The organism is Streptomyces sp. NPDC051105, from assembly GCF_040682795.1.
In the GTDB taxonomy this organism is placed as follows: domain Bacteria; phylum Actinomycetota; class Actinomycetes; order Streptomycetales; family Streptomycetaceae; genus Streptomyces.
The window spans coordinates 170,403-227,245 of the sequence record NZ_JBFBBR010000016.1; the positions used below are offsets into that span (position 1 = coordinate 170,403).

Sequence of the window (56,843 nt, forward strand, 5' to 3'; positions counted from 1 at the left end):
TGGCAGGTGCGAGGATGCGTGCGACAGCAGAACTGGCCGACGTGCTCGTGGCGGTGGGGGGAATTCCGCGCCCGCGCAGAAGGGACCGCTGACGGCGATGCAGATCCGGCTGACCGTCGTAGACCCGCTGGGCCCTGCCGCGCAGCGGGGCCGGACCGTGAGCCGGGACGTGCTGGTGACGGCGCCCGCGGGCACGGATCTGGCCGCGGTGGCCTCCGCGCTGGCCTCGGCGGTGACCGGTGACGGCGGCCCGGGCGGCCGGGAGACGAGCGGCGCCCCCGTCGTGCTGTACGCCGGGGCGGAGCGGCTGGACGCCCGCCGCCGCACCCTGGGCGAGCCCCCGCTGGTCGACGGCGCCGTGCTGTCCCTGGGCGCGCCCGCCGCCCCCGAGCCGCATCCCGAGCTGGACGACGCCCCGGCCCAGCTGCATGTGATCGCCGGCCCCGACGCGGGCGGGGTCCACCTCCTGCACGGCGGCCAGATCACCATCGGCCGCTCCGCCGACGCCGACGTCCCGCTCGACGACCCGGACGTCTCCCGGCTGCACTGCGCGGTCACGGTCGCCGCCGACGGCCGCGTCTCGGTGGCCGACCTGCACTCCACGAACGGCACGGCCCTGGACGGCGCCCGCGTCACCGACCGCCCGGTCCGCCTCGCCCCGGGAGCGCTCCTGCGCATCGGGGAATCGGCCCTGCGGCTTACGCCGTCCGGGGGACCGGGAGCCCGGGTGGGCACGGCACCGGACGGGGACGGATGCGTGCGGGTACTGCTCGGGGGCGAGGGCGAGGCAGGGGACGCGGGCGACGGGAGGCGCGGCGACGGCTCGGCGGCCGGCGGTTTCACGAGCCCCGCGCGCGGGACGGCCGCGGCCGACGGTTCGACCGGCCCCGCGGGGCGCACCCATCACGCCTACGGCACGGCGGGCTGGGGAGCCTCGGGCGGAGCGGCGGGGGGCCAGGAGCACGGGCCGGTGGAGTCACCGGTCGTACCCGCGCAGGGGGAAGCGCCGAGGATCGAGAGCCGGGGTGGGCTGCCGACGGCCGGGCAGGGCGGCGGGTCGCCGCAGGCCGGGTGGGGAAGCGGGGTCCCGGCCGGGGCCGGGCAGGGCAGCGGGCTCCCCGCGGGCGCCGGGTACGGGGACGGACCGCACACGGCCGCGCGTGCGGACGGATCACAGGCAGCCGGGCCCGGGCACGAGCCCCCGTCGGCCGGACGCGCAGACGGACCGCAGCAGGCCGGATCCCGGCACGATCCGTCCTCGGCCGGACGCTGGGACGGAGCACAGGCGACCGGCCCCGGTCGCGAGGCGCCCTCGTCCGCCGGGCACGGGTACGAGCCCCCCGCGGCCGGACGCGGGTACGAGCCCCCGTCGGCCGGAAGCCGTGGCGGGCTGCCCGGCCCACGCGGCGGTTCCGCCACCACCCAACGCTCCGGTGACGCGCAACGCCCCGCCGCGGACCGCACCACCGCCCCGGAACGCTTCACCGCCACGGACCGCACCACCGCCGAACGCCTCACCGCCGCCGACCGCCCCGCCCCCACGCAACGCTCCGGCGACACCCACGCCGGCCGCTCCGGGGTCCTCGGCGGCCCCGGCGCCCGAAGCGGCTCCAACGGGCCCGCGACCGGTTCCGGTGCCCGAAGCGGCCCGACGGGACCCGCGGCCGGCCCCGGCGCCCGGAGCTCCGCCACCGGACCCGCGGCCTCCGGCCCGGCGGCGGCGCACCACGGGGCCTCCCCGGACGGCGCCCTGTCGGCCGACGACGTCTCCGACGGCGCCGCCCCCGCCGCCTCCTCCGGCCGGCGCAAAGGCACCCCCCTGCGCGGCACCGACGCTCCCGCCCTGCCCGGCGCCCGCAGGCGTGGCGGGCTCGGGGCCTGGGCGCGGCGGCTGGCCGGCGGGCGCGGTGAGGTCCCGTCGGCCGCCGACGGCGAGCCCGCGGCCGAGGTCGGCGGCCCGGCATCGGCCGACGTCCCCGCCCAGCCCGAGACCTGGCCGGACCCCGCCGCCCTGCTGCTGACCGCGCTCGGCCCCGGTCCCCGCCTCTGGGAGCGCGGCCCCGGCCACCCGGAGACGCTCACGGTCCGGCTCGGCACGGCGGACCGCCCGGCGCCCGGCGGACCGGGACTGCTCCCCGCCGTGCCGGTCACCGCCGACCTGCGCGAGGCCGGCGCCCTCGGCCTCGCGGGTCCGCGCACCCGCCTCGCCGGCCTCGCCCGCGCTGTACTGGCGCAGCTGGCCGCGCTGCACTCCCCCGACCTGCTGGAGATCGTGCTGATCAGCGCGGACCGGGCCCGCCCCCTGGAGGAGCGCACGGCCGAGTGGTCCTGGCTCGGCTGGCTTCCGCACGTCCGCCCCGGGCACGGCCAGGACTGCCGCCTCCTGCTCGCCTACGACCGCGAACAGGCCGCCGCCCGCGTGGAGGAACTGCTGCGCAGGGTGGAGGACCTGTCCGCGCCCCGACGCCCGGCCACCGCCGCCGACCGCCCGAACCTGGCCGGTACGACCGTCGACGCCCCGCCCGCCGAGGCCGCCCACCGCCCCTCCTGGGCCCGCGACGACCTCGGCGCCGACGACGGCGACGGCAGGGGCGACTTCCCGGGGCCGTACACGGTCGTCGTCGTGGACGGCGATCCCGGCGGCTCGGCGCTGCGTGACGCGGTGGCACGGCTGACCGTCGCCGGGCCGCGGGCCGGAGTGCATGTGATCTGCCTGGCGGAGACCGCCCCCACCTCGCCCACCTCGCCGGTCACCCAGACCTACGAGGCGGCGTGCGCGGTGACGCCCACGTTCCGGGAGTGCGGGGCCGTGGCCCTGCTCAGCGGGGACGTGGCGACGGCACTGCATCTGCTGCGGGTGGCCCGCACCGACGCGGCGGGCCCCGTCGGCCCCGGCACCCTGGCCGCGGTGGACGCGGTCTCCCCCGCCTGGGCCGAGCGGTTCGCGAGGGCGCTGGCCCCGCTGCGCCCCGACGGCCCGGCCGGCGACCGGCACACCCGCGTGGCCGCCCCGCTCCCCCAGTCCGCCCGCCTGCTGGACGAGTTGGGGCTGGCGCGGGCCACCCCGGCGTCGCTGATGGCGCGTTGGGCGGACGCGGCCGACGACGCCGAGTCGCTGGGCGGCCGGGCCCGGGTGGTGCTCGGCGCCGGACCGCGCGGCCCGCTCGGCGCCGACCTGGTGACCGAGGGACCGCATGTGCTGGTCGAGGGCCCGCCCGGCAGTGGCCGTACGGAGCTGCTGCGGGCGATGGTGGCCTCGCTGGCCGCCGCCGAGCGCCCCGACCGGCTCGGGATCGTCCTGATCGACGGCCGCGACGGCGTCGGCACCGGGACCGGCGCGGCACTCGGCGAGGGCCTGCGGGTGTGCACCGACATACCGCACGTGACGACCCACCTCTCCGTCAACGACCCGGTCCGGATGCGGGAGTTGGCGCAGTCACTGAGCGCCGAGCTGAAGCGGCGGGCCGAACTGCTGGGCCGCTCCGACTTCACCGACTGGCACGCCCAGCGGGAGATCTCGGGCCGGATCGTCGCCCAGCGCGGCCGCCCCGCCGCGTCGGGCGCCGCCGACATAGAGGCACCGCCCAGCTCCACGATCCGGCTGCGCCCGTCGGCCGGGGCCGCCGCCCGCCAACGCACCGAGACACCACCGCCGTTGCCGCGCCTGGTCGTCGTGGTCGACGATCTGGACGCCCTGGTCTCGCCCGCCCTCGGTTCGCCGGGCCGTCCGGCCGCCGGTTCCGTGATGCGGGCGCTGGAGGCGGTGGCGAAGGAGGGCGACCGGCTCGGCGTCCACCTGATCGCGGCGGCCGGTGCGGGCGGCCGTACGGCGGAGACGGAACCGGCCCGGCGGGCCACCCTGCGCGTCACCCTGGACCCGCCCACCGCGGGGCCGGACGAACCGGCCCCGGGCCGTGGCCGCCTGACCACACCGGACGGCCACGTCACGGCGTTCCAGGCGGGCCGCGTCACCGGCCGCATCCCCCGCACGGCGACCCAGCGCCCCACGGTCGTCCCCCTCGACTGGCCGCGCATGGGCGACCCCCCGACCCGCCGCCCGGTAAGGGAGCTGGGCAACGGGCCGACGGACCTGGCGCTGCTGGCAAGCGCGGTGGAGCGAGCGGCGAGAGAGGTCTCGGCGGCGGAGGTTCCTTCGCTTTTGTGAGCGAGGGTCGCCCCGGGTCACTGATCACGAGGCGATCACGATGTCCGGCCCTCACCTGTACGCACCCTTGCCGCACAGGCGGCCCCCGCGTAGACCGGTGCGCACGGGACAGAGTTCTGACGTTCAACGAGGAACGACGAACGGGGAAGTGATGCGCGCCATGAGCAACCCCATCCGGACAGGCAGGGCCGCCACCACCGTCGCGGCACTCCTCGCGGGAGCCCTCGCGCTCACCGCGTGCGGAGGCAGCGACGACAAGAAGGACGACAACGGCTCGGAGAGCAGCGCCAGTACGTCCGGTTCCACCCTCACCCTCCCCAAACTGGACGGCACCACGCTCGAGGTGGCCGCCGTCTGGACCGGGCAGGAGCAGAAGAACTTCAAGCAGGTGCTCGCGGAGTTCGAGAAGCGCACCGGTGCGAAGGTCACCTTCGTGCCCGCCCAGGATCCGATCATCAACTTCCTCGGGTCGAAGATCGCGGGCGGTCAGCCGCCGGACATCGCGCTGCTGCCGCAGCCCGGCGCGATCAAGCAGGCCGTGCAGAAGGGCTGGGCGAAGCCGCTCGGCGCGGACGCGCTCAAGGAAGTGCAGAAGAACTACTCGCAGGGCTGGCAGGACATCGGCAAGGTTGGCGGCAAGCAGTACGGCGTCTACTACAAGGCCGCCAACAAGTCGCTGATCTGGTACAACACCCCGGTCTTCGAGAACGCGGGCGCCCAGGAGCCCAAGACCTGGAAGGACCTGCTGACCACCTCGCAGGCGGTGTACGACTCGGGTGTCACCCCGTTCTCGGTGGCCGGCGCGGACGGCTGGCCGCTGACCGACTGGTTCGAGAACGTGTATCTCTCCCAGGCGGGCCCGGAGAAGTACGACCAGCTGACCCAGCACAAGATCAAGTGGACCGACCCGTCGGTGAAGCAGGCGCTGACCACGCTCGCCGAGATCTGGGGCAACAAGAACTATCTGGCGGGCGGCCAGAACGGCGCGCTGCAGACGGAGTTCACCACCTCGGTCACCCAGACCTTCACGGGCGGCGACCAGCCGAAGTCGGCGATGGTCTACGAGGGCGACTTCGTGCAGGTCAACATCGGTCAGACCAAGGCGAAGGTGGGCACGGACGCCAAGGTGTTCCCGTTCCCGGCGGTCGGCTCCGCCGCGCCCGTGGTCTCCGGCGGTGACGCGGCCGTCATCTTCAAGGACTCCAAGGGGGCCCAGGCCCTCGCGACCTTCCTGGCCTCCCCGGACGCGGCGACGATCCAGGCGAAGCTCGGCGGCTACCTCTCGCCGAACAAGAGCGTGCCGAACTCGGCGTACCCGAACGAGGTGCAGCGCACCATCGCCAAGTCCCTGATCGCGTCCGGTGACGACTTCCGCTTCGACATGTCCGACCAGGCCCCGCAGGCGTTCGGCGGTACCCCGGGCAAGGGCGAGTGGAAGGACCTCCAGGACTTCCTGAAGAACCCGAAGGACGTCGCGGGCACCCAGGCGAAGCTGGAGAAGGACGCGGCGGCCGCCTACGGCAGCGGAAGCTGACCCGGCGATGGCCGCACCCGCGACCACGGCCCCCGCTCCACCGGGCCGCCGCAAGAGCGTGACCGGCACCCGCAGGACGGTGGCGTTCCTCTTTCTCCTGCCCGCCCTGGTGCTGCTCGGCGCGCTCGTGGTCTACCCGATCGGGTACTCGCTGATCCGCAGCTTCTACAACGCGAACGGCGACGGTTTCGCCGGCTTCGACAACTACAAGGCGATCTTCACGGACGACGGCATCCGCACCGCCCTGAAGAACAACATCATCTGGGTGGTGTTCGCGCCGACGGTCTCCACCGCCCTCGGTCTGATCTTCGCGGTGCTGACCGAACGGATCCGCTGGGGCACGGCGTTCAAGCTGGTCGTCTTCATGCCGATGGCGATCTCGATGCTGGCCGCCGGGATCATCTTCCGTCTCGTCTACGACCAGGATCCGGACAAGGGCGTCGCCAACGCGGTCTGGGTGGGCATCCACGACACCTTCGCCCAGTCCTCCGCGTTCCCGAATGCCCACCCGGGCCGCGAGTCGCCCCTGAAGCCGGACCAGGGCGGCTTCGTCACCACGGCCACCGTCCAGACCGGGCAGACCGTCGCCCTCCCCCTGGTCGGCGTCGCCCCGGACCAGATGCCCGACGGCGCGAAGAAGGCCGTGGCGGCGCGGCCCGACCCCGGGAAGATCACCGGCACCACCTGGCAGGACTTCACCCGCGGCAAAGGCGTCGGCAGGCTCGGCGCCCCCGACCCGTCCGAGGTCGGCTACGCCGGGATGCGCATCGAGGCGGTGAAGGACGGCAAGGTGGTGGCCTCGGCCGAGGCCGCCGCCGACGGCACCTTCACCCTTCCCGCCGCTGCCGACGGAGCCCGGCTCAGGCTCCCGGCGAGCAACTTCAAGCAGCCCTACAACGGCGTCGAGTGGCTCGGCCCGTCCCTGGTCACGCCGGCCATCATCGGGTCGTACATCTGGATGTGGGCGGGCTTCGCGATGGTGCTGATCGCGGCCGGACTGGCCGGTGTCCCCCGGGAACTCCTCGAGGCGGCCCGGGTCGACGGGGCGACCGAGTGGCAGGTGTTCCGCAAGGTCACCGTGCCGCTGCTCGCGCCGGTCCTCGCGGTGGTCACCGTCACCCTGATGATCAACGTGCTGAAGGTCTTCGACCTCGTGTACATCATCGCGCCGGGCTCCTCGCAGGACGACGCGAACGTGCTCGCCCTGGAGCTGTACCGCAAGGGCTTCGCGGAGGACCAGCCGGGCATCGCGAGCGCGATCGCGGTGTTCCTGCTGCTCCTCGTGATCCCGGTGATGTGGTTCAACGTGCGTCGGCTGCGACGGGAGGAGCGGCGATGAGCTGGCTGCTGGAGAAGATCAACGGTGGTCTGGTCCGCGTCTTCCTGATCGTCGTCGCCCTGTTCTGGCTGGTGCCGACGATCGGGCTGCTCGCCTCCTCCCTGCGTTCCCCGGAGGACATGAGCGCGAGCGGCTGGTGGAACGTGTTCGCCAAGCCGTCCCAGCTCACCTTCGACAGCTACCAGAACCTTCTGGAGAACAGCGACATCACCAACTCGCTGTGGAACACCGTCCTGATCACCGTCCCGGCGACGGTCCTGGTCGTGATCATCGGGGCGCTGGCAGGCTACGCGTTCGCGTGGATGGAGTTCCCCGGCCGGGACTGGTGGTTCCTGATCGTGGTCAGTCTGCTGGTGGTCCCCGTCCAGGTCGCGCTGATCCCGATCGCCGAACTCTTCGGAAAGATAGGCCTGTTCGGGACGATCCTCGGGGTGGTCCTCTTCCATGTCGGCTTCGGCCTGCCGTTCGCGGTGTTCCTGCTGCGGAACTTCTTCGCGGAGATCCCACGGGAGCTGCTGGAGGCGGCCCGTCTCGACGGCGCCGGTGAACTGCGCCTGTTCACCCGGGTGGTGATGCCGCTCGGCGGGCCGGCGATCGCGAGTCTGGGCATCTTCCAGTTCCTGTGGGTGTGGAACGACATGCTGGTCGCGCTGGTGTTCACCAAGTCGGGCACCCAGCCGATCACGGTGGCGCTCCAGACCCAGGTCCGCCAGTTCGGCAACAACGTCGACGTCCTGGCCCCCGGCGCGTTCATCTCGATGGTGATCCCGCTGGCGGTGTTCTTCGCGTTCCAGCGGCAGTTCGTGACGGGGGTGATGGCCGGCGCGGTCAAATAACCGCACACGTCACTTCCGAGAGGGGCGAGTCGGCCATCGGCTCGCCCTTCGCCGGGAATCGGGGGGTGTCCCCCGGAAAGCGCAGCACGGAACGTAACCCACATGACGTAGGGAACCGTAACCAAATCACTCCATTGGCCGTTCCCGGGCAGAACGCCCGCGCCGACCGACCCATGGATGTCCCTTGCCCAGGTTCAGTGTCATTGTCCCCGCGTACAAGGTCCAGGCGTATCTGCCCGAGTGCCTGGACTCGGTGCTCTCGCAGTCGTATCCCGATCTCGAACTGATCGCCGTCGACGACCGCTCGCCGGACGCCTGCGGCACGATCATCGACGAGTACGCGGCCCGCGACGCGCGCGTACGGCCCGTCCATCTGCCGGAGAACCAGGGGCTGGGCGGTGCCCGCAACGCCGGGATGGAGCAGGCGCGCGGCGACTACCTGCTCTTCCTGGACAGCGACGACACCCTCACCCCGGATGCGCTGCGGGCGATCGCCGACCGGATCAAGGAGACCGGCGAGCCGGACGTGCTGGTGTACGACTACGCGCGGACCTACTGGACGGGCCGGGCGGAGCGCAACAAGGTCGCGTTCCAGCTGACCGAAGAGGGCCCGGCACCCTTCCGCCTGGAGGACCGGCCGGGCCTCCTGCGCGTTCTCATGGTGGCGTGGAACAAGGCGTACCGCCGGGAGTTCGTGGCGGAGCACGACTTCGCCTTCCCGCCCGGCTACTACGAGGACACCCCCTGGACCTACCCGGTCCTGATGACCGCCGGGACGATCGCGACCCTGGACCGGGTCTGCGTGCACTACCGGCAGCGGCGGCAGGGCAGCATCCTCGGCACCGCGAGCCGCAGCCACTTCGACATCTTCGAACAGTACGACCGGGTCTTCGCGTTCCTCGAGGAGCGGCCCGAACTGGCCCGCTGGCGGCCGGTGCTGTTCCGGCGGATGATCGACCACTTCTCGACGGTGTTCACCAGGCGGGAGCGGCTGCCCCGCGGCACCCGCGCCGAGTTCCTGCGCAGGGCCCGCGCCCACTACCGCCGTTACCGGGCCGAGGGCACGCCGGTCCCCCTGCGCACCCGGCTCCGGCACGGCCTCGTCCACTACGGTCTGCACCGCACCTACCGCGCCCTCCAGCTGGCACGGTCCGGGGGCCGCCGCACGCTCAAGGCCGGCGTCAAGTCCCTCCGGGGCCTGCGCTCGGCCCTCCTCCAGCTGCACTACCGCGTTCAGCTGCGGCTGCCGCTGCGCGCCGACCGCGCGGTCTTCGCCGCCTACTGGAACCGCGGCCACGGCTGCAACCCGGGCGCGCTGGAGGCGGCGTTCCGCAACCACGCCCCGCACATCCGCACCTCCTGGATCGCCCGCCCCGAGCACCAGCACACCGTCCCGCCGGGCCCGCGCCGGCTGCGCCCGGGCACCTTCGGCTACTGGACCGCGCTGGCCCGCTCCAAGTACCTGGTCAACAACGTCAACTTCGACCGGCGGCTGAAGAAGCGCCCCGGCCAGGTGTTCGTGCAGACCCAGCACGGCACCCCGCTCAAGCACATGGGCCTCGACCTCCAGGAACACCCGGCGGCCGCCGCCGACATGGACTTCGAGGAGCTCCTGCGGGGCGTCGACAAGTGGGACTACCTCCTGTCCGCCAACCGCCACACCACCCTGACCTGGGAGCGCGTCTACCCCGGCGGCTACACCACCCTCGAATACGGCTACCCGCGCAACGACGTCTTCCAGCAGGCCACCTCCGCCGACGTGACCCGGATCCGCGAGTCGCTCGGCGTCCCCGAGGGCACGGTCGCGCTGCTGTACGCGCCCACCCACCGCGACTACCGCCGCACCCAGCGCCCCACGCTCGACCTGGACCGGATCGTGCGCCGGCTCGGCCCGCGCTTCGTGATCCTGGCCCGCGCCCACTACTGGCACGGCGGCCCGCTCGCGGCCGGCGGACGGGTGATCGACGTCAGCGACCACCCGAGCGTGGAGTCCCTCTGTCTCGCCTCGGACGCGCTGGTCACCGACTACTCGTCGATCATGTTCGACTACGCCAACCTGGACCGCCCGATCGTCGTGCACACCGAGGACTGGGACGCCTACCACGCGGCCCGCGGCACCTACTTCGACCTGCGCTCCAGCCCGCCCGGCGCGGTCGCCCGCAGCGAGGACGAGCTGATCGACATCTTCGCCAGCGGCCACTGGCGCGGCTCCCGCTCCGCGCAGTTGCGCGCCGCGTTCCGCGAGCGGTTCTGCCGGTACGACGACGGACGCGCCGCCGAACGGGTCGTACGGCATGTGGTGCTCGGCGAGCCGGCCGGGCTGCCGGAGTTCATCCCGCTGAATGAGCGGCACCCCGTGCCGTCGGCGGCGTCGGGGCTCGCCCACTCCCCGCTCGCCACCGTTCCGCAACCTTCTGGCCACCTGCCCGTCACCGAGAGCCGCTGACCGGCGTTTGCCTTCCAGGGAGTTCCTTCATGCCCCCCACCCCCTCGCGGCCCACTCCGTCGCGGCCGTCCACCTGGCGACCCGTGGGAAGGCCGGGCCGCATGGACACCTGAGAAAGAGCAGCATGCCCCGCTTCAGCATCATCGTCCCGTCCCACGGGGTCGCCGGCCGGCTGTCCCAGGCGCTGGACTCGGTCCTCGCCCAGTCCTTCGGCGACCTGGAGCTGATCCCGGTCTGCGACGCGCCGGACGCCCCGGCCGCCGCGGTCGCCGCCGGATACGCCGAGCGGGACCCCCGGGTGTCCCCGGTGCACTCACCGCCGTCCGCAGGGCTGAGCGGGGCCCGCAACACCGGGATGCGGGCGGCCCGGGGCACGTATCTGCTGTTCCTCGACGGCGACGACGTCCTGGTCCCGGGCGCGCTGGCGCGGCTGGCGGCACGGCTGGCCGAGACCGGTGACGTGGACGTGCTGTACTTCGAGCACGAGCGGGCGCCCTGGTGGGAGGGTGAGCCGGCCAACCCGGCGGCGCCGCTGCTGGCCGGCGCTCCGCGGGGCGCCTTCGCCCCGGACGAGGCGCCCGCGCTGACCGGTGTGACGCTGCCGGCGTGGAGCGCGGCCCATCGCCGCACCTTCCTCACCGACCGTCGGCTGCGTTTCCCCGACGGCCACTTCACGGACGTCGGCTGGGGCGGCCTGACCGGTATCGCCGCCGACCGTGTCGCGGTGCTGCGTTCGGTGGTCGTACGGCACCGGCTGCGCCGGCAGGGCAGCCGGCTGAACCTGCCGGGTGCGCATCAGCACGAACTCCTCGACCAGGTGGAGCTGGTGCTGGCACGGGCGTTGACGGCGGGGCTCCCGGGCGAGCGGGCGCGGCCGCTGTTCGAGCAGCTCTTCGAAGCCGTGCTGAGGACGGCCGCCCGCCCGCAGCGGCTGCCGTCCGGGCACCGGGCGTTCTTCCGGCGGGCGGGGTGGCTGCACCGCACGTACCGCCCGGCCGGGTTCCGGATGCCGGGCGGGAGTCTCGGAGTGCAGCACCGGCTCCTCGCGGCGGGCGCGTACACCGCGTTCCGGGCGCTGCGCGGGGCCAACCGGGCGGCGGTCCGGGCGGCCGGGCGGCTGCCCCGCCCGCGGCTGCCGCTCACCCGGCTGCGTTACGCCCTCGACCTGCGCCGCCCGCTCGACGAGAACCTCGCCGTGTACTGCGCCTACTGGGGACGCGGTTACGCCTGCAACCCGGCCGCGATCCACGCCACGGCGAGCCAACTCGCCCCGTGGCTGCGCTCGGTGTTCCTGGTCGAGGCCGGCCAGGAACACACCGTGCCCGAGGGTGTCGAGTACGCGGTGATCGGCAGCCGCCGCTACTGGCAGGTGCTGGCCCGCGCCAAGTACCTGGTCAACAACGCCAACTTCGCCGAGGGTGTCGTCAAGCGGCCCGGCAGCGTGCATCTGCAGACACAGCACGGCACCCCGCTGAAGAAGATGGGCCTCGACCAGTCGACGTACCCCGTGGTCGCCGCGCGGACCGGCAGCTTCACCAAGCTGCTCGGCCGTGTGGACCGCTGGGACTTCAACCTCTCGGCGAACCGGCACTCGACCGAGACCTGGGAGCGCGCCTTCCCCGGCTCGTACGAGGCGCTGGAGTACGGCTATCCGCGCAACGACGTCTACTACACGGCGTCCGGCCACGACGTGGTCCGGGCCCGCCGCAGCCTGGGCGTCCCGGACGGCAGGACGGCCGTGCTGTACGCCCCCACCCACCGCGACCACCACACCGGCTTCGAGGCCGGCCTGGACCTGGCGGCGTTCTGCGAGGCGGCCGGCGAGAACGTCGTCGTCCTCCTGCGCGCCCACTACTTCTACGACCGGGGAGCCCTCGCGAGCGCCGGCCGGGTCATCGACGTCACCGCGCACCGCTCCGCCGAGGACGTGTGTCTCGCGGCGGACGCGTTGATCACCGACTACTCCTCCATCATGTTCGACTACGCCAACCTGGACCGGCCGATCGTCGTCTACGCCGACGACTGGGAGGTCTACCGGCAGACCCGGGGCGTCTACTTCGACCTGATGGCCGAGCCGCCGGGCCCGGTCGCCCACACCCCGGAGGAACTGGCCCGGATCTTCCGCGAGGGCACCTACCGGGGCCCGGAGTCCAAACGGCTGCGGGCCCGGTTCCGGGCCCGTTTCTGCCAGTTCGACGACGGCCTGGCCGCCGAACGCGTCGTACGCCGGGTGTTCCTCGGCCAGCCGCCGGAGGCGCTCCCGCCGCTGATCCCGTTCGCGGAACGCCTGCCCGCCCCGGCCGCCACCGCCTTCGCGAGGAGCTGACCGTGCCCCGATTCAGTCTGATCGTGCCCTGTTTCAAGGTGCAGGGCTTTCTGCGCGAGTGCCTCGACTCGGTCCTGGAGCAGTCCTTCCACGACATCGAGGTGATCGCCGTCGACGACCGCTCCCCGGACGGCAGCGGCGCGATCCTCGATGAGTACGCGGCCCGCGACCCGCGTGTGCGGGTTCTGCATCTGCCCGAGAACGTCGGCCTCGGCCACGCCCGCAACGCCGGACTCCCCCACGCCACCGGCGACTTCCTGCTCTTCCTCGACAGCGACGACACCCTCACCCCGGGCGCGCTGCGCGCGATCGCCGACCGGCTCACGGAGACCGGCGACCCGGACGTGCTGGTCTTCGACTACGCCCGCACCTACTGGTGGGGCGGCACCCGGCGCAACGCCCTCGCGGAGGTACTGAGTTCGACCGACGGCGTCTTCACCGCGGCCGAACACCCGGAGATCCTCGATCTGTTGATGGTGGTGTGGAACAAGGCCTACCGGCGTGACTTCGTCGAGGAGAACGGCTTCCGGTTCCCGCCGGGCTACTACGAGGACACCCCCTGGACCTTCCCGGTCCTGCTCGGCGCCGGCCGGATCGCCACCCTCGACCGGATCTGCCTGAACTACCGCCAGCGCCGCCAGGGCAACATCCTCTCCTCCACCAGCCGCAAGCACTTCGACGTACACGACCAGTACCGGAGGGTGTTCGAGTACGTCGACTCGCGCCCGCAGCTGGCGGGTTGGCGGCCGTATCTGCACCGGAAGATGGGCGAGCACTGCCTGGACATCCTCGCCAAACCGGACCGGCTGCCGCCCGCGGCCAAGGGCGAGTTCTTCCGGCGTACGGCGGAGCTGTACCGGGCGTACCGGCCGGAGGGCGCCGACCTCGGGGTGCTGGGCGGCTCGTACGCGTCGTACCGGCTGCGGCAGCAGGCCGGGCGGATCGGCCGGGAAAGCGGACGGCAGGCGCTGCGGGTACGGCGGGCGGTGGGGACCCGGGCCCGGCACGCGCTGACCGGGCTGGGCGGCCACCGCGCGCTGGACGAGCGGCTGGTCATGTACTCGGCGTCCTCGCACCGGGGCCTGCTGGGCGACCCGGCGGCCGTCTACCGCAAGGCCCGGGAGATCGCACCGGAGCTGCGTGGCGTCTGGGTGGTGAGGGACGCGGAGGTGGCGGCGGGGCTGCCCGCCGACGTGGAGCACGTACTGCTGGACTCCCCGGAGTACCGGCGGCTCACGGCCCGCGCGAAGTTCCTCGTGAACGACGTCAACTGGCCCGGAGCGCTGGTCAAGCGGCCGGGCAGCGTGCACATCCACACCCATCGGGGCACCCCGCTCAAGTACCGGGGCGCCGACCTGCTGGGCAAGCCCGGCGCCCGGCTCGGCCTCGACGTGCCGCAGATGCTGCGCCGGGCCGACCGCTGGGACCACAGTCTGGTCGCCAACCTCCACTCCGAACTGGTGTGGGAGCGGGCCTACCCCTGCCACTTCGCGTCGGCCCGCACGGGCAGCCCGCGCAACGACGTGCTGGTCGCGGGCGGTCCCTCGGACTTCCGGGCACGGTACGGCATTCCGGCCGACCACACGGTCGTGCTCTACGCCCCCACCCGCCGGGACTACGTCCGGGGCGGTCATGCCGAGCGGATCGACCTGGCCCGCTTCGCCGCCGACCTCGGCGCGGGCCACACCCTGGTGGTCCGGCTGCACCCGACGCTGGCGACCGGTCCGGCGCGCGGGATGGGCCTGGCCGAGCTGCACCGGCGCGGGATCGTGGTCGACGCGACCGGCGAACCGCACGGGGAGCAGGTGCTGCTGGCGGCGGACGTCCTGGTCACCGACTACTCCTCCGTCATGTTCGACTACGCCAACCTGGACCGGCCGATCGTCGTGCATGCCGACGACTGGGCCGCCTGCACCGCGAGCCGGGGCGCCTATCTCGACATCACCGCCGAGGCGCCGGGCCATGTTTCCTACTCCTACCGGGAGTTGGCCTGGCTGTTCGCCTCGGGCGGCTGGCGGGACGAGGAGTCGGCCCGGCTGCGGGCCGACTTCCGGTCCCGTTTCTGCGAGTTCGACGACGGAAGGGCCGCCGAGCGGGTCGTACGGACGCTGCTGCTCGGCGAGTCGATGCCGGCCGCCGCCGCGCGGGTGCCGGAACCGGCCCCGGGTCACGATCTGCTGGCGTCGACGTGAGACCGCGCACCTGGGTGCTGGCCCTGGCCGCCGTGTTCGCGGTGCTGCAACTCGCCAACGTCACCGCCCGGGACACCCCCGACTCCGCGAACTACGTGTCCTACGCGCTGGCCCTGGGCGGGGCGGATCAGCGGGAGGCGGCGGCCCGGACGGTCGACTGGGCGTGCGCCGGCCGGGCGTCGGCGGCGGCGCGCGCACAGAGGGTGAACGTGCTCCACTTCCATGCGCCGAGCCCGGCGGGGCGGGTCTTCGCGGAGTGCCGGGAGGGTGAACTGCGGCGCGTGGAGCGTCGGTTGGCGGCCGGGCAGACGGACGGGCACATCGTGCCCTTCGTGGGTCCCCGGCTGCGGGCGATCTTCGAGGTGCGGCCCGGATATCCGGTGTTCCTGCTGCCGTTCGTCACCGTGTTCGGGGTGACCTGGGGAGTGTGGCTGGCGAGTGTGCTGGTCACGGCCGTGGGCGGGGCGCTGGCCTTCCTGGTCCTGCGGACGCTGTCGGTACCGGTGCCGCTCGCGCTGACCGGGCAGGCCCTGTACTACGTCCTGCCGGTGGGTACGACCGCGATGCGGCCGATGACCGAGGGTCTGATGCTGGCGCTGACCCTGACGGCGGTGTGGGGCTGTGCGCTGGCCCTCACCGGGCGGGCGCGGGCGGGAGCGGCGCTGGTGGCGGGCGCGCTGCTCGCGCTGTTCGCCGTGAAGCACGCACAGGCGCTGTTCCTCGGGGGGTGCCTGGCCGGGGCGGGAGCGGCGGTCGCCCTGGGGCGGCGACGGCGCGGCCGGGCGCCCGGGCGCGGGGTGGTGGCGATCGCCGCGGCGGGCTGCGCGGCGGCCGTCGGCACCCTGCTCCTGGCCCGGCTGCTGCGCTATCCCTCCGAGGCGGAGAGCATGCAGGACCTGCTGACCGACCACTACACCCACCCGGACCGGGTCCGGCCCTGGCCGGAGTTCCTCCATCTGGAGTGGGACTTCTGGGTGGAGTGGCTGCGCCGGCAGCTGCTGGCGCCGCTGTTCCTGGCGGCGCTGGCGGCCGGGGTCTGGGGAGTGCGGCGGCGCCCGGCCTTCGGGATCTTCCTGCTGGCGGCCGCGGGCACCGGGTTCCTGACCCAGGCCGGGCATCCGGACATCACCATCGGCGGCGACCGGCTGATCGTGCTGGCCTGGCTGCTGCCGGTGGTGGGGGTGCCGTTGCTCCTTGAGCCACTGGTGGACCGGGTCATCCCGGTTCCCGTGCAGGGGTCAGTCGATGAGGTGAGCGGGGGGCCTGTCGGAGACTCACTCGATGACGTGAGCGGCCGGGGGGCCGCCGGAGGCTCACTCGATGACGTGAGCGGCGGGAGGCCGCCGGAGGCTCAGTCGATGAGGTGACGGGCGGCGAAGCCGCCGGGAAGGTACCGGCCCCGCGGGAACACTCGGCAAATGGTCCGCCCTGTCCGTTCTCTCCGGTGAGCACCGGCGCCCTGGTCCGGCGCGCCGTGCGCGGCTCCCCCGCTCTGCGCGGCGGCCGCACCCGGAGACTCACCCCCCTACCGGTCTCCGGCCTGCTGTTCTGGCTGGTGATGACCCTGGCGTACTGGCGGGTGCCGCCGTGCTGCGAGGCCGGACAGGGCTTCGGGGGCTTCGGCGGGTGGTCGGTCCCGCCCTTCTGGCGCCGCAGTGCGCGCTCGCGGTGGAGCTGGCGGCGGAGCGGCCCTGGCCGGTCCGGCGGCGGATGCTGGGCTGGGCCGTGCCGGCGGGACCTGCCTGGGCTTTCTGACCGCGCAGGCCGGGGCGGTCGTACCGCGCTCACTGGACCCGGTCGGCTTCGTCCAGCCGCCGCGCCGGCCGTGGTACGACTGGGCGGCCCGGCACATCGGCCCCGGGGAACCGGTGGTCACGGACGCCTACTACGCCGTACGCCTGCTCCCCGGATACGGCGTCGAAGTGGGCGACGCCCACGACCACCGCCCCCGGGTGCGCTGGCTGCTGCTGACGCGGCGCGAGCGGCTGCCCGGAGATGCGGTGGTCGTGGACTGGAGCAGGCGGACCGGGGAGGTACTCGCGCGGCTCACCCGGACGAGGGGCGTACCGGTGGCCGCCCGACCGACTGCCCGGCTGACTACTCGACGATGAGCTCGACCGGGATGTTGCCCCGGGTGGCCTTGGAGTAGGGGCAGTAGTCGTGGGCCTGGTGGACGAGCTTCTCGCCGGTCTCGTTGGAGAGCTCCTCGGGCAGCTCGACGCGGAGGGTGACCTTGAGCGCGAAGCCGCCGTCGGACTCGTCCTTGCCGATGCCGACCTCGGCGGTGACGGAGATCTCGCCGGTGTCCACCTTGGCCTGGCGGCCGATGGCGCCGAGGGCGCTGGCGAAACAGGCGGCATAACCGGCGGCGAAGAGCTGCTCGGGGTTGGTGCCCTGGCCGTTGCCGCCGAGAGCCGGCGGGAACGCCAGCGCGAGGTCCAGCTGCCCGTCCGAGCTGACCGCCCGTCCCTCCCGGCCGGTGGCGGTGGCGGCTGCGGTGTAGAGCGCGTCCATGGAAGACCATCCCTCTCGAAGTTCGGTGTGCCGGCGGCTCCGTTCCGGCCGCCCTCACGACGACAGTAGAGCACACAATTCAATTGCGCACAACTAAATGACTCGCAAGAGGTACGATCGAGCCATGACCGCGACGACCCCTACCCCCGCCCCCGAAGCAGAATGGCTGCGCCTGGACCGCCAGATCTGCTTCTCCCTGCACGCCGCGTCCCGCGCCTTCAACAGCGTCTACCGCGTGATCCTCAAGGACCTCGGGCTCACCTACCCGCAATATCTGGTGATGCTGGTGCTGTGGGAACAGGGTGACCTGCCGGTCAAGAAGCTCGGCGAACACCTGCGCCTGGACTCCGGCACGCTGTCACCCCTGCTCAAGCGCCTGGAGGCGGCGGGTCTGGTCCACCGGGAGCGCAGCGCCCGCGACGAGCGCTCGGTGGAGGTACGGCTGACGGAACAGGGCGCGGAGCTGCGGGAGCGGGCGTTCGAGGTACCGCGCAGGATCATGTCCGCGACCGGCTTCGACGTGGACGAGATCCGGGATCTGAAGGCACGCCTGGACCAGTTGACGGGGGCGTTGGACACGGCGGCTTCGGAGGAGGGGGCGCGCTGAGCGACCCGCCGGAGGATGAGGCGCCGCTGAGCGACCCGTCGCAAGAGGGGGCGCCGCTGAGCGCTCCGCCGCAGGAGGGGGCGCCGCTGAGCGACCCGGCAGGGGCGCGGGGCGGTGTCGACGGTGCGGCTGCCGCCGCGTGGGCGCGACCAGCCCCCGCCGACCCGCAGCCGGTACTCAGTCCAACCCACCCCGAATCGGCCGCACATACAGTCGCAGCGCGATCCGATCGATCACCATCTCCTGCCGCAGCACGAACTGCTGGTTCAGCACGGCGAGTTTGGCGCGCTCCGTGGCGAGCCGCGGCCGGTACCCGCTCACCAGCGCGTACTTCTCCATCACCGCCCACACCTCGTCCACCCCCGCGAGCCGCCGCCGCAGCGTCCCCGCCCCGACCTCGCTGCCGTACAACGTCCCCGACTCCGAGGCCGGTTCGGCCAGGGCGACGTCCCGGGTGCCCTTGAAATCGGCGGGATAGGCCAGCTCCGTCCCGCGCGCGTGGGCCGGCAGGTACAACACGGGGTCACCGGGCCGCAACGTACGCGCCACCGCCTCAGCGACCGCGCCGAGATCGTCGGGCCGGGTGGTCGGCACACGGTCCTGCCGCAGCAGCGGCACCTGGTGGGTGAAGGCGAGGACGAGCGCCAGGACCCCGGCCAGGGTGAGCGCGGGCGACCTGGGCATGGTCGCCGAGACGTGCGAGCAGAGCCGGCCGAGCACCCCGGCGACCCGGTCCGCGCCGAGCGCCACCAGCAGAGGCGCCCCGGTGAGCGCGTACAGCACATACCGGTCGACGTACAGCGGGGTGAACTGCGAGACCAGCATCAACGCCACCGGTGGCAGCACCGCGAGCGGCAGCGCCACCGCCGCGAGGGTCACCTCGCCGCGCCGGCCCACCAGCCGGGTCAGCCCCAGCAGACCGAGTGCGAGGCATGGCCAGTACACCCGGTCGGTCGGTCCGAGGTACTGACGCAGCAACTCCTGCGCGGTCTCCAGGTCCGGCTCGCGCAGCCACGCCAGCTGGGCCGACTGCGCCTGCGAGACGACGACCATCGGCAGCAAGGACAGCACCACGCCCCCGGCCGCGCAGCCCCACCCCCGCCACACCCTTCCCGACGAACGGGCCAGCGCCAGAGTTCCCGCGTGCGCGAGCAGCAGCAGGACCGCGAACTCGTGCAGCCAGCAGGTGACTCCGAGGACGGCGCCGTACCACCACCAGACCCGCCACCCCCTTCCGGCCTCCCTTCCGGCCTCCCTTCCGGCCTCCCTTCCGGCCTCTCCTTCGCTCTCCCTTTTCTCTCCTTCGCTCTCCCTTTCGTCCGCCGCCCGTACGAACAGCAGGGTCGCGCCGGTCGCGCCGGCGGCGACCAGGGCGTAGGAGCGGCCCTCCTGCGCGTAGTGGCCCACCAGCGGGGTGACCGCGTACATCAGTCCGGCCCACAGGCCGACGCGCGGCCGGGCCAGGCGGGTGCCGAGGACGGCCACCAGACCCGCGGTGACGACCGCCGCGCACACCGAGGGCAGCCGGAGGTCGACCTCGCCCGGCCGGCCCGGCGCGACGGCGAGGACGACGTGCATCAGCAGGTAGTACAGGCCGTGCACCGCGTCCACGCCGTGCAGCAGCCGCCAGATCTGCGGCACCGTGCGCCGGGCGACCTGGTACGTGACGGCCTCGTCGCGCCACATCCCGCCACGATGCAGCCCCCAGAGGCCGACCGCGAGCATCACCGCGGCCGGGACGGCCACGACGACGGCACGGCGCGCACGGCCCGGCGGCCCGTCGGACGGTCCCCCCAACGGCTTCGGCCGACTCGACGGAGTCGGCCGGCCGGTTGTCGTCGTTCGCGTTGTCCGCGGATGCGCTTTTACGAGAGGCCCGATACTCACCACGGCCCGATCTTTTGCGATTAGCCAACCTTTGCCGGGTATTGACGGCGTATCGGCATGGATACACCATCCGCGCGGCTTACGCTCGCGGTTGATGAATCACCGCTCGTACTTCCCGCTCGCACGCGCCCCGTTCGCCCCACCTGTTCGACTCCCGCGCCTGTGGCGCCCCGCGCGCACCGCACGCCCCCCGCGCTCGCCGCGCCTCGCGCGCCCCCTCTGCCTCGCCGGTGTCTGGCTCGCCACGCGAGCGGCGATGCTGTGGCTCCTCGCCCACAACAACGAGCGACTCCTGGGGCACGGAGCGGTCGCGCGCGAAGTGTGGCGGCTGTACTTCCACTGGTACGGCGTCCTGTCGCACGGCGCGTTCCCGGCGCACGACACGTTGTGGCAGTACCCGCCGGGCGCCGGCGCGGTGTTGCTCGCGCCGGGGCTGGTGCCTGGGCTGAGCTACTTCCAGGCGTTCGTGACGCTCACCCTGGCCACCGACGCACTGATCACGGCAGCGCTCGCGCGCGCGGGCACGCGCCCCGGGCGCACGCTGCTGGGTGCGGCCCTGTGGACCGGCGCCCTCCCTCTCCTGCTGCACCTCCCGCTCGCCCGCTACGACGTGGAGGTCACCGCTTTCGCCGTGCTCTCCCTGCTGGCGCTTGGTCGCGCCACGCGCGCGTGCGGGGCGCTCGCGGCGCTGGGCGCGCTGGTCAAGGTGTGGCCGGCACTGGTGCTGCTGGGTGTCGGGCGCGGGCGCCCGACCCGCACGGCATGGAGCTGGGCGGCCGTGACCGGGGCCGCGACCCTCGCCGTGTTCCTGCTCTCCTTCCGCAACCCGCTCGCCTTCCTCCGTCAGCAGGGCGGCCGGGGTGTGCAGGTCGAGTCCCTCGGCGGGACCGCGCTCAGCCTCGCCCGGCACGCCGGCTGGCGGGGCGGCACCCACTACCAGTACGGCGCGATGGAGCTGGTCGGCCCGCATGTGCACGCGGTCGCGACGGCCTCCCTCGCACTCACCGTCGTCGCCTTCGCGCTCCTGCTGCTGTGGCGGGTACGGGCCCGGCACTGGACCGAGGCCACCCCGTACGACGCGGCGCTGAGCGCGGTGCTCCTCTTCACCGTCACCAGCCGGGTGATCAGCCCCCAGTACATGATCTGGCTGCTCGGCCTGGCCGCCGTCTGCCTGACCTCGCGGCACACCACCCAGCGCCCGGTCGCCGCGCTGATCGTGACGGCGACCGCGCTCAGCGCCGTCGCCTACCCCACGTTCTACGCCGAGGTCGTGCGCGGCACCTGGACCGGCTGTCTGCTGATGCTCGCCCGCAACGGCCTGCTGGCCACCGCCGCCGTCCTCTCCCTGACCCGCCTGTGGCGCGCCACGCGCCGCCCGGCGGACACCGCCCGCGCCTCCTTGGGTGCGAGGGGCCACCTCAGCCGTCCGCTGGTGTCGGCGGCACCTGCTTCACTGAAGGTCGACCGCGGCTGACGAACACCACGGGCCGACTGACGGAGGGAACGGGCATACATGACCTGGCTCATCACCGGCGGCGCCGGTTACATCGGGGCGCATGTCGTACGCGCGATGACCGAGGCGGGCGAGCGGACGGTGGTGTACGACGACCTGTCCACCGGCGTCGCCGAGCGCGTGCCGGAGGAGGTCCCGCTGGTGGTGGGCGCCACGCTGGACGGCGAGAAGGTGGCGCGCGCCCTGGCCGAGCACGAGGTGACCGGGGTCGTCCACCTGGCGGCGAAGAAGCAGGTGGGCGAGTCGGTGGACCGTCCCCTGCACTACTACCGGGAGAACGTGGAAGGCCTGCGCGTCCTGCTCCAGGCGGTGACGGAGGCGGGGGTCCCGTCCTTCGTGTTCTCCTCCTCCGCGGCGGTCTACGGCATGCCGGACGTCGAGCTGGTGACGGAGGAGACGCCGTGCGTGCCGATGTCGCCGTACGGCGAGACGAAACTGGCGGGTGAGTGGCTGGTCCGGGCGACGGGCCGGGCCACAGGTCTCTCCACAGCCTCGCTCCGCTACTTCAACGTGGCCGGCGCGGCTCGCCCCGAACTCGCCGACGTGGGCGTCTTCAACCTCGTCCCGATGGTCTTCGAGAAGCTCACGGAGGACGCGCCGCCGCGCGTCTTCGGCGACGACTACCCGACACCGGACGGCACCTGTGTCCGTGACTACATCCACGTGGTGGACCTGGCCGAGGCCCATGTGGCGGCGGCCCGCGCCCTCCAGGCCGAGCCGGGCCGCGAACTGACCCTCAACATCGGACGCGGCGAGGGCGTCTCGGTCCGCGAGATGATCGACCGCATCAACGCGGTCACCGGCTACGACCGCCCCCCGACCGTCACCCCGCGCCGCCCCGGCGACCCGGCCCGCGTGGTCGCCTCGGCCGACCGCATCGCCACAGAACTGGGCTGGAAGGCCAAACACGACGTTCAGGACATGATCACCTCAGCCTGGGCGGGCTGGGTACGCCTGCACCCGGAGGCCACCCGAACCTGACCCTTGCCCCCGCCACCCCGGCCCCACTCGCCATCCCGGATCCGCCTGCAGCCCCCGACCTCGCTTGCCTCCCCGGCCCCTTGCCGCCACCCCGGCCACCGCCCGGCATCCGTCCAGCAGCCGCTACCCACACCCACCGCCCGACGGCAAAGCCCCCCACCCAGAGGCAAACGCACCACTCGGCTCCGCGGCTCCGCGGTGCGGCGGTGCGGCGGTCCGGCGGTGCGGCGGTGCGGACGAGAATGGTCGGTCCAGCAGCCGCTACCCACACCCACCGCCCGACGGCAAAGCCCCCACCCAGAGGCAAACGCACCCCCGGTCTGCGTTTCGGCCCCGCGGCCGAGGTTCAACGGCGCCGTGTGGCCGTGCCTCGGCTCCGCGGTCCGGCGGTGGGGCCCGGGATGGTCAGTCCACGGGTCGACGGGCTCGCTTGAGTTCCTCCGAGATGGCCCAGGCGTCCGCCACCGGGCCCATGTGGGCGAGCTTGTCGGGGTTGAGGACCACGCGGATCGCCTGGATCCGGCCGCCGAGGATGTCCAGGGAGAAGGCCTGGAGGACCTTGCCGTCGCGGTCGTGGAAGATCGCGCCCGGCTGGCCGTTGACCTCGTGCTGCTCGCAGCTCACCTCGACCCGGTCCAGCACCGGGAAGACGGCCGCGAGGAGGCGGGCCACGTTCTGGGCGCCGGTGACCGTCCGGGCCAGCTGCGGGGCCTTGCCGCCGCCGTCGCCGACCAGGGACACGTCGGCGGCGAGCAGGTCCTGGAGGCCGGCCAGGTCGCCCTCGTGGAGGGCCTCGAAGAAGCGTGACGCCAGTTCGTCGCGTTCCCTCCGGTCCGCCTCGAAGCGGGGGCGGCCCTCGGCCATGTGGCGCCGGGCCCGTACCGCGAGCTGACGGCAGGCGGCCTCGGAGCGGCCCACCGCCGACGCGACGTCGGGGAAGCCGAAGTCGAACACCTCGCGCAGCACGAAGACGGCTCGCTCCAGCGGACTGAGCCGCTCCAGGAGCAGCAGGGCCGCCATCGACACCGAGTCGGCCAGCTCCGCCGACCGCGCCGGGTCCTCGTAGGGGTCGGCGAGCAGCGGCTCGGGGAACCACGGGCCGACGTACTCCTCGCGCCGGACGCGGGCGGAGCGCAGTACGTCGATCGAGATCCGGGTGACCGCGGCCGACAGGAACGCCTTCGGTGACCTGACCTCCGTCGGCGAGCCCTCGAACCGCAGCCAGCTCTCCTGGACCGCGTCCTCCGCCTCGCTGACGCTGCCCAGGATCCGGTACGCGATCGAGAACAGCAGCGGCCGCAGCTCCTGGAACTCCTCGGTCCTGTTCATGTCCACTCCCCCTTCGACTTCCGTGAACGGGCCGGCCGGTCAGAAGGACGCGGGGCCGCCCCGGCCCACCGCGACGACCAGCGCGAGCACAAGGTAGACCAGGTTCAGCGCCACGAACGCGGTCTCGCCGCGCCGGCCGTGGGTGATCATCGCACCGACCATCAGCAGGACCCAGGCCGCGGCCGTCACGGGCACCAGTACCGGTGCGACACCGACGACCGCGGGCAGGACCAGACCCGCCGCGGCCAGGAGTTCCAGCACGCCGAGCGTCTTGACGAAGCCGCTGCCCACGTCTCCGGTCCAACCGCCGCCGTGGGCCGCGGCCAGCTTCTCCCGGGGTACGAACGTCTTGCTGATCCCACCGGTCAGGGCCACCGCGGCGAGCAGTCCGGCGGCTATCCACAGGGCGAGGTTCATCGTCCACTCCTTGATCGAGGATGCCTGCGCCCTCTACGACGAGACGGCGGCCCCGCCTGTGACATCCCCGGCGGAGTGGTTCACAGCGCCTTGAGCGCCTCCGTGGTGCCGCGGGCCAGCGCCGCCAGATACCCCTTCGGCAGCTTCGGGGTGCGGATCACCACCGAACGCCAGTACAGCGGGCCGGAAATCAAGTCCATGGCCAGGTCGTCGTCGAGGTTCGCGGCGAGTTCGCCGCGCCGCTGGGCCGCCTCGATGATCTTGCTGGCGACGCCGTCCTGACCCTCGCGGAGCGTCTTCTGCATGGCCTCGGCGATCTCCGGGTTGCGGGCCGCCTCGGCCTGGAGGTCCGGGATGATCTGCGAGGCGACCGGGTGCCGCAGCGCACGGGACGTGACCTCGTACAGGAGCCGCAGGTCGCCCTCCAGGGAGCCGGTGTCGGGCACCGGCAGGCCCAGCACCGCGAGAGCCGAGACGACGTCGAGGACGAGGTGCAGCTTGGAGCGCCAGCGGCGGTAGACGGCGGTCTTGCCGACACCCGCGCGGCGCGCGATGCCCTCGATGGACATACGGGCGTATCCGACCGCCGCGAGTTCCTCGAAGACGGCGGCCCGGATGGCCTCGGTCACGTCCTCGCGGAGGACGGCCGCCCCGGCGGGGGCTCGTCGGCGCGGACGCGTCTGGGACTCCTCGGCGTTCGTCGTCATGTCTCCCAGCATAGGGGCGTAACGACGAAACGGTTGCGTCCCGACGAGGCCCACCACCCGATCGTCGCAACAGAGCCGCGCTGAACGACGCCCAGCTCACCGCCGTACCGAGCACGAGTCCGACTCGTCCTTCACAACGAATCGGTCGCGCCCCGACCTCGGAAGTGTCACGGCGCACACCAGTCCGTGACGACGAAACGGTTGCGTTCCGACGCCAACTCGGCCTACGCTCCCGTTGCGACGATACGGTCCCGTCCCGACGTAAGAAAACGTGAAGAGAAGCGTAAGGAAACGCCGGATGACGGGCCGGTGCCCAGCCGGACGCCGCACCCCCACCCCCCCGAGTGAAAGCAGCGGATGTGACCCAGGTTCTCCACACACCGCCCCCGACCCCGGTCACGGCCGAGGACGACCTCGCGGCTCTCGCCGCCCGGCACGGACTCTCGGTCAGCGGCGCCCGTCCCTCCCTGCCGGCGTACGTCCGGCAGCTGTGGGCGCGGCGGCACTTCATCACCGCGTTCGCCACCGCCAAGCTCACCGCCCAGTACGCGCAGGCGAAGCTCGGCCAGGTCTGGCAGGTGATGACCCCGCTGCTGAACGCCACGGTGTACTACTTCATCTTCGGAGTCCTGCTCGACACCAAGCGGAACGTGCCGGACTACATCCCGTTCCTGGTCACGGGCGTGTTCATCTGGACGTTCACGTCGAGCTCGATCATGACCGGCACCCGCGCGATCGCCGGCAACCTCGGTCTCGTCCGCGCCCTGCACTTCCCGCGCGCCGCGCTCCCGATCTCCTTCTGCCTCCAGCAGCTCCAGCAGCTGCTGTTCTCGATGGCCGCCCTGGTCGTGATCCTGCTCTGCTTCGGCGTTCCGGTGGCCGCGTCCTGGCTGCTGGCCATCCCGGCGCTGCTCCTGCAGTTCACCTTCAACACCGGCATGTCGCTGATCATGGCCCGCTGGGGCGCCAAGACCCCTGACATCGCCCAGCTGATGCCGTTCGTGCTGCGCACCTGGATGTACATCTCCGGCGTCATGTGGAGCATCGACAAGCTGACCGGCCAGCACAAGGATCTGCCCAGCTGGGTGGCCCCGGTACTCAAGGCCAACCCGTCCGCCGTCTACATCGACCTGATGCGCTTCTCCCTGATCGACAGCTTCCACGCCAGCCAGCTGCCGGCGCATGTGTGGATCATCGCGACCGGCTGGGCCCTGGTCATCGGCGTCGGCGGCTTCATCTACTTCTGGAAGGCTGAGGAGACGTACGGCCGTGGCTGAGAACGTGAGCGACACCCGCAGCGGGGGCGACACCCGCATCCCCACCGTCATCGCCGACCGTGTCGACATCGTCTACCGGGTCAACGGCACCGGCGCCGGCCGCGGCTCCGCCACCGCCGCCCTCAACCGCATGCTGCGCGGCAAGAAGGTCGAGAAGGCGGCCGGCGTCCGCAAGGTGCACGCCGTCAAGAGCGTCTCGTTCGTCGCCTACAAGGGCGAGGCGATCGGTCTCATCGGCACCAACGGTTCCGGCAAGTCCACCCTGCTCAAGGCGGTAGCCGGACTGCTCCCGGTGGAGAACGGCGCCATCTACACCGACGGCCAGCCCTCCCTCCTCGGCGTCAACGCGGCCCTCATGGGCGACCTGACCGGCGAGAAGAACGTCTACCTGGGCGGCCTCGCCATGGGCATGTCCCGCGAGGAGATCAAGGAGCGCTACCAGGAGATCGTCGACTTCTCCGGCATCAACGAGAAGGGCGACTTCATCACCCTGCCGATGCGGACCTACTCCTCCGGCATGGGCGCCCGGCTGCGGTTCTCCATCGCCGCCGCCAAGGACCACGACGTCCTGCTCATCGACGAGGCGCTGGCCACCGGTGACGCGAAGTTCCGGATCCGGTCCGAGGAGCGGATCCGCGAGCTGCGCCAGCACGCGGGCACGGTGTTCCTGGTCAGCCACAGCAACAAGTCCATCCGTGACACCTGCGAGCGGGTGCTGTGGCTGGAGCGCGGTGAGCTGCGCATGGACGGGCCGACCGAGGAGGTCCTCCAGGAGTACGAGGCCTTCACCGGCGACAAGGCGAAGCCCAAGCCGAAGCCCAAGCCCAAGGCCGCGCCGCCGAAGCAGGCCGATGCTTCCGATGCTTCCGATGCTTCGAAGGTCTCCCAGCCCTCCTGAAGCAGAGGTACACCCCCGAGCCGCGCCGTCCCACACGGCGCGGCTCGTGTCCGTCCGGAACACCCACGTCGGCGAACCATCACCGCCGAGACAGAAACCGAGAGCCGAGAGCCGAGACAGAAACCGAGACACGAAAGGCGCCCCGAGCCGTCACCGGCCCGGGGCGCCTTTCGTGTCGTACGACTACGACTACGACTACGACTACGACTACGACCGACTACGAGTGCGCGCGCAGCAGCGTCCGCATCGTCCGCATGGCCACCGACAGGTTGGCCAGGTCGAAGGAGTCCGAGCTGCGGATCTCCTCCAGCGTGGACCGGGCCCGGCCCAGGATGGCGGCGTTCTTCTGCTCCCAGGCCTGGTAGCGCTGCTCCGGCGTCGAGGTGCCGTTGCCCGCGGCGAGCACGTCGGCGGTGAGCATCGCGTGGGCCGCGTACAGGTCCTCGCGGATGGAGGCGCGGGCCATCGACTGCCAGCGGTCGGCGCGCGGGAGTTCGATGATGCGGTCCATCAGCTGGGACACACCGAGACGGTCGGCGAGGTCGTAGTAGACCTCGGCGACGTCCAGCGGCTCCTTGCCCGTGCGGTCGGCCACCGAGACGATGTCCAGCGCCGGGAAGGCCGAGGAGAAGCCAGCCACGCGGGCCGCAACCTCGTCCGGGACACCGGCCGCGGACAGCTCGTCGTACACGTGCTGGTACCACTCCAGGTCCGCGCCGCGCAGCAACTTGGGCAGCTGCTGCCAGACCTGCTCGACCCGCTCGGAGAAGAAGTCGACGGTGTCGAGCAGCTCCAGCGGCTGCGGCCGGTTGTTGAGCAGCCAGCGGGTGCCGCGCTCCACCAGACGGCGGGAGTGCAGCCGGATCCGGGTCTGGACGGCCGCGTCGACCTTGTTGTCCAGCTCCTCGACCGCGTCCCACACCGGGGCGGAGCGGAAGATCGCACGCGCCGCGGTCTGCGCCCGGACGATCTCCTCCAGGGAGGCCCCGGTCTCCTCCCGCAGCCGGTGCAGATAGGTCGTGCCACCAGTGTTGACCGTGTCGTTGACCAGGACCGTGGTGGTGATCTCGCGGCGCAGCGGGTGGGTGGCGAGCGCGGCGGCGAAGCGCTCGCGCAGGGGCGCCGGGAAGTACGCGTGCAGCAGGCCGCTCAGATACGGGTCGTCCGGCAGCGTGGTCGCCAGCAGCTCGTCGGCGACCGTGATCTTCGTGTACGCCAGCAGGACGGCCGTCTCCGGCCCGGTCAGGCCCTGGCCGGAGCCGAGGCGCTCGCGGATCTGCCGGTCGGTGGGCAGGAACTCGAGGGCCCGGTCGAGATGGCCCTCCCTGACCAGGTGGCGGATGAACCGCTGCTGGGCGTGGAGCATGTCCTTGGACTGGGCCAGCGCGTTGGCGATCGCCACGTTCTGCGCGTAGTTGTTGCGCAGCACCAGCGAGCCGACCTCGTCGGTCATCTCGGCGAGCAGCTTGTTGCGCTGCTTGACCGTCATGTCGCCGTCCGCGACCACGCCGTTGAGCAGGATCTTGATGTTCACCTCATGGTCGGAGGTGTCCACGCCGGCGCTGTTGTCGATGGCATCGGTGTTGATCTTGCCGCCCTGGCGGGCGAACTCGATCCGGCCGAGCTGGGTCAGGCCCAGGTTGCCGCCCTCGCCGACGACCTTGACGCGCAGGTCGGCGCCGTCGACGCGGATGGCGTCGTTGGCCTTGTCGCCGACGTCCGCGTTCGACTCGGTCGACGCCTTGACGTAGGTGCCGATGCCGCCGTTCCACAGCAGGTCGACCTGTGCCTTGAGGATCGCCTTCATCAGCTCGGCCGGGGTCAGCTTGGCCACCTTCTCCTCGATGCCGAGGGCCTCCCGGATATGGGCGTTGACCTGGATCGCCTTGGCGCTGCGCGGGAAGATCCCGCCGCCCGCCGAGAGCAGTTCGGTGTTGTAGTCGGCCCAGCTGGAGCGGGGCAGTTCGAACAGCCGGCGGCGCTCGGCGTAGCCGGTGGCCGCGTCCGGGGTGGGGTCGATGAAGATGTGCCGGTGGTCGAAGGCGGCGACCAGGCGGATGTGCTCGCTCAGCAGCATGCCGTTGCCGAACACGTCACCGGACATGTCACCGATGCCGACGACGGTGAAGTCCTCGGCCTGCGTGTTGACGCCCAGCTCCCGGAAGTGCCGCTTCACCGACTCCCAGGCGCCGCGCGCGGTGATGCCCATGCCCTTGTGGTCGTAGCCCGCGCTGCCGCCGGAGGCGAAGGCGTCGCCGAGCCAGAAGTTGTAGCTGCCGGCGACCTCGTTGGCGATGTCGGAGAACGTGGCCGTGCCCTTGTCGGCCGCCACCACCAGGTAGGTGTCGTCCTCGTCGTGCCGGACCACGTCCTGCGGGGGCACGACCTCGCCGGCCACCATGTTGTCGGTGATGTCGAGCAGCGCCGAGATGAACGTCTTGTAGCTGGCGATGCCCTCGGCCAGCCACGCGTCCCGGTCCTTCGCCGGATCCGGCAGCTGCTTGGCGACGAACCCGCCCTTGGCGCCGACCGGCACGATGACGGTGTTCTTGACCATCTGCGCCTTGACCAGGCCGAGGATCTCGGTCCGGAAGTCCTCACGCCGGTCGGACCAGCGCAGACCGCCGCGTGCGACCTTGCCGAAGCGCAGGTGCACACCCTCCACGCGCGGCGAGTACACCCAGATCTCGAACGCCGGGCGCGGCGCCGGGAGGTCCGGGATGGCCTGCGGGTCGAACTTCATGGAGACGTACGTGTGCGGGGTGCCCTCGACCGTCTCCTGGAAGAAGTTGGTGCGCAGCGTCGCCTTGATGACGGTCAGGAAGGAGCGCAGGATGCGGTCCTCGTCGAGACTCGCCACCTGGTCCAGCGCCGCGTCCAGCTCTTCGAGCAGGGCGTCGGTGATCTCCAGGCCGGCCTTCTGCCGGTCCGGCGACATCCGCGCCTCGAACAGGGAGACGAGCAGCCGCGTGGTGTGGACGTTGTGGCGGAGCGTGGTCTCCATGTAGTCCTGGCTGAACGTGGAGCCGGCCTGCCGCAGGTACTTGGCGTACGCCCGCAGCACCATCGCCTGCCGCCAGCTCAGCCCGGCGCTCAGCACCAGCGCGTTGAAGCCGTCGTTCTCCGCGAGGCCGGTCCAGGTCGCGGCGAAGGCGTCCTGGAACCGCTCACGGCCGTCGTCGCCCAGGTAGTCGCCGTTGCCGCCGCCCGCCGTCTTCGGCATCCGCATCCCGAAGTCGTAGATCCACGCGGTCGTCCGGTCCGAGCAGCGCAGTTCGTAAGGCCGCTCGTCGATCACCTCGACGCCCAGCCGGTTGAGAACCGGCAGTACCGCCGACAGGGAGATCGCCGCGCCCTTGCGGTAGATCTTGAAGCGGCGCTCGTCGGGGGCGGCGCCCACCGGCTCGTAGAGGCTGAGCGCGAAGTCGTTGCCCGGCTCCTCGGTGAGCCGCTCCAGGTGGACCAGGTCGGCGACCGCCGCACGCGGGGTGTGGTCGGCCTTGTAGCCCTCGGGGAAGGAGTTCGTGTAGCGGCGCTGCAGCTCGGCCGCGCGCTCCTCGCCGCACTCGGCGTTGAGCGCCTCGACGAAGCTGTCGGACCAGGAGCGGGCCGCCTCGACCAGACGGGCCTCGATGCGGTCCTTGTCGGCGTCGGACAACTCGGGCAGCTCGGTGCCCTGCGGGACCCGGACGACGAAGTGCAGCCGGGAGAGGATCGACTCGGTGTTCCAGGCCGTGAAGTCGACGCTGATGCCGCCGAGTTCCTCCTTCAGGATGTCGATGATCCGCAGCCGGACACCGGTGGTGTAGCGGTCGCGGGGAAGGTAGACGAGGGCCGAGTAGTAGCGGCCGTACTCGTCCTGTCGCAGGTAGAGGCGGAGCCGTCGGCGTTCCTGGAGGTAGAGGACGCTCGTGACGATCGACTCCAGCTCGGGGACCGGGGTCTGGAACAGCTCGTCGCGCGGGAAGGTCTCCATGATCTGGAGCAGGTCGCGGCCGTCGTGGCTGTTGGGCGAGAAGCCGGCCCGGTCGAGCACCGCGTCGACCTTGCGGCGGATGACGGGCACCCGGCGCACCGACTCGGTGTACGCGGCGGACGAGAACAGGCCCAGGAAGCGGCGCTCACCGACGACGTTGCCGTCCGCGTCGAACTTCTTGACACCGATGTAGTCCAGGTACGACGGCCGGTGCACGGTCGCCCGGCTGTTCGCCTTGGTCAGGATGAGGAGCTTGTGCTCGCGGGCCTTGGCGCGCGCGTCGGCCGGGAGCCGCTCGAAGGAAGGGCTGACCGGATGGCCCTCCTCACCGGCGTGGGGCGGGTCGGAGCGCAGGATGCCGAGCCCGGTGCCGGGCACCGCGCCCAGCGAGTCGTCCTCGCGCAGCTGGTACTCGCGGAAGCCGAGGAAGGTGAAGTGGTCGGCGGCCAGCCAGCGCAGCAGCTCCCGGGCCTCCTCGACCTCGGGGCGGGGCAGGTCACCGGGGACCGGCTCGTCGCCGAGGTCCTCGGCGATACGGACCGCCGCCTCCCGCATCTTCTCCCAGTCCTCGACGGCCTCCCGGACGTCGGACAGCACCCGCAGCAGATCGACGGTGATCTGCTTGAGGTCGGCGCGGTCGGTCTCGCGGTCGATCTCGACGTGGATCCAGGACTCGATGTGCGCGTCGTGCGGCAGTTCCTCGCCGACGGCCGGGGTGGGCAGCATCTCGATGAGCTTGCCGGTGAGGTCGCGGCGCACGACGAACTGAGGGTGGATGACGACGTGGATGCCGCGCCCCTGCCGGGTCAGCTCGTTGGTGACCGAGTCGACGAGGAAAGGCATGTCGTCGGTGACGACCTCCACCACGCTGTGGCTGCAGGTCCACCCGTTCTCCTCGACCGTCGGGGTGTGGACCCGGACGTTCGCGGTGCCCTGCGGGCGGGTCTCGGCGAGACGGAAGTGCGAGACGGCTGCGCCGAAGACGTCGACCGGGTCACGGTCGGCGAGGTCCTCTGGCGCGGTGTGCAGGTAGTAGCGCTGAAGGAACGCGAACACGGACTCCTGGTCCGCCGTCCCCGTCGTCCCAGTCGGTAGGTGCCCCCCTGCCGGGCTGTTCTCAGCTACCCGGGCGGCCCGTTCGAGCAGCTCGGCCTTGGCTTCGTCCAGCTTGGTCTGCATTGTCCTCTGGCTCCTGTCGCGCGCCATTGCGTGACGTAGAAGGAAGTACGGGCTCTTCCCCCTGCGGCTCGACGCCACGGCCGGGGTCTCCGGTCTGCTCCGACGCTATGCCGCAGGGTGAGACGAGCGGGGGGTATTCGGCCATTCTCGACATGCCCCGAGGGTGTGACGTCGCTCTCGGCGACGCCGCTACCAGGGCCGTTTCGGGTGCCCTCCGCCCGCGAAGACCAGCGACCGCCGCCCGGTCACGGAGGTGTTCCGTGCTCACCGGGCGCAGGGCAGGGGCGCCGACGCCCCCGCGAACTATCGCGCTGATCACGCCACCAAGGCTATCGCTCCTCACCCCGGGGCCGTCATGAGCCGTATGTGTACAAAAGAGGGGGTGGAACTTTGACGTTCTGCACAGCGACGCGGCGCTCGCCCCCACCGCTCACGCCACCAGCCGCTCACGCCACCAGCCGCTCCGCCTCCTCGACCGCCTCGGCCAGTGAGTCCACGACCGGCACCCCGACCTCTTCGAGGCTCGCCCTGCCGTGCGACCCCCCGGTGTACAGCACCGCCTTCGCCCCCACGGCCTGCGCGGCCACCGCATCGTCCGCCGCGTCCCCGATCACCACGGTCCGCCCGGGCTGCACTTCCCCCAGCGACCGCAGATGCCGCACCATGTGCTCGGCCTTGCTGCCCCCGGACGGCCCGACCCGCCCCTCGACCCGTATGAAGTGCGGCTCGATCCCGAATCCCCGCACCAGCGGCACGAGTTCGTCATGCGTGTACATGCTCAGCAGCGACTGGCTGCGTCCCTCCGCGATCCACCCCGCCAGCAGTTCGGCGGCCCCGTCGGTCAGCCCGCACCGCCCCCGGTGCTCGGCGTAGTACCTGTGGAAGATCACGTCCATGACCTCCCACTCGGCGTCGGTCGGCAGCCGCCCCATCAGCCGCTCGTAGAACTTCGGCACCGGCACGCAGTACAGCGCCCGGTACTGCTCCAGCGTGATCGGCGCCAGGCCCAGCTCGGCCGAGGCCGCGTTCGTCGCCCCGATGATCGCGTCGTTGTCGTGGAACAGCGTCCCGTTCCAGTCCCAGACGATGTGTGCGCTGTGGTGCTTCCGCATGCCAAAAACGCTACCCGCCCGCACTGACAATCAAGACCGCTGACACATCATCGCAGGTCACAGACGTTCGACTGGGTCCCGCCGAGCCCGCTCAGCCGTCCAGCCCCACCAGGTTCGGGATCTCCTGCGTCGCGTACCAGAGCAGTTCGTGGTCCTCGGCCCCGTCCACGACGAACTGCGCGTCGTCGTCCCCGCCGTCCGCCGCCGGGAGCGCCCCGGCCGCCGCGGCCACGTCCGCCTCCGCGTCGTCGGAGTCGACGTGCACCGCGGCCGCCTTGGCCAGTGCCACCGTTCCGGCCACCCGCACCTCGCCCAGCGCCGCCGGGTCGAGCCCGCGGTCCGGGTCCGCCGCCGCCGCGCCGTCGGGGACGTCCACGGCGACCACGACCCGGCGACGCATCGCGCCCGGGTCGGCGGCCAGCAGCCGCAGCGAGGCGAGCGCGGCCCGGTTCAGCGCGGCGTACTCCAGCTCCTCTATGTCGTCGGAGAGGTACCACTCGCGGAGCGCGGGCGTGACGGCGTAGGCGACGAACGGACCGGTCCCCAGCTCGCCCGTCTTGTGCGCCTCGGCGAGCCCGGGGAGGGTCAGGGGGACGTAGACGCGCATGGCTGGCCGCTCTCTTCTGGACTCTTCGACTCTGCGTCTCCCGAAGGTCCTGGCGCCTCCCGGAGGGCCTTCAGGATACGTGCGGGCGTCCCCTTTCGGGTCCCGGGCGGTGACGTCGGGGGCGTCCACCCGGCGCCCGGCGATTCACCCGGTGCCGCCGCGCGCCCAGAGGGTTTCCCGGACCCCCGATCACTCGGATAGGTGAACCCTCCTGGGCCCCCGACACGGGCCGGCACCGCCTTGCTGCCGCCGTCCCGACCCCCGTACAAGATCCTCAACCGCAAGTTACCGCCCGGTACCCGCCGGGTCCGCCGAACGGGGATCCCCATGAACAAGGTCATGACCAGGACCGCCCAGCTCCGCCCGGGCACCCGCCCGCCAGGCCGCCGCGACTCCCGCCGTCCCGGTGTGCCCTCCTCCCGCAGGCCGCTGGCACCTCCGGCGGCCCCGCCGAGCCCGCGCCCCACCGATCTCTTCGCGGAGCGTCTGCTGGCCGTCCTCAGCGGCCGCCGCCCCGTCCACTGGATGCTCCGGCACACGGCGGGACCCGCCTACGACGACCTGGCCCGCCTCGCCGAACGCGGCCCCCTGCGCACCCGCGGTACCGATCCCGTCGTCCGCGACATCGGCTACTACGTCCCCCGCGCCGGCGCCCTGGAGGTCTTCGCCCGCATCGCCGCGGGCGACCGGCTGCGCGCCATGGCCTTCCGCCTGGAACAGAGCCCCGACCTGCGCTGGCGCTGCACAGCAGTGGAACTGGGCGGCCCCCGAGCACCGCACGGCGACTAGTGCTGTGACCGGGAGGGTCTGCCGGGAAGCTCGCGGCGTCCGGTGCGGTGCATCGGTGCGGTGCATCGCAAGGCGGAGCATCACCCGCGTGCTGGCTGTACTCGGGTGGTGCGACAACGCGGCGAGGTGCCGTGCCGGGCGTCGCGAGCCGGTGAACCTTTCCGGTCGCGGCACTAGCCCGGCAGAAGGCCCCCCGGCCACAAACCGAAGGGCCGGCCCCCCTTTCGGGGTGGCCGGCCCTGGTGGACGCTGTCGGTGCCGTTACTTCCGGCGGCGGCGGCTGCCCTTCGCCTGCTTGCGGCGCTCCGCGCGGGTGAGGCCGTCCGCCTCGGAGCGGGCCGGCTCCTCGTCGCCGTAGTCGAAGTCGCCCTCGACGATGCCGCCCTCGCCGTCCACGGTGGCCGCCGAGAAGTGCATGCCCCGCCGCTGCGGCGCCTCCAGGCCCTTCGCACGGATCTCGGGACGCGAGCCCGCCTGGGCCGGCACCGCGTCCTGGACGCCCGCCGCCTCGGTGTCCTCGACCGGGACCTCCTCGACCTGCTGCTCGACCTGGACCTCCAGGTTGAACAGGTAGCCGACGGACTCCTCCTTGATGCCGTCCATCATCGCGGTGAACATGTCGAAGCCCTCGCGCTGGTACTCGACCAGCGGGTCCTTCTGGGCCATCGCGCGCAGGCCGATGCCCTCCTGGAGGTAGTCCATCTCGTAGAGGTGTTCGCGCCACTTGCGGTCGAGGACCGAGAGCACGACCCGGCGCTCCAGCTCACGCATGATCTCGGAGCCGAGCTGCGCCTCGCGCGACTCGTACTGCTCGTGGATGTCGTCCTTGATGGACTCGGAGATGTACTCGGCGGTCAGGCCCGCACGGTCGCCGGCCGCCTCCTCCAGCTCCTCGACGGTGACCTTGACCGGGTAGAGCTGCTTGAAAGCGCCCCACAGACGGTCGAGGTCCCAGTCCTCCGGGAAGCCCTCTGCGGTCTCCGCGCCCACGTACGCGTCGATCGTGTCGTCCATGAAGTGATGGATCTGCTCCTGCAGGTCCTCGCCCTCCAGGACGCGGCGGCGCTCGCCGTAGATGACCTCGCGCTGGCGGTTGAGCACCTCGTCGTACTTCAGGACGTTCTTACGGGTCTCGAAGTTCTGCTGCTCGACCTGCGACTGCGCGGACGCGATCGCGCGGGTGACCATCTTGTTCTCGATGGGCACATCGTCCGGCACGTTCGCCATGGACATCACGCGCTCGACCATCTGGGCCTTGAACAGGCGCATCAGGTCGTCGCCGAGGGAGAGGTAGAAGCGGGACTCACCGGGGTCGCCCTGACGGCCGGAACGACCGCGCAGCTGGTTGTCGATCCGGCGCGACTCGTGCCGCTCGGTGCCGAGGACGTAGAGGCCGCCGAGTTCCTTGACCTCTTCGAACTCGGCCTTCACCGCCCGCTCGGCCTTCTCCAGGGCGGCGGGCAGGGCCTGCGCCCACTCCTCGATGTGCTCGTCGGGGTCGAGGCCGCGCTGGCGCAGCTCCGCCTCGGCGAGGTCCTCGGGGTTGCCGCCGAGCTTGATGTCCGTACCACGGCCGGCCATGTTGGTGGCCACCGTCACGGCACCCTTGCGGCCGGCCTGGGCGACGATCGAGGCCTCGCGCTCGTGGTGCTTGGCGTTGAGAACCTCGTGCTGGATGCCGCGCTTGGAGAGCTGCTGCGAGAGGTACTCCGACTTCTCGACGGAGGTCGTGCCGACGAGAATCGGCTGGCCCTTCTCGTGCTTCTCCGCGATGTCGTCGACGACCGCCTCGAACTTGGCGACCTCGGTGCGGTAGATCAGGTCCGACTGGTCCTTGCGGACCATCGGCCGGTTCGTCGGGATCGGGACCACACCGAGCTTGTAGATCTGGTGGAACTCCGCGGCCTCGGTCATGGCCGTACCGGTCATGCCGGACAGGCCGGGCTGTTCCTTGCCGTTGTGGTCGTGGCGCTTGTAGAGGCGGAAGAAGTTCTGCAGGGTGATCGTGGCGAGGGTCTGGTTCTCGTCCTTGATGTCCACCCCTTCCTTCGCCTCGATCGCCTGGTGCATGCCCTCGTTGTAGCGGCGGCCGGCGAGGATACGGCCGGTGTGCTCGTCGACGATCATGACTTCGCCGTCCATGACGACGTAGTCCTTGTCCTTCTTGAAGAGCTCCTTCGCCTTGATGGCGTTGTTCAGGTAGCCCACCAGAGGCGTGTTCACCGACTCGTAGAGGTTGTCGATGCCCAGCCAGTCCTCGACCTTGGAGACGCCGGACTCGTGGATCGCGACCGTGCGCTTCTTCTCGTCGACCTCGTAGTCGCCGGTCTCCTCGACGCCCTTGAGCGGGTTGCCGGCCTCGCCCTTCTTCAGGCGCAGGACCAGCTTGGCGAAGTCGCCGTACCACTTGGTGGCCTGGTCGGCCGGGCCGGAGATGATCAGCGGCGTACGGGCCTCGTCGACCAGGATGGAGTCGACCTCGTCGACGATCGCGAAGTTGTGGCCGCGCTGGACCAGTTCGTCCTGCGCCCACGCCATGTTGTCGCGCAGGTAGTCGAAGCCGAACTCGTTGTTCGTGCCGTACGTGATGTCGCATGCGTACTGCTCGCGGCGCTGGGCCGGCGACATGTTGGCGAGGATGCAGCCGACGCTCAGGCCCAGGAACTTGTGGACGCGGCCCATCATCTCGGAGTCGCGCTCGGCCAGGTAGTCGTTGACCGTGATGAGGTGGACGCCCTTGCCCGACAGCGCGTTGAGGTACGCGGGCAGGGTACCGACGAGGGTCTTGCCCTCACCGGTCTTCATCTCGGCCACGTAGCCCAGGTGCAGGGCCGCGCCGCCCATGATCTGCACGTCGTAGTGACGCTGGCCGAGGGCGCGCTTGGCGGCCTCGCGGACGGTGGCGAACGCCTCGGGGAGCAGGTCGTCGAGGCTCTCTCCGTCGGCGTAGCGCTGCTTGTACTCATCGGTGAGGGCCCGCAGCTCGGCGTCGGAGAGGTCGACGAAGTCCTCTTCGATGGAGTTGACCTGGTCCGCGATGCGGTGCAGCTTGCGCAGGATCTTGCCTTCGCCTGCACGCATGATCTTCGAGAGGACGGACACGGGGGTTTGTCTCCTTGCCGGTCGGGCCTGGGACGGTCGGTTTCCATTGGACGTACTGAGCAACGGCCATCGTATGCGAGGACCCGGCCGCGCCGGGAGGCCTGGCGGCCCGACGGCCGTCCGTCGCTTTCCGGAGGGCTCCGCGAGCCCCCTTCGGGTGACTCTTCCGGGTGGGTATTCGGTTGTGCCGGGTGGTGGCGCCAGGTTTTGCCGTTTCATAAAGGACAACGGCGGGGGCACGCGGATAGTGCCGCATCCCGGCGAGGAATTGCGCGAAACGTGATCACACGGTCACGGAACGCGAAAGGGATGGCGTCCCGGGCGCCGGGCCGAGCAGAATCGGCCGATGGAACCCGTCACGCTCGCCACGCCCCGTCTGCTCCTGCGCACGGTCGGCCCGCAGGACACCGAAGCGGTGTACACGGCCGTCCAGGACCCCGACATCCAGCGCTGGACGACGATTCCCTCGCCCTACCTCCCGGAACACGCCCGCAGCTTCACGGAGCAGATGGTCCCCGACGGCTGGACCGAGAGTTCGATGTTCACCTTCGGCGTCTTCCTGCCCACGGGGGAGCTGGCCGGGATGCTCGCCCTGACCATGCGCTCCCTCGGGGTGGCCGAGGTGGGTTTCTGGACCGCCAAGGAGCACCGCGGCCGCGGCTACACCACCGAGGCCACCCTCACGACCGCCCGCTGGGGCTTCACGCGGCTGGCGATCGACCGGGTCGAGTGGCGTGCCGAGGTGGGCAACCAGGGCTCCCGCGCGGTCGCGGAACGCGCCGGTTTCACCATCGAGGGCACCCTCCGCTCCGCCCTCAACAACAAGGGCGTACGACGCGACTGCTGGGTGGGCTCCCTGCTCCCGTCGGACCTGGGCCTACCCTCGGCCGCGCCCTATCTGCCGACCCCGTCGCAGGGATGAATGCCCAGGTCGCAATGGACTGTCAGTGCCACCCTCTATCGTCCGAGCCATGACGACCCTCCCGCGCCCCACCGCCGCCCTCTCGGCGGACGAAGCCCGCCGTATCGCGCTGAAGGCACAGGGCTTCCTCGGCGCTCCCGACCGCCGCTCGGGCGTCCGGGGCGTGCTCCGCCACCTCGGCGCGGTCCAGCTCGACACCATCTCGGTCCTCGCCCGCTCCCACGAGCTCATCCCGTACGCCCGTCTCGGCCGTGTCGGCCGCCGGACGGTCGAGGCCGCCTACTGGCAAGACACCCACGCCTTCGAGTACTGGTCGCACGCCGCCTGCATCCTGCCCATCGAGGAGTGGCCGCACTTCGCCTTCCGCCGCCGCGCCTACCGCGACCGCCCGCACTGGAGCCACGAGCTCCCCGACGGCGCCTACGACCAGGTCATCAAGCAGCTGCGCACGGAAGGGCCGCTGACCGCCACGGAGTTGGGCGGCGCGAAGAAGACCAGCGAGTGGTGGGACTGGTCCGGCACCAAGGTCGCCGTGGAGCGCGCGCTGATGTACGGCGAGGTGGTGTGCGTCCAGCGGCGCGGCTGGAAGCGGGTGTACGACCTCGCCGAGCGCGCGGTCCCGGCCACGCTGCTGCACGACGACCTGGACGACACCGAGTGCCTGCGCCGCCTGGTCCGGCTGGCCGGGCAGTCGCTGGGCATCGGCACGCGTGCGGACATCGCCGACTACCACCGGCTCAAGGGGGAGCAGGTCGACGCGGTGATCGCCGACTCGGGCCTGGTCCCGGTGGAGGTGGAAGGCTGGTCCAAACCCGCCTGGGCGGATCCGGCGGCCCTGGCCGTGCCTCCGCGGGGCCGGCACCGTACGACCCTGCTCTCCCCCTTCGACTCCCTGATCTGGGACCGGGCGCGCACCGAGCGGATCTTCGGCTTCACCCACCGCCTGGAGGCGTACGTCCCGAAGCCGAAGCGGGTGTACGGCTACTACGCGATGCCGGTGCTGGCCGGCGGCCGTCTGGTGGGCCGGGTGGACCCGGCGCGCGAGGCGGGCGGTGTCCTGGTGGCGCGCCAGGTCACACTGGACGGCCCGAAGGCGGTTCCGGCGGTGGCGGAGGCGCTCGTCGAGGCGGCGAGCTGGGTGAACTGCACGACGGTACGGGTGGAGCGGGTGGACGCCCCGGAACTGCGCGAGCCGCTCGTCCGGGAGGTCACCCGCGCGCTGACGGCCGCCCTGCGCTGACCGGCGTCGGCGGCCTCAGCGGATCTCCAGGATCTTCTCCCGCATCGCGTAGACCACCGCCTCCATCCTGGAGTGCAGCTGGAGCTTCTCCAGGATGTTGCGCACATGGTTTTTCACGGTGTTCTCGGAGATGAACAACTCCTTCGCGATATCGCGGTTGTTCATGCCCGTGGCGACGAGTTTGAGCACTTCGAGTTCACGGTCGGTGAGCCGTGGCGCCGGCACCAGCCGGCGCTCGTCGGTGCGCTGGATCATCGACTTGAACTCGGTGAGGAGTTTCGACGCCATGGACGGGCTGATCTGCGACTGCCCGTCGGCCACCGCGCGAATGGCCGTGGCCACCTCGTCGGTCGAGATCTCCTTGAGGAGATATCCGGTCGCGCCCGCCTTGATCGCGTCGTAGAGATCGGCCTCTTCGTCGCTGATCGTCAGCATGATGATCTTCGCGCTGGGCGCGACCTCCTTGATGGAGGTGCAGGCCTCGATACCGCCGCGTTTGGGCATCCGGACATCCATCAGCACGATGTCCGGCAGCAGGTCGGCGGCCTTGTCGACGGCCTCGGCACCGTCACCCGCCTCCCCTACGACCTGGATGTCCTCCTCGGCGGCGAGCACGATCTCCAGACCGCGGCGGAAGAGGGCGTGATCGTCCACGACAAGGACTCTGATCGGTTCCTTGCGCGAGGTGCCTCCCGCGTCCGGGCCCAGGCCGACGACGCCGCCGTCGGCGTCGTCCTGCATCGGTCCGAAGCTGTCCGCCATCGTTCCTCCCCCTGAAGGCTGTGGCCTGTGGTGCTGTGCCATCGCCAACCCAAGGCAGCGGCCCACCGGTTGGACCGTTGCGGCCATGATTCCATGCCCAGGCGGCAACGCGGTGACGGAGCGGGGCGCGAAGTGGTCGCGCACCGGTGCCCCCGGGGGCGCACACACGCTTCCAGGGGCACAGGTCCAGCTACCGGGCGGGCGGGTCAGCCGCCCAGTGTGCCTCCCGCCGCCGGGGGTTGGGCCTGGGCGACCATCGGGTCCGTGCTGAGGTGGATGACGCCGTAGTCGTACGCGTGCCGCCGGTAGACGACACTCGGCTCCTTGGTCTCGGAGTCGACGAACAGGTAGAAGTCGTGTCCGACCAGTTCCATCTCGTAGAGAGCCTGGTCGAGGCTCATCGGGGAGGCGACGTGGGTCTTCTCGCGGACGATGAGGGGGCCTTCGCCCTTCACCTCCAGCGAGCCCATCTTCTTGGTGGGCACACCGTCGGGCTCTTCCTCATGGACGGGGCTGCCGTTCCCGTTGAGCGTCACCGCGTCCGGGACGTGGTCGGGGACCTCGGCGGCCGAGATCCGCTGGGCGCCGCGGCGCGAGAACCGCTTGTCGTGCTGCTTGCGCAGCCGCGCGTCCAGCTTGTCCGCCGCCAGGTCGAGTGCCGCGTACGGGTCGCTGGCCGATGCCTCCGCCCGGATCACCGGACCGCGGGAGCGGAGCGTGATCTCCACTCGGTCGCAACGGTCGGCCTGTCGGGGGTTGGGCTCCTTGGACACCTCGACGTCGAGGCTGATCACCTTGCCGTCGAGCTTCTGGATCTTCTCCAGCTTCAGCTTCTCGGCCACGTGCTTGCGGAACCGCTCGGGCACCTCGGTCTTGCGGCCCTTGACGACGATGTCCACGCAGAACTCCGTTCCCGGAGCGCTCCGCTTCGCTGGCGGAGCATCTCCCTTTTTGCACCCGACTCCGGTGAACCCCGGAGCCTCGGACTCGGCGACTTCACCTCCTCCCCCATGGGCAAGATCTGCACCCCAGCACCGCGATGATTACGGAAAACCCGCGGCACAGCATTCGGATACGGGAGGCATGGCCTGCGGCTTTCTCCCTCACAACCGAACATATCTCGCCCGGACGGATGTCGTCACCCTCTACTGATGCGTACCTCCATTCAGATGAATTGGCCCGGTCACTACCTGCAACGATGAGTGTTCCCAGTCAGTTCCGGTTCATTTCGAAAGAATCCGGCGCGGCCGCGACCACAGCCGCACGGATCGGCCACGTGGGGGCGTTCCCCCCGGCCATTCCCGGTGCGTCCCGTGTCCACTTCGCCCGCTCTTCCCTCGGTCCGGCGATCCGTTCCTCCCTACCTTCCCAAGCCGTGCGCCGATACACGGCCCTTGTCTCCTCTCCTCCCCCTCCGGTCCCCGTCGCCTCCCCTACCGCACGCGCCGCCTCCGCGAGGGTGGCGCCGGTCGTGACGAGGTCGTCGACGAGGACGACGCGGCCGCCCGCGAGCAGCCGCGCACCGCCCGCCGTCACCTCCAGCGCGCCGTCGATGTTCGCCAGCCGCTGCCGGGAGTTGAGGCCCGCCTGGTCGGCCACGGCCCGCCGCTGCCGCAGGACCGGGGCCACCCGGGCCGAAGCCCCGGTACGCCGCAGCTCCATGGCCGCCGCGAGGGCGATCCGGCGCACCGGATCGTGTCCGCGCGCCCGCACGGCCCACGGCGCGGAGGGCACCGGCACGAGAAGCAGGGGCCCGCCGGCCCGGGCACCGGCGCTTCCGTCCAAGCTCCCGTCACCGGTCCCGGTCGTCGAGCCACCGGTGTCGCCACCGGCCCCGCCCGTCGCGTCGTCAGCCCAGGACGCCACGATCCTCACGGTCCGAGCCGTCCGGGTCGTCCGGGTCGTCCGGGTCTCCCGGAGCCCGGCCCGCACCGCTCCCGCCAGAGCCGCGCCCAGGGCCCCGGCGAGCGCCAGCGCGCCCCGTTCCTTGTGGGCGAGGAGAGCCGCCCGTACCTCGTCCGCGTAAGTCGCCGCCGCGTACACCGCCGGCAGCCCGGGCGGCTCCGGCACGGGTCGCACCCGGCGCGGTACGGCCCCGCTCAGGGCGGCACGGCACTCGGCACACAGCACCGTGCGAGGCGTCCCACAGCCTCCGCACTCGGCCGGTAGCACCAGGTCGGTGAGGTCCTGCCACCACCCCCGCATGTGCCCACTGTGCCAAGGCCCGGCCGCATCGGCCACCCCTGTGGACAACGGCCTGTGGACAACTCCACGGGACTCACACAGCGCATCACCCACATGGGTGAGGAGGCCGGTGTTCCACCCGAGAACGGTCGCCCTGGGCACACAAAGAACGGTCGCCCCGTACGAAACAAGACGGCCGTCCCGCCGGCTCCGCGCCGGACCGGGACGGCCGCTCTCACGCCGTTCTCCGCGCTCAGCCCGGATAGACCGGCGCCGAACCGTCCTTGACCACCTTCTGCCACTGCGCCCCGGACGGCAGCCGGACGATCCCGTCGTCCTGCGAGTCCGCCACCAGCGGCACCCGGTCGTCCTCGGACGCGGCGATCGCCAGGACGCCCGTGAGGGCGGCGGGCGCCGGCCCGTCCGGCGTGGAGCCGTCGACCTGGACGTACCGCGTCTGCTGCACTCCGCCCTGCTCGCGCCCGACCACCACGAGCCGGCTGTCCCCGGCCCACGACATTGCGGTGACCTCCTCGGAGCCGGGGGTGGCGGAACGCAGTTCCAGCACCGAAACCTCCTGCTGGTCGTCGGACTTGGTGCGCTCGATGCGCCCCACGAGCAACGACTGCTTGCCGCCCTTCTCCACGACGAGCGCGATCCGCACTCCGTCGGCGGCGACCCGCACGTCCTCGATACGCCCGTTCAACTCGGGGATCTGCACGGCCAGCGGCTGGCCGACGCCCTGCGCCAGCATGTACAGCCGCGACTTGCCGGGATCCCGGTCGGCCACCCACAGGTCACCCCGGGCGTCCCAGCTCGGTGCCGTCAGCCGGGCGTCCTCGGTCGTCCCGTGGCTGGTCAGCACGGCGTCACCCAGCGAACCGTCCGACGCGAGCGAGGTGACGTACAGCGACTTGCCGTCGCCGGTGACCCCGGCCGCGGTCCGCTCGTCGCGGGCGACCGCCACCGACCGCAGCGACTTGGTGCCCACGCCGAACGGGCCCGGTACGGCGACCGCGCTGGTGCCGGTACCCCCGGTCGTCATCCGCACCAGCCGGTGCTTGGCGTCGAGGAAGTACAGGTAGTCGGGCCGCTTGGCGGAAGGGCGCCAGGCGGTGGACTCGGCCTGCTCCTCGGTGACGTCGCACATCCGGCCGCCGTTGACGGACTGCAGCGCGACCGAGTCCACGGTAGGCGTCAGGTTCCGCAGCGTGAACAGCAACTGGGTCGCCATCTCGGTGCACTTGGCCAAGCCGATCCGGGACGCCTTGACGTTCAACGGCACGGTGAGGCCGTTCTGGTCGTCCGGTGCCAGCCCGGACACACCCTTCTTCAGCGCCGTACCCGTCGGAAAGCTCGACCGGACCACCGGACCGAGCCAGGTGGTGGGTCCCTTGAGCAGCGAACGCACCAGCTGGGTCGTCGGATCCACCCGGCTGCGGACGAAGACGGGATCGGCGACCGCCACTGGCTGCCCGGTCTCCCCGGCCGAGGTGCCCGAGGCGAAGTAGTACTTGTTGACGGACGTGTAGTTGCGCTGGAAGTCGGACTTGCCTATCACCACGCCCTGCGGCAGCGAGTCGATCCGCCACTGCCCGCTCTTGGCGTCCTTCGTCAGATGCACCGTCCTCTGGTACATCCCGTCGGCGGGCGTGTACGCCTGCTGCGCGTCGACGGTGGCCACCCGGCTGCCCTGGAGCGAGTAGGTGATGCTGTCCGTGCCCTCTCGGCCTGCCGGGCGTGGATCGGTCTGGATACTCGGCCCGTTCGCCAGCACCGTGGCCTGCGCCTCCGGCCGCCAGTTCTTCGCGGCAGCCGCGGTCAGATACTTGCGCGCCGTGTCATAACGCGGATCGTCGCTGGTCAGAGCCTCCAGGAAGCCCTGGACGATCTCAGTGGAGGAGGCGTCCTGCTGCGGCGGCATGGCGAACACCCGCACCTGCGTGTCCTGCCGTGGCGTGGACTCGACATCCCGCAGGTCACCGCTGTCCGGCATGGAGGCACAGCCCGCCAGCAATACGGCCCCGCAGGCGGCGTACGCCATCGCGCGCACCGGTCCGGGCCGCGCGCTCCCCTCGCGGTCAGCGACCACGAAATGCCTCCCCTGGCTTGTTCGACTCATCCGGCCCGCCGACGCTCCCGTCGTCCGCCGGGCCGGTCCCGGGCGTGCCCTCCCGGCGCCGTGCGCCCCCACTGGGCCTGGGCACCACACGCGCGCCGTTGCCGGGCAGCGCGGTCGGATCTGCGGTGGGGGCCACGGTGGCCATCCGCTGGGCCATCGGAGCGAGAGCCGCACCCTGTCCGCCGCCGGACTGCACCGGCACGGTGGCCCGCTTGTCCTCGCCACCCCTCGGCAGACCGGCGTCGTTGAGCCCCCGGTTGCGCCGGGAGTCCTTGGGTTCCAGGGGTATCGGCGAGCCTCGCAGCGGCTCGTCAGCGGTCCGCGGCAGCGTCAGCCGGAACTGCGAACCGCCTCCCGGCTCCCCCCACGCCTGCAGCCAGCCACCGTGCAGCCGCGCGTCCTCCAGGGCGATCGACAGCCCCAGGCCCGTACCACCGGTGGTACGCGCGCGTGCCGGGTCCGCCCGCCAGAAGCGGCTGAAGACCCGGGTCGCCTCGCCGGGCTTGAGCCCGACGCCGTAGTCGCGCACCGCGATCGCGACCGCCCCGCCGGCCGAGGCCAGCTTGACGATGACATCCTTGCCCTCACCGTGCTCCACGGCGTTGACGACCAGGTTGCGCAGAACCCGCTCCACTCGCCGCGCGTCCGCCTCGGCCACCACGGGCTGCAGGTCGCCGAGCACGCGTATGTGCGTGCCCTTGCGCTCCGCGAGCGGCGCGGCCCCACTGACGACCCGGCGTACGACCTCTCTGAGGTCTATCGGCTCCGCCTCCAGCGCCGCCGCGCCCGCGTCGAAGCGGCTGATCTCCAGCAGGTCGGCGAGAAGCGACTCGAACCGGTCCAGCTGGTCGGCGAGAAGCTCCGCGGACCGCGCGGTCACCGGATCGAAGTCCTCGCGCGCCTCGTGGATGACGTCGGCCGCCATCCGCACGGTCGTCAACGGCGTACGCAGCTCGTGCGACACGTCCGACACGAACCGGCGCTGCATCCGCGACAGGTCCTCCAGCTGCTGGATCTTCAGCTGAAGGTTCTGCGCCATCTTGTTGAATGCCTCGCCGAGCCGCGCGATGTCGTCCTCGCCGGTGACCTTCATCCGCTCCAGGAGCCGCCCGGCGGACAGCCGCTCGGCGATTCCGGCCGCCATCCGCACGGGCGTGACGACCTGCCGCACAACGAGCCAGGCGATGGCCCCGAGGAGTACGACGACGAACAGCCCCGCGGTCGCCAGCGTGCCCTTGACCAGGCTGAGCGACTTCTCCTCCTGGGTGAGCGGGAAGAGGTAGTACAGCTCGTACGGGTTGTTGTTCGGGTCGTTGACCTGCTTGCCGATGACCAGCGCGGGCTGCGACTCCATGTCGCTGTCCGTGTACGTGATCCGGGTGTAGCTCTGCGCGGCCGTCGTATTGCCGTTGATCCGCGCACGCAGATCAACGGGCACGCTGGCCGTCGGGTCGACCTGCCCGGAGGCGCGCGTGCGTCCGCCGCCGCTGTTGTTGTTGCCCGCGGGCAGCGTCACCACGTCGAAGGCGCCCTGGCCACCGCTGGAGAGCGAATCGACGAGGTCGCTCATCCACGAGGTGACGTTCTGCGACTGCCGTCCGTCCGCCGCCGCGGCGGTGTCACCGGTGCCGGTCGCGGCCTCGTCAGCCTTCTGCTTGGCCACCGCGAAACCGCCGGTGGCCTGGCTCTGCGAGGCCTTCACCTTGGCGTCCAGCAGGCCGTTGCGCACCTGCCCGATGACGACGAATCCGAGCAGCAGAACGACGCCCAACGACATCAGCAGGGTCGTGGCGACGACCTTGAGCTGGATGTTGCGCCGCCACAGCCGCATGACCGGCAGCAGCGGCCGGCGCACCCAGCGCATGAACAGCCGCAGCACCGGGCTGCCCTGAACCCCGCCCTGCAGCAGCCCGCCCTCGAAGAGCAGCGCCCAGCGCGAACCGGGCCGCTTGCCGCCGACAGGCCGCCCCGGACGGTCCCCGGACCGGCCGGGGACCGAAGCGGCACTGTCCCCGGACATGTCAGCTCGGTCCGGCCTTGTATCCGACACCACGGACGGTCACCACGATCTCCGGCCGCTCCGGGTCCTTCTCGACCTTGGAGCGCAGCCGCTGGACATGAACGTTGACGAGACGGGTGTCCGCCGCGTGCCGGTAGCCCCAGACCTGCTCCAGGAGCACCTCACGCGTGAACACCTGCCACGGCTTGCGGGCGAGCGCGACCAGCAGGTCGAACTCCAACGGGGTCAGCGCGATCGACTGCCCGTCCCGTTTCACCGAGTGCCCGGCCACGTCGATGACCAGGTCACCTATGGCGAGCTGCTCCGGCGCCGGCTCCTCCGACCTGCGCAGCCTGGCCCGGATCCGGGCGACCAGCTCCTTCGGCTTGAACGGCTTCACGATGTAGTCGTCCGCGCCCGACTCCAGGCCCACGACCACATCGACGGTGTCGCTCTTCGCCGTGAGCATCACGATCGGCACCCCGGACTCCGCCCTGATCAGGCGGCACACCTCGATGCCGTCCCGGCCGGGCAGCATCAGATCCAGCAGCACCAGATCGGGCTTGCTCTCCCGGAAAGCGGCCAGCGCCTTGTCGCCGTCGGCTACAAAAGACGGCTCAAAACCTTCACCACGCAACACAATGCCGAGCATCTCGGCCAGTGCGGTGTCGTCGTCGACGACAAGGACTCGTCCCTTCATAAACGACATCATCCCATTCTCATAACAGTGAAGGTTGCGCAGGTGACCAGGCTCACCGGCCAGTGACCATAGTCGCAGGGGGCCGTCACTGTCTGCCCCCGTCCGTCGACGTTGATGTCAGTGACGGATGTCAGCGTCTTCACGGGGTGAGCGTGCAGTGCTGTCCTTGCCAGCCACGCCATCAAGCGGAGGGGCCGGGCCTGGCCAGGAGACTGACCCTGACCCTGATGACCATCTGTGGCGGTCTTCTGCCGCTGGCGGCCGTCATCTGGGGCGGTGTATCCCTGTGGCGAGACCACCGACGCCTCGTAGCCGACCTCACAGCCATCGACCAGATCATCCAGGCACCCGAGGGGACCTACCCTGACCCTTCGGCGGCTACGAGCGCCGTCCGCCAGCCTGCCTTCAACCTGGGCCGCCTGGCGTACAGCTACGAATGGGCGCAACGTCTCGTCTGGGAGCAGGCGATGGAAGATCTCCGTGGTCCGGCCTGGCTCGCCGGCGCGGGTGTCGTAGTCGCGACAGTGGCAGGCGCCTGGTCGATTTGGATCTGGCGAACCTCGATTCCCCATGACTCCCCGTCCGTTCTGGCACGGAAGTGGCACGCCCCGAGGCCACCCTCGCTGCGAACGGTCGATGCTTGCTACCGCGATGCCGGCAGCGACGCCCACCGGCTGACTGGCCATGCGATGACGAAGGCCCGGCCGATGACTTGATCCTCGTCGATGGTGCCACCGCCGGGCAGGTCCTGGTGGTACCGGGAGTCTTGAGAGTCCTGGCGGTGGTCACCCATGACCCAGAGCTTCCCCTTCGGTACCTTGATCGGCCCGAATGGCTTGTCGCCGCAGGGGGTGTTACCGGGATAGATGAACGGTTCGTCCACCGCCTTCCCGTTGACCTTCACAGGACCACTCCCCGAACATTCCACGGTGTCGCCGCCGACCGCGACAACCCGCTTGATCAGATCCTTCTCGTCCGCCGACGGCATCAGGCCGACGAAGCTGAGAGCCTTCTGCACCGCGTTCGGCTCCTCGGCCTTTGCAGGGAGCCAGCCTCCCGGGTCGTGGAAGACGACGACCTCTCCGCGCTGTGGCTTGGATCCGAACCACGGCGTCAGCTTGTCGACCAGCACGCGGTCGCCCGTCTGGAGCGTGTTCTGCATCGAGTCGGACGGGATCGAGAATGCCTGTACGAAGAACGTCTTGATGACCAGCGCGAGCACCAACGCGATGCCGAGGAGGATCGGCAGCTCCTTCCAGAAGGAGCGCACTTTCCGACGGCCATCAACCGCCACTTCGTCGTCGGCATCGTCGTCCCCGGATCTCGACCGTTCGCCAGCGACAAGATCTTCCATAACCACGCCTCCCACCCCTGCGCCCTGCTCCGGGCGCACCGCGTCCGTAGTGGTCCCTTGTGCGCACAGCACCGGGCCCACCACCGTCACAACGAGCGGGAGTTCCCGAATGCCGGAGCTCTCAGCCTGGCTCGGGGCTGGGTACGACCCTCCACGCCCAAACCCGTCCGCCGCGCCATCCGGGGCCTCAGCAGGCTACGCGGTCGACGGAGTCTTAATGGCTGAGTCAAGAGGCTCTACCGGCCGGCGATGCTGTCAGGCGTCGTGGTCGGCAGCCTCTGCGAGCGCGTGCATGGCGTCGTTGTGGCCAGCGCGACGGGATGGCCGAAGGCCAAGAACCGATCAGGGCTGAAGGGCTGGGGAAGATGAACCCCAAGGGGCTGCGGAAGTCCTGCGGGACGCTCCTGGTCCACCTCAAGGTGCACCCGAGGATCGTCAAGGCGGTCCTTCGGCACAGCCGGATCGCCACGACCATGGACATCTACGCTGAGGCGCTGGACCCGGACGTCATCGCTGCGGTGGGTCAGCTCGATCGTCTGCTTCGGCAGCCGGCTCGGATCCGGGAGCTGGAAGCCTCACAGGCGGCTTCCGGCACCCGTTGATGTCGCCGTTGGATGTCACGGCCCTTGGCCTGCGAATCGCCGCAGGTGGAGGGGCCGTTGCCGTCCGTCGAGCCGACATCAATCCATTAGCTAATCGTTACCTGGCCTGACCTGGCACACAGCTCGGCAAGAGCCTCAGCCGTCACGGGCGAAACGGCGCCTTCCTCGGTGACGATCGCCGTCACCAACTCGGGCGGCGTCACGTCGAACGCCGGGTTGTACGCCTGGGTCCCCAGGGGTGCCACCGGAATCCCGCCTCCCGCTCCCGCCACCGGCACCTGCGGTGCTGTGACCTCGGTCACCTCATGTCCGGGGCGCTGTTCGACCTCGATGGACGCCCCGTCCGGCGTCTCCGGATCCACCGTCGTCACCGGCGCCACCACGATGAACGGCACATGGTGGTACCGCGCGAGCACCGCGAGCGGATAGCTCCCCACCTTGTTCGCCACCGAACCGTCGGCCGCGATCCGGTCCGCCCCGATCAGCACCGCGTCCACCTCCCCCGCCGCGAACAGCGAACCGGCCGCGTTGTCGGTGAGCAAGGTGTACGCCATGCCGCTGCGAGCCGCCTCGTATGCCGTCAGGCGAGCACCTTGCAGCAACGGACGCGTTTCATCCACCCAGAGCCGCCTGAGCCGTCCCGCCCGATGTGCCCGGAGGGCCACCGCGAACGCCGTTCCCTCCCCTCCCGACACCAGCGAACCGGTGTTGCAGTGGGTGAGGATCCGGTGCCCTCCGCCCGGCAGCAACTCGTCCAGGAGCGCCAGCCCGTGCCCGGCCATCCGGGCGCTGGCCTCGGCGTCCTCCCGGTGCAGCGCCCGCGCCGCAACCAGCGCCGCCACGGCCGCCGCTCCGGTGTCCCCACTCTTGGCCAGAGCCGACCGGTACGCCGAAACGGCCCTGCGCACCCCGACGGAAAGATTCACGGCCGTGGGCCGGGCACCGGCCAGCGCCATCGCGGCCTCGTCCACGTCGAAACCCCGCACGGCAGCGAGCGCGACGCCGTACGCCCCCGCTATCCCGAGCAGCGGCGCCCCCCGCACCGCGAGCGTCCGAATCGCCTCCACCAGCGCGGACGCATCCGTGCACACCAGCTCGACCTCCTCGGCCGGCAGTCTGGTCTGGTCAAGAAGGACCACCACGGGGCCCTCGGGCGGCTCCTCCCACCGGATCACGGGCATTCCCGTCGGCCGCTTGTCCTCGCCGGTTTGCGCGTACTGATCAGCCATGCCGTCAGTCTGCCCCGTATCCGGCGGACAATTGAAGGTGCGGAGCCTGTACCGCGGCAGGTCACTGGGTGACCACCCCATGGCACGATGGCAGCCAACCTGCCACCGCGACCGCGGACGGGCACCGTGAAGGAGCTTCGATGAACGACACTCCGGGCTGGGCCTCGCCCGGATCCGCCCCGTCCGACGGGCGGGAACCCGGCGCGTCCGCCCCTGCCGACCGCCCCGTCCCCGCAGGCCCTGCCGAGCAGCCCACCGATCAGCCGGGTACGGACCCACAGGGCTCCGGCTCGAAGTGGTCCAAGGATCAGCCACCGCCCGGCCAGTGGTCCGCGCCCACGGGCGTCCCAGCACCAGGCCAGGCACCGCCTCCACCACCCCCCGGCCCCGGTTGGGGCGGCCAGCCCCCCGGCGGCGGCTACGGAGGCTACGGCGGTCCCGGAGGGCCCGGCGGCTACGGCGGTCCCGGCGGCTACGGCGGTCCCGGAGGGCCCGGCGGCTACGGCGGTCCGGGCGGCTACGGGCCGCCCGGCGGATACGGAGCCTGGGGCGGCGGCTGGGGCGGTCCCCCGCCCGCCGCCAAGCCCGGCGTGATCCCACTGCGCCCGCTCGGCGTCGGCGAGATCCTCGACGGCGCCGTCTCCACGATGCGCACCTACTGGCGCACGGTCCTCGGCATCTCGCTGACGGTCGCCGTGGTCACCCAGGTCGGGGTGATCCTCCTCCAGGGCCTCGTCCTGAACGACACCGAGACCACTGACGCCCTCAACGACCCGAGCGCCTCCTTCAGCGAGGTGTCCCGCGCCGCGGGCGAGGTCACGGCCAGTTCGGGCGTCGTCCTGCTGATCTCGCTGGTCGGCACCATCATCGCGACGGCCCTGCTGACCAGCGTCACCAGCCGCGCCGTGCTCGGCAGGTCCGTGACCACGGGCGAGGCCTGGCGCGACGCCCGCCCGCAGGTCGTCAAGCTGTTCGGCCTCATCGTCCTGCTGGGACTCATCGCGGTCGGCGTCCTGCTCGTCGGCGCGCTGCCCGGCATCGTCGTCGCGATCGCCGGCGGCCCCGGCGGCGCCATCGCCGCACTGCTCATCGTGGGCATCCTCGCGGGCGGCGTCGTCACCCTGTGGCTGATGATCCGCTTCTCCCTGGCCTCCCCCGTCCTGATGCTGGAGAAGCAGAGCATCACGAAGTCGCTGGGCCGCTCCGCCAAGCTTGTCCGCGGCTCCTGGTGGCGGGTCTTCGGCATCCAGATCCTGGCGACGATCATCGCCAACATCGTCTCCTCGATCGCCGTCATCCCCTTCGCCGTGGGCGCCGCCATCCTCAGCGGCGACGGCTTCTCCGGCTTCCTCGAGAGCACCAACTCCAACGTCGGCTGGACGTTCCTCATCGTCAGCGGCATCGGCTCGGTGATCGGCTCCATGCTCACCTTCCCGATCAACGCGGGCGTCACCGTGCTCCTCTACATCGACCAGCGCATCCGTCGCGAGGCCCTCGACCTCGAACTGGCCCGCGCCGCCGGCGTCGAGAACTACGGCGCCGGGGCCCCCGGCCCCGTCCCGGGGAGCTGATGCGGTGAGTCCGACGGGGGGAGTTCTCACAGCGGTGCCCGCGGCCCTGCCGCGCGCCGCCGACGAGGCCGTACGCGGCCTGCTACGGGCTCGGGAGACGGCCCTGCTGTCGCTGGCCGGCTCGGGTGACGAACCGCCCGTGACGATCCCACGCGACCCCGCACGGGAGGCGGCACGGCGTGAGCTGTCCAAGCGGATGTACCACGAGAACGACCCCGGGCTGTTCCAGCGCGCCCTGAACGCCGTCCTGGACTGGGTCGACCGCATGCTCTCCGCCGCCGCGTCCGCGACGCCCGGAGGCACGCTGGGCCTCGTCGTGGTGGTCCTGGCCGTCGTCGCCGTCCTGGGCGCCCTGTGGTGGCGCCTGGGTACCCCGCGCCGCCAACCCGCCTCTGCCGCCGCCCTGTTCGACGACCGCCCCCGCAGCGCCGCCGAACACCGCGCGGCCGCCGAGGCACACGCCGCCCAGGGCCACTGGAACCAGGCCCTCCAGGAACGCATGCGGGCCGTCGTCCGCGCCCTGGAGGAACGCGCCCTGCTCGACATCCGCCCGGGCCGTACCGCCGACGAGGCCGCCGCCGAAGCCGGCCGCGTCCTGCCCGCCCACACGGACCGGCTGCGCGCCGCCGCCCGGGACTTCGACGACGTGACGTACGGCGGCCGCAGGGCGACCCAGGCGTCGTACGAGCGCATCACCGAACTCGACCGCGACCTGGAACGCACCAAGCCGATACTCGCCAGCAGTACCCCGAGCACGGCCCACAACGCCCGCCAGGGGGCCGCCGAATGACCACCGGCGTAGCCCTTCCGCCCACCTCCACCGCGCCCACCACCCGCCAGGTATGGACCCGGACCCGAGGCATCGTCCTCGCCTTGGTGCTCCTGCTGGCCGGTGCCGTCGCCATCGCCGTCGTCCGCTCCGACAGCAGGCACGGCGACCTCGACCCGCGCTCCGCCGACCCCTACGGCAGCCGCGCCGTAGCCGAACTCCTCGCCGACCGGGGCGTGTCCACCCGCGTGGTCACCACCCTGGCCGAGGCCCGGGCCGCGACCGGCCGCGACACCACGCTGCTCGTCGCCGTCCCCGACCTGCTCACCCCGGGTCAGCAGTCCCAGCTGCGGGTGTCGACCGCCGGATCGGGCGGCCGCACGGTCCTGGTCGCCGCCGGCAGCATGTCCGTAGAACGGCTCGCCCCCGGCGTCACCGCCGACCCCGCCACCAGCCTGAGGTCCACGCTCGACCCCCACTGCGGCCTGGCCGAGGCCCGCCGCGCGGGCAGCGCCGACACCGGCGGCATCCGCTACACCACCACCCACCTCGACGCCGACTCCTGCTACCCCAGCCAGCGTCTGGCCACGCTGATCCGCGTCCCCGCGGCCTCCGGAAGCGGCGACACCATCGTCCTCGGCGCGCCCGACATCCTCCTCAACGACCGGCTCGACGAACAGGGCAACGCCTCGCTCGCCCTCCAACTCCTCGGCTCCCGCCACCATCTGGTCTGGTACCTCCCCTCGCTCTCCGACGCCTCGGCCGCCGGTAAGGGCGACCAGAAGTCCCTGTTCGACCTGCTCCCCTCCGGCTGGCTCTGGGGCACACTCCAGCTCTTCTTCGCCGCGGCCCTGGCCGCCTTCTGGCGGGCACGCCGACTCGGCCCCCTGGTGCCCGAGAAACTCCCCGTGGCGATCCGCGCCTCCGAAACCGTCGAAGGCCGCTCCCGCCTCTACCGCAAAGCCAACGCCCGCGACCGAGCGGCCGCCGCTCTTCGCTCCACCGCTCGCACCCGCCTCGCCCCCCTCGTCGGCGTCCCCGTCTCCCAGGCGCACGCGCCCGAGGCCCTGCTCCCCGCGCTGTCCGCCCACCTCCAAGGCGACGGCCAGGCCCTGCACTCCCTCCTCTTCGGACCGCCGCCCGGCGACGACGCGGCCCTCATCGCCCTCACCGACCAACTCGACGCCCTCGAAAGAGAGGTACGCCGTCCATGATGGACCCGACCACTGACAACGCCGGGAACACCGGGAACCCGGCCGACGCCAGGGCCTCGCTGGAGTCCCTGCGCGCCGAGATCGCCAAAGCCGTGGTCGGCCAGGACCCCGCCGTGACCGGCCTCGTCGTCGCTCTCCTCTGCCGCGGACACGTGCTACTCGAAGGAGTCCCCGGGGTCGCCAAAACGTTGCTCGTCCGCGCCCTCGCCTCCGCGCTCGAGCTGGACACCAAGCGCGTCCAGTTCACCCCGGATCTCATGCCGAGCGACATCACGGGCTCCCTCGTCTACGACACCCGCACCGCCGAGTTCTCCTTCCAGCCCGGTCCGGTCTTCACCAACCTCCTCCTCGCGGACGAGATCAACCGCACCCCGCCCAAGACCCAGTCGTCCCTCCTCGAAGCCATGGAGGAACGCCAGGTCACGGTCGACGGCACACCGCGCCCCCTCCCCGATCCGTTCCTGGTCGCCGCGACCCAGAACCCGGTCGAGTACGAGGGCACGTACCCCCTCCCCGAAGCCCAACTCGATCGTTTTCTCCTCAAGCTGACGATCCCTCTCCCCTCCCGCCAGGACGAGATCGACGTCCTCACCCGCCACGCCGAGGGATTCAACCCGCGCGACCTGCGCGCCGCCGGCGTACGCCCCGTGGCCGGCCCCGCCGACCTCGAAGCCGCCCGCGCCGCGGTCGCCAAGACGACCGTCTCCCCCGAGATCACCGCCTACGTGGTGGACATCTGCCGTGCCACCCGCGAGTCGCCGTCCCTCACCCTCGGCGTCTCCCCGCGCGGCGCCACCGCCCTCCTGGCCACCTCGCGCGCATGGGCCTGGCTGACCGGCCGCGACTACGTCATCCCCGACGACGTCAAGGCCCTCGCCCTGCCCACTCTCCGGCACCGTGTCCAGCTCCGCCCCGAGGCCGAGATGGAGGGCGTGACGGCCGACTCCGTCATCAACGCGATCCTCGCCCACGTCCCGGTCCCCCGCTGATGCCCCTCAGCGGACGCGCCGCCCTCCTCGCGGCAATCGGATCGATCCCCATCGGCGTCTGGGAACCGAGCTGGACGGGCATCCTCGCGGTCAACGGTCCGCTCGCCCTCGCCTGCGCCTGCGACTTCGCCCTGGCCGCTCCGGTGCGACGGCTCGTGCTGACGCGCTCCGGTGACACATCCGCGCGCCTCGGCGAGGCCGCCGACATCAGCCTGACCGTGACCAACCCGTCCGGACGCACCCTCCGGGCCCGGCTCAGGGACGGCTGGCCGCCGAGCAGCTGGCAGCCCGGCACGGAGATCGACGCTTCACGCCACCGCCTCACCGTGCCGCCGGGCGAACGCCGGCGCGTGACGACCCGCCTGCGCCCGACCCGCCGCGGCGACCGGCAGGCAGACCGCGTCACGATCCGCTCCTACGGCCCCCTCGGCCTGTTCTCCCGGCAGGGAGGTCACCATGTGCCCTGGACTGTACGGGTTCTGCCCCCGTTCACCAGCCGCAAGCACCTGCCGTCGAAACTAGCCCGATTGCGTGAACTGGACGGCCGCACCAGCGTCCTGACCCGCGGGGAGGGTACCGAATTCGACAGCCTGCGCGAGTACGTCCCCGGCGACGACACGCGCTCCATCGACTGGCGTGCCACAGCACGCCAGTCGGCGGTCGCCGTACGGACCTGGCGTCCCGAACGCGACCGCCACATCCTCCTGGTCCTCGACACCGGCCGCACTTCCGCCGGCCGCGTCGGCGACGCCCCACGCCTGGACGCTTCGATGGACGCGGCACTCCTCCTCGCCGCCCTCGCCTCACGCGCGGGCGACCGCGTCGCTCTACTCGCCTACGACCGCCGAGTCCGCGCTCTCGTGCAGGGCCGCGCCGCGGGCGATGTCCTCCCCTCCCTGGTCAGCGCGATGGCCTTGCTGGAGCCCGAACTCGTCGAAACGGATGCCCGCGGACTCACGGCAACAGCGCTCCGTACGGCTCCACGCCGTTCCCTGATCGTCCTTCTGACCACGCTGGACGCGGCACCGATCGAACAGGGCCTGCTTCCCGTCCTCTCCCAACTGACCCAACGCCATACGGTCCTGCTCGCTTCGGTGGCCGACCCGCGTGTCGCCCGCATGGCGACGTCACGCGGAAACGTCGACGCGGTGTACGAGGCGGCGGCAGCAGCGCAGGCGCAGAGCGAACGGCACCGCACGGCGGAACAACTCCGTCGGCATGGTGTGACGGTTGTGGACGCGACGCCTGAAGATCTCGCTCCCGCATTGGCCGACGCATATCTAGCCTTGAAGGCGGCGGGCCGGCTCTGAATCTCTGTGGCAGGCTCGACAACGGGCCTGCCAATTCCTCCACGAATCCAAAAACACCCGTAAACGCAGAAAGGCCCACGCCGTAACGGCGTGGGCCTTTCCTAAAATTTGTTCGGCGGTGTCCTACTCTCCCACAGGGTCCC

At 71.5% G+C, this 56,843-nt stretch carries 40 protein-coding genes; 23 read left to right on the forward strand and 17 right to left on the reverse strand.

Annotated features, from left to right (window positions below; all coding sequences use genetic code 11):
- Window positions 1–97 precede the first annotated feature (97 nt).
- The 9 genes from AB0N16_RS33010 (at window position 98) to AB0N16_RS33050 (ending at window position 16,949) form a co-directional block, all read left to right on the forward strand.
- Complete coding sequence (locus AB0N16_RS33010) at window positions 98–4,165, forward strand: FHA domain-containing protein (protein ID WP_365803137.1); 4,068 nt, start codon at window positions 98–100, stop codon at window positions 4,163–4,165.
- A 151-nt stretch (window positions 4,166–4,316) separates the two neighbouring features.
- Window positions 4,317–5,699, forward strand: coding sequence for an ABC transporter substrate-binding protein (locus AB0N16_RS33015; protein WP_365803139.1), 1,383 nt, complete (start codon window positions 4,317–4,319; stop codon window positions 5,697–5,699).
- Between the two features lie 7 nt (window positions 5,700–5,706).
- On the forward strand, window positions 5,707–7,038 hold the full coding sequence (locus tag AB0N16_RS33020; protein WP_365803141.1) for a sugar ABC transporter permease: 1,332 nt from the start codon (window positions 5,707–5,709) through the stop codon (window positions 7,036–7,038).
- Window positions 7,035–7,874 carry a carbohydrate ABC transporter permease gene (locus tag AB0N16_RS33025; RefSeq protein WP_365803143.1) on the forward strand — a complete coding sequence of 280 codons (840 nt, stop codon included), beginning with the start codon at window positions 7,035–7,037 and terminating at the stop codon, window positions 7,872–7,874. The genes AB0N16_RS33020 and AB0N16_RS33025 overlap by 4 nt, the downstream gene beginning before the upstream one ends.
- 184 nt (window positions 7,875–8,058) lie before the next feature.
- Complete coding sequence (locus AB0N16_RS33030) at window positions 8,059–10,320, forward strand: bifunctional glycosyltransferase family 2 protein/CDP-glycerol:glycerophosphate glycerophosphotransferase (protein WP_365803145.1); 2,262 nt, start codon at window positions 8,059–8,061, stop codon at window positions 10,318–10,320.
- 124 nt (window positions 10,321–10,444) lie between these two features.
- Window positions 10,445–12,646, forward strand: coding sequence for a bifunctional glycosyltransferase family 2 protein/CDP-glycerol:glycerophosphate glycerophosphotransferase (locus AB0N16_RS33035; protein WP_365803147.1), 2,202 nt, complete (start codon window positions 10,445–10,447; stop codon window positions 12,644–12,646).
- A gap of 2 nt (window positions 12,647–12,648) precedes the next feature.
- Window positions 12,649–14,838 carry a CDP-glycerol glycerophosphotransferase family protein gene (locus tag AB0N16_RS33040; protein ID WP_365803149.1) on the forward strand — a complete coding sequence of 730 codons (2,190 nt, stop codon included), beginning with the start codon at window positions 12,649–12,651 and terminating at the stop codon, window positions 14,836–14,838.
- The gene (locus AB0N16_RS33045; protein WP_365803151.1) at window positions 14,835–16,205 is read left to right on the forward strand and encodes a hypothetical protein; all 1,371 of its coding nucleotides are present in this window, start codon (window positions 14,835–14,837) and stop codon (window positions 16,203–16,205) included. The genes AB0N16_RS33040 and AB0N16_RS33045 overlap by 4 nt, the downstream gene beginning before the upstream one ends.
- Window positions 16,206–16,493: 288 nt before the next feature.
- Window positions 16,494–16,949, forward strand: a complete 456-nt coding sequence (locus tag AB0N16_RS33050) for a hypothetical protein (protein WP_365803153.1) — start codon at window positions 16,494–16,496, stop codon at window positions 16,947–16,949.
- Here AB0N16_RS33050 and AB0N16_RS33055 read toward each other — a convergent pair.
- Window positions 16,936–17,352, reverse strand: coding sequence for an organic hydroperoxide resistance protein (locus AB0N16_RS33055; RefSeq protein ID WP_351746699.1), 417 nt, complete (start codon window positions 17,350–17,352; stop codon window positions 16,936–16,938). The genes AB0N16_RS33050 and AB0N16_RS33055 overlap by 14 nt on opposite strands.
- Before the next feature lie 124 nt (window positions 17,353–17,476).
- On the opposite strand from AB0N16_RS33055, the gene AB0N16_RS33060 reads away from it, so the two are divergent.
- Window positions 17,477–17,959 (forward strand): MarR family transcriptional regulator, encoded by a 483-nt coding sequence (locus AB0N16_RS33060; RefSeq protein ID WP_360489531.1) that lies wholly within the window; start codon window positions 17,477–17,479, stop codon window positions 17,957–17,959.
- Between the two features lie 177 nt (window positions 17,960–18,136).
- Here AB0N16_RS33060 and AB0N16_RS33065 read toward each other — a convergent pair whose 3' ends face one another.
- Window positions 18,137–19,705 carry a glycosyltransferase family 39 protein gene (locus AB0N16_RS33065; RefSeq protein ID WP_365803155.1) on the reverse strand — a complete coding sequence of 523 codons (1,569 nt, stop codon included), beginning with the start codon at window positions 19,703–19,705 and terminating at the stop codon, window positions 18,137–18,139.
- Between the two features lie 397 nt (window positions 19,706–20,102).
- Here AB0N16_RS33065 and AB0N16_RS33070 point away from each other — a divergent pair, with 397 nt between their 5' ends.
- Window positions 20,103–21,320, forward strand: a complete 1,218-nt coding sequence (locus tag AB0N16_RS33070) for a glycosyltransferase 87 family protein (protein WP_365803219.1) — start codon at window positions 20,103–20,105, stop codon at window positions 21,318–21,320.
- A gap of 39 nt (window positions 21,321–21,359) precedes the next feature.
- Window positions 21,360–22,340 carry a UDP-glucose 4-epimerase GalE gene (gene galE / locus AB0N16_RS33075; RefSeq protein WP_365803157.1) on the forward strand — a complete coding sequence of 327 codons (981 nt, stop codon included), beginning with the start codon at window positions 21,360–21,362 and terminating at the stop codon, window positions 22,338–22,340.
- 405 nt (window positions 22,341–22,745) lie between these two features.
- On the opposite strand, the gene AB0N16_RS33080 is transcribed toward galE, so the two are convergent.
- The 3 genes from AB0N16_RS33080 to AB0N16_RS33090 all read right to left on the reverse strand — a co-directional run bounded on the left by AB0N16_RS33080 (window position 22,746) and on the right by AB0N16_RS33090 (window position 24,793).
- Entirely contained in the window at window positions 22,746–23,669 is a 924-nt protein-coding gene (locus tag AB0N16_RS33080; RefSeq protein ID WP_365803159.1) for an RNA polymerase sigma-70 factor, read from the reverse strand.
- A gap of 39 nt (window positions 23,670–23,708) precedes the next feature.
- Window positions 23,709–24,086 carry a DoxX family protein gene (locus tag AB0N16_RS33085; protein ID WP_365803161.1) on the reverse strand — a complete coding sequence of 126 codons (378 nt, stop codon included), beginning with the start codon at window positions 24,084–24,086 and terminating at the stop codon, window positions 23,709–23,711.
- Window positions 24,087–24,166: 80 nt separating this feature from the next.
- Window positions 24,167–24,793 carry a TetR/AcrR family transcriptional regulator gene (locus AB0N16_RS33090; protein ID WP_351701481.1) on the reverse strand — a complete coding sequence of 209 codons (627 nt, stop codon included), beginning with the start codon at window positions 24,791–24,793 and terminating at the stop codon, window positions 24,167–24,169.
- Window positions 24,794–25,152: 359 nt separating this feature from the next.
- Here AB0N16_RS33090 and AB0N16_RS33095 point away from each other — a divergent pair, with 359 nt between their 5' ends.
- Complete coding sequence (locus AB0N16_RS33095; RefSeq protein WP_365803164.1) at window positions 25,153–26,070, forward strand: ABC transporter permease; 918 nt, start codon at window positions 25,153–25,155, stop codon at window positions 26,068–26,070.
- Window positions 26,063–26,968 (forward strand): ABC transporter ATP-binding protein, encoded by a 906-nt coding sequence (locus AB0N16_RS33100; RefSeq protein ID WP_365803166.1) that lies wholly within the window; start codon window positions 26,063–26,065, stop codon window positions 26,966–26,968. Before AB0N16_RS33095 ends, AB0N16_RS33100 begins: the two co-directional genes overlap by 8 nt.
- 217 nt (window positions 26,969–27,185) lie before the next feature.
- On the opposite strand, the gene AB0N16_RS33105 is transcribed toward AB0N16_RS33100, so the two are convergent.
- The 3 genes from AB0N16_RS33105 to AB0N16_RS33115 form a co-directional block, all read right to left on the reverse strand.
- Window positions 27,186–32,123: an NAD-glutamate dehydrogenase gene (locus AB0N16_RS33105; RefSeq protein ID WP_365803168.1), complete on the reverse strand. Its 4,938-nt coding sequence runs from the start codon at window positions 32,121–32,123 to the stop codon at window positions 27,186–27,188.
- A gap of 446 nt (window positions 32,124–32,569) precedes the next feature.
- Entirely contained in the window at window positions 32,570–33,235 is a 666-nt protein-coding gene (locus AB0N16_RS33110; protein WP_365803170.1) for an HAD family hydrolase, read from the reverse strand.
- A gap of 91 nt (window positions 33,236–33,326) precedes the next feature.
- Window positions 33,327–33,842, reverse strand: coding sequence for a hypothetical protein (locus AB0N16_RS33115; RefSeq protein WP_365803172.1), 516 nt, complete (start codon window positions 33,840–33,842; stop codon window positions 33,327–33,329).
- A 327-nt stretch (window positions 33,843–34,169) separates the two neighbouring features.
- On the opposite strand from AB0N16_RS33115, the gene AB0N16_RS33120 reads away from it, so the two are divergent.
- On the forward strand, window positions 34,170–34,631 hold the full coding sequence (locus AB0N16_RS33120) for an Rv3235 family protein (protein WP_365803174.1): 462 nt from the start codon (window positions 34,170–34,172) through the stop codon (window positions 34,629–34,631).
- Between the two features lie 261 nt (window positions 34,632–34,892).
- Here the strand turns inward: AB0N16_RS33120 and secA are convergent, their stop codons facing one another.
- Complete coding sequence (secA, locus tag AB0N16_RS33125; protein ID WP_365803176.1) at window positions 34,893–37,733, reverse strand: preprotein translocase subunit SecA; 2,841 nt, start codon at window positions 37,731–37,733, stop codon at window positions 34,893–34,895.
- A 346-nt stretch (window positions 37,734–38,079) separates the two neighbouring features.
- Here secA and AB0N16_RS33130 point away from each other — a divergent pair, with 346 nt between their 5' ends.
- Window positions 38,080–38,655: a GNAT family N-acetyltransferase gene (locus tag AB0N16_RS33130; protein ID WP_365803178.1), complete on the forward strand. Its 576-nt coding sequence runs from the start codon at window positions 38,080–38,082 to the stop codon at window positions 38,653–38,655.
- A 49-nt stretch (window positions 38,656–38,704) separates the two neighbouring features.
- Window positions 38,705–39,895 (forward strand): crosslink repair DNA glycosylase YcaQ family protein, encoded by a 1,191-nt coding sequence (locus AB0N16_RS33135; RefSeq protein WP_365803181.1) that lies wholly within the window; start codon window positions 38,705–38,707, stop codon window positions 39,893–39,895.
- Between the two features lie 15 nt (window positions 39,896–39,910).
- Here AB0N16_RS33135 and AB0N16_RS33140 read toward each other — a convergent pair whose 3' ends face one another.
- From AB0N16_RS33140 to lepB, 7 genes are all read right to left on the reverse strand, one after another.
- Window positions 39,911–40,657 (reverse strand): response regulator transcription factor, encoded by a 747-nt coding sequence (locus tag AB0N16_RS33140; RefSeq protein WP_351701511.1) that lies wholly within the window; start codon window positions 40,655–40,657, stop codon window positions 39,911–39,913.
- Window positions 40,658–40,863: 206 nt separating this feature from the next.
- Entirely contained in the window at window positions 40,864–41,556 is a 693-nt protein-coding gene (raiA, locus tag AB0N16_RS33145) for a ribosome-associated translation inhibitor RaiA (RefSeq protein ID WP_365803184.1), read from the reverse strand.
- Window positions 41,557–41,869: 313 nt separating this feature from the next.
- Window positions 41,870–42,862, reverse strand: coding sequence for a ComF family protein (locus AB0N16_RS33150; RefSeq protein ID WP_365803187.1), 993 nt, complete (start codon window positions 42,860–42,862; stop codon window positions 41,870–41,872).
- Window positions 42,863–43,094: 232 nt separating this feature from the next.
- A complete protein-coding gene (locus AB0N16_RS33155; protein WP_365803189.1) occupies window positions 43,095–44,933 on the reverse strand; it encodes an LpqB family beta-propeller domain-containing protein in 1,839 nt (612 codons plus the stop codon).
- Window positions 44,923–46,983 (reverse strand): MtrAB system histidine kinase MtrB, encoded by a 2,061-nt coding sequence (gene mtrB, locus AB0N16_RS33160; protein ID WP_365803191.1) that lies wholly within the window; start codon window positions 46,981–46,983, stop codon window positions 44,923–44,925. The genes AB0N16_RS33155 and mtrB overlap by 11 nt, the downstream gene beginning before the upstream one ends.
- Before the next feature lies 1 nt (window position 46,984).
- The gene (gene mtrA / locus AB0N16_RS33165; RefSeq protein ID WP_187284748.1) at window positions 46,985–47,674 is read right to left on the reverse strand and encodes a two-component system response regulator MtrA; all 690 of its coding nucleotides are present in this window, start codon (window positions 47,672–47,674) and stop codon (window positions 46,985–46,987) included.
- A gap of 631 nt (window positions 47,675–48,305) precedes the next feature.
- A complete protein-coding gene (lepB, locus tag AB0N16_RS33170; protein ID WP_365803194.1) occupies window positions 48,306–49,016 on the reverse strand; it encodes a signal peptidase I in 711 nt (236 codons plus the stop codon).
- 365 nt (window positions 49,017–49,381) lie between these two features.
- Here lepB and AB0N16_RS33175 point away from each other — a divergent pair, with 365 nt between their 5' ends.
- On the forward strand, window positions 49,382–49,618 hold the full coding sequence (locus tag AB0N16_RS33175; protein ID WP_365803196.1) for a hypothetical protein: 237 nt from the start codon (window positions 49,382–49,384) through the stop codon (window positions 49,616–49,618).
- Between the two features lie 86 nt (window positions 49,619–49,704).
- Here the strand turns inward: AB0N16_RS33175 and mtnA are convergent, their stop codons facing one another.
- Window positions 49,705–50,847, reverse strand: a complete 1,143-nt coding sequence (gene mtnA / locus AB0N16_RS33180; RefSeq protein ID WP_365803221.1) for an S-methyl-5-thioribose-1-phosphate isomerase — start codon at window positions 50,845–50,847, stop codon at window positions 49,705–49,707.
- A gap of 140 nt (window positions 50,848–50,987) precedes the next feature.
- Here mtnA and AB0N16_RS33185 point away from each other — a divergent pair, with 140 nt between their 5' ends.
- The 5 genes from AB0N16_RS33185 to AB0N16_RS33205 are packed head-to-tail and all read left to right on the forward strand — an operon-like array spanning window position 50,988 to window position 56,700.
- A complete protein-coding gene (locus AB0N16_RS33185) occupies window positions 50,988–52,418 on the forward strand; it encodes a hypothetical protein (RefSeq protein ID WP_365803198.1) in 1,431 nt (476 codons plus the stop codon).
- 34 nt (window positions 52,419–52,452) lie between these two features.
- Window positions 52,453–53,208, forward strand: a complete 756-nt coding sequence (locus tag AB0N16_RS33190) for a DUF4129 domain-containing protein (protein ID WP_365803200.1) — start codon at window positions 52,453–52,455, stop codon at window positions 53,206–53,208.
- The gene (locus AB0N16_RS33195) at window positions 53,205–54,401 is read left to right on the forward strand and encodes a DUF4350 domain-containing protein (protein WP_365803202.1); all 1,197 of its coding nucleotides are present in this window, start codon (window positions 53,205–53,207) and stop codon (window positions 54,399–54,401) included. Before AB0N16_RS33190 ends, AB0N16_RS33195 begins: the two co-directional genes overlap by 4 nt.
- Window positions 54,401–55,390 carry a MoxR family ATPase gene (locus tag AB0N16_RS33200; RefSeq protein WP_365803224.1) on the forward strand — a complete coding sequence of 330 codons (990 nt, stop codon included), beginning with the start codon at window positions 54,401–54,403 and terminating at the stop codon, window positions 55,388–55,390. The genes AB0N16_RS33195 and AB0N16_RS33200 overlap by 1 nt, the downstream gene beginning before the upstream one ends.
- On the forward strand, window positions 55,390–56,700 hold the full coding sequence (locus AB0N16_RS33205; RefSeq protein ID WP_365803204.1) for a DUF58 domain-containing protein: 1,311 nt from the start codon (window positions 55,390–55,392) through the stop codon (window positions 56,698–56,700). Before AB0N16_RS33200 ends, AB0N16_RS33205 begins: the two co-directional genes overlap by 1 nt.
- Window positions 56,701–56,843 lie beyond the last annotated feature (143 nt).

What these genes read in the sequence shown, in the direction of transcription:
- AB0N16_RS33010 (WP_365803137.1), top strand. Translation starts at nt 98, where the DNA reads ATGCAGATCCGGCTGACCGTCGTAGACCCGCTGGGCCCTGCCGCGCAG.
- AB0N16_RS33015 (WP_365803139.1), top strand. Translation starts at nt 4,317, where the DNA reads ATGCGCGCCATGAGCAACCCCATCCGGACAGGCAGGGCCGCCACCACC.
- AB0N16_RS33020 (WP_365803141.1), top strand. Translation starts at nt 5,707, where the DNA reads ATGGCCGCACCCGCGACCACGGCCCCCGCTCCACCGGGCCGCCGCAAG.
- AB0N16_RS33025 (WP_365803143.1), top strand. Translation starts at nt 7,035, where the DNA reads ATGAGCTGGCTGCTGGAGAAGATCAACGGTGGTCTGGTCCGCGTCTTC.
- AB0N16_RS33035 (WP_365803147.1), top strand. Translation starts at nt 10,445, where the DNA reads ATGCCCCGCTTCAGCATCATCGTCCCGTCCCACGGGGTCGCCGGCCGG.
- AB0N16_RS33055 (WP_351746699.1), bottom strand. Translation starts at nt 17,352, where the DNA reads ATGGACGCGCTCTACACCGCAGCCGCCACCGCCACCGGCCGGGAGGGA.
- AB0N16_RS33060 (WP_360489531.1), top strand. Translation starts at nt 17,477, where the DNA reads ATGACCGCGACGACCCCTACCCCCGCCCCCGAAGCAGAATGGCTGCGC.
- AB0N16_RS33070 (WP_365803219.1), top strand. Translation starts at nt 20,103, where the DNA reads ATGCTGTGGCTCCTCGCCCACAACAACGAGCGACTCCTGGGGCACGGA.
- galE (WP_365803157.1), top strand. Translation starts at nt 21,360, where the DNA reads ATGACCTGGCTCATCACCGGCGGCGCCGGTTACATCGGGGCGCATGTC.
- AB0N16_RS33080 (WP_365803159.1), bottom strand. Translation starts at nt 23,669, where the DNA reads ATGAACAGGACCGAGGAGTTCCAGGAGCTGCGGCCGCTGCTGTTCTCG.
- AB0N16_RS33085 (WP_365803161.1), bottom strand. Translation starts at nt 24,086, where the DNA reads ATGAACCTCGCCCTGTGGATAGCCGCCGGACTGCTCGCCGCGGTGGCC.
- AB0N16_RS33090 (WP_351701481.1), bottom strand. Translation starts at nt 24,793, where the DNA reads ATGACGACGAACGCCGAGGAGTCCCAGACGCGTCCGCGCCGACGAGCC.
- AB0N16_RS33105 (WP_365803168.1), bottom strand. Translation starts at nt 32,123, where the DNA reads ATGCAGACCAAGCTGGACGAAGCCAAGGCCGAGCTGCTCGAACGGGCC.
- AB0N16_RS33110 (WP_365803170.1), bottom strand. Translation starts at nt 33,235, where the DNA reads ATGCGGAAGCACCACAGCGCACACATCGTCTGGGACTGGAACGGGACG.
- AB0N16_RS33115 (WP_365803172.1), bottom strand. Translation starts at nt 33,842, where the DNA reads ATGCGCGTCTACGTCCCCCTGACCCTCCCCGGGCTCGCCGAGGCGCAC.
- AB0N16_RS33120 (WP_365803174.1), top strand. Translation starts at nt 34,170, where the DNA reads ATGAACAAGGTCATGACCAGGACCGCCCAGCTCCGCCCGGGCACCCGC.
- AB0N16_RS33130 (WP_365803178.1), top strand. Translation starts at nt 38,080, where the DNA reads ATGGAACCCGTCACGCTCGCCACGCCCCGTCTGCTCCTGCGCACGGTC.
- AB0N16_RS33135 (WP_365803181.1), top strand. Translation starts at nt 38,705, where the DNA reads ATGACGACCCTCCCGCGCCCCACCGCCGCCCTCTCGGCGGACGAAGCC.
- AB0N16_RS33140 (WP_351701511.1), bottom strand. Translation starts at nt 40,657, where the DNA reads ATGGCGGACAGCTTCGGACCGATGCAGGACGACGCCGACGGCGGCGTC.
- AB0N16_RS33150 (WP_365803187.1), bottom strand. Translation starts at nt 42,862, where the DNA reads ATGCGGGGGTGGTGGCAGGACCTCACCGACCTGGTGCTACCGGCCGAG.
- mtrB (WP_365803191.1), bottom strand. Translation starts at nt 46,983, where the DNA reads ATGTCCGGGGACAGTGCCGCTTCGGTCCCCGGCCGGTCCGGGGACCGT.
- mtrA (WP_187284748.1), bottom strand. Translation starts at nt 47,674, where the DNA reads ATGATGTCGTTTATGAAGGGACGAGTCCTTGTCGTCGACGACGACACC.
- lepB (WP_365803194.1), bottom strand. Translation starts at nt 49,016, where the DNA reads ATGGAAGATCTTGTCGCTGGCGAACGGTCGAGATCCGGGGACGACGAT.
- AB0N16_RS33175 (WP_365803196.1), top strand. Translation starts at nt 49,382, where the DNA reads ATGAACCCCAAGGGGCTGCGGAAGTCCTGCGGGACGCTCCTGGTCCAC.
- mtnA (WP_365803221.1), bottom strand. Translation starts at nt 50,847, where the DNA reads ATGGCTGATCAGTACGCGCAAACCGGCGAGGACAAGCGGCCGACGGGA.
- AB0N16_RS33185 (WP_365803198.1), top strand. Translation starts at nt 50,988, where the DNA reads ATGAACGACACTCCGGGCTGGGCCTCGCCCGGATCCGCCCCGTCCGAC.
- AB0N16_RS33195 (WP_365803202.1), top strand. Translation starts at nt 53,205, where the DNA reads ATGACCACCGGCGTAGCCCTTCCGCCCACCTCCACCGCGCCCACCACC.
- AB0N16_RS33200 (WP_365803224.1), top strand. Translation starts at nt 54,401, where the DNA reads ATGGACCCGACCACTGACAACGCCGGGAACACCGGGAACCCGGCCGAC.
- AB0N16_RS33205 (WP_365803204.1), top strand. Translation starts at nt 55,390, where the DNA reads ATGCCCCTCAGCGGACGCGCCGCCCTCCTCGCGGCAATCGGATCGATC.